The organism is Lacinutrix chionoecetis (assembly GCF_053604665.1).
In genome coordinates, this window is sequence record NZ_JBSHNQ010000084.1 from 1 (window position 1) to 57,671 (window position 57,671).

The following is a 57,671-nucleotide window of genomic DNA, read 5'->3' on the forward strand; positions in this document are numbered from 1 at the left end:
TGACCTGATTCTATTTCTCCAACAACTTGAAGCTTAAAAGAAATTGAATAATCTTTTTGGGTACGCTTTACATACCCAGTGTTTTCTGATGGTTTCATTACACTAATGTTTTAGTGTATCGCTATTTCAGGACGGGACAATTACATATAATAAAAAAACCGCAACGTCAACGTTGCGGTTTTTTTTGTTTTAACACTACGGTATTTTATTTCACTGCAATCATGCTAATTTCTACATTTACAAATTTTGGAAGATTAGCAACTTCTACTGTCTCTCTTGCAGGAGCTGTGGCTTCATTAAAATATTGAGCATACACTTCGTTTATAGCGGTGAAATTATTCATATCGCTAATAAATATCGAAGATTTTACAACGTTTTCAAAAGTCATATCTGCAGCAGCCAAAACGGCTTTCATGTTCTCCATAACTTGTTTCGTTTCATTAACAATAGTATCTATTATTAATTCACCAGTTTCTGGATGTAAAGCTATTTGTCCAGAGGTGTATAAAGTATTCCCACTTAAAACGGCTTGGTTATAAGGCCCAATTGGAGCAGGAGCGTGAGAGGTTGTAATTATCTTTTTCATAATAAAAGTGTTTTAAATTTCTAATAAGCTTTACCTAAAAAAAAGGCTATTTAAAGACTTTGATCTGGCGAGCGGCGTTTTTCGTATTTTAAATCTTTTAAGATATTAGATTTAATGCCAATAAAGAAATTCCAGGAACTTCTATCACTAAAAGGAATCCAGCTAAAATTCATTCGCCAGCTTAATAAATCGCGTGCAAAACGCAGTTGCGTGTAGGTAAAACCTTGGTTTTTAAAATCGTAACCCGAAGAAGCACCAACGCTCCAACGCGGCGAGATTTCTATATCTCCAGAAAACATTAAAGAATGTGAGGATATTTCGTTTTGACGTTGTGAATTGGAATAATTAACTGCATAAGCTAATTTTAAATTCCAAGGTATCGAATAGTTGTAAAGGTCACTTGGTGTTTCCTCTTTCTCTTCATCGTCTTCATCGGTAAAGCGTTGGTCTGCAAAGTCCTGAGAGCGACCAAATAAATCGTCATCACGACCTCCACTGTCTAAGGTTTCGTTCCTGCTACGTTCGCTTGTATTGGAGTCTCTTTCGTTACCCTTACTATTTAAACTGTAACCCAAAGTAAGGTTGGCGCTTGTTAATCGAAATAAACTACCACCATTATTAATATTTAACTGGTCTATTTTGGTGTTGTTATTATCTAAAGCATAAGGATCTAAAGTGGCTCCAAAATTTACGTTCATTTTACTATCAAACAGTTGGGTGCCACCACTCATTCTAACTGGGCTAAAGCGAAGGGAGTCTCCTGCAAGATTATAGGAAGTAGAAAAGTTTAAATTGTTAAGAATAGTTATTTTTTTTGGTTCTACTTTAGTACTATCCTTGTCTCTAACCTTGGCTTCAATATTATTACTTAAAGAAAGACCTATGGAGCTGGAATAAGTTTTATTAGGTGACCCGAACAAACTACCTTCAAAACGGGTAAATTCGTCTTCTCTAATAACATCTCCATTAATATCGGTTACTTCGTAAGTCTCGTAATATTTATCGAAAGCAGGGTTCACATTATAACTAATACTTGGTCGCATTACATGCCTAATGGCCTTAATTTTTTTATCTTCTCCTTCTTTTTCAAAATTAAACTGACCATAAATAGTGGTACCAACACTGGTACTAAAGTTGTAAGTTCTAAAAGCATCAAAACCGTTAATATCTTCGGTTACTGTTTCATTATTTTCGCTGTCGTAAAATCTATTTATGGTATTTAATGTCCAGGTTTCATCAAAATTAGCATTGGCACTTACACTAAAATAATTAAAGACTTTAAAATTAGTGGTAACAGGTATAGAATGACGCATACCAATTTTAGCATCGTTAAACATTTCTTGCTTAAAGAATAAAGAATCTGTAGTTTGAATTCTATTTTCTCCTCTTACATTATATTGTAAATTTATATTTTGAATAATCCCTTTTTTAGAACCTACTTTAGGGGCAAAAGGATAAACGCGGCCCACACTGGCTTGCAATGTTGGTAACGTTAAGTTTATTTCTTCGGTTTGTGTATTTTGAGAATGTGTTGCAGTTAAACTCATATTAACTTGTGGCTCACCTGCAAATGTTTTAGAATAAGACACAGAAGACGATAAGGTATTGTTTAGAAAACTCGCTGTATTTACTTGATTTACAGATTGTTGATAATAATTACTACTACCTAAATTTACCGATGCCGAAAATCGTGAACTTGGATTAGCCTTACCATCTTGCGTATGCGACCATCTTAAATTATAAATGGTATTCTTGGAATAATCTGGAAAACCACGTTCGCTAGTAATTAAATTCTCGTACCTAAAGCCTAAACGACCATTATATTTATAGCGTACTCTATAATTATTCTCTAATCTTAAACCATAACTACCATTGGTATAGTAATCTCCTAAAACTGCCAAATCTATATAATCGCTAATAGCAAAATAATAGCCACCGTTTTGCAGAAAATAACCTCTGTCATTTTGTTCTCCAAAACTTGGGAAAATAACACCTGAAGTTTGTTTTTTACTTAGTGGAAAAAACGCAAAAGGCACGATTATGGGTGTAGGCACGTCGTAAATAAACATTTGTGTGGCACCTGTAACAACCTTTTTATCGGGTACAATTTTAGCCCGATTCATTAATAAATAATATTCAGGATCATCTAAATCTTCAGCTGTGGTAAATTTTGCATTTTGAACAAAATATACAGAATCATTTTCCTTTTTTGTTAATTCTGAAATAATTGTACCGTCATTCTGTTCGGTTCTTGAATTCCAAATAATAGCTTTTTCAGTATCAAAATTAAATCTAATAGAGTCTGGTTCTACCACACTTTGACCTTGTTTAAATACAGGGCGTTGAGAATACACACCTGCCGAATCCTTTAAACGTCCTGCATAAACCTCGTTTTTATTATAATCTATAACAATAATACCAGCAGTAATATCCATGTCTTGATATTGAATATGCGCCTCATTATACAAATACATTTTTTGCTCTTTTTTATTAAAAGCAGTATAGTCTTGTGCATTGTAAGTAACAATATCCTGCAGTAATGCAGGTTTAGGTTTTATAGAATCGTTTTTAGTAGAATCTGTTTCTTTTAAAGCAATTAACGCTTCCGTTTGGCCTAAAACCAAAGTGTCGTTTTCTTTAACTTCAATTTCTTTTATAGTTTCTGTTTCTGGCTTAGGGTCTATTTCCAAACTCTCATTTTCGCCGTCTTTTATCTGGGCAAAGCATAAAGTGTTGATAAACACTGTAAAACTTACGGCAAAAAGTATATGAAATCTATTTGTATGCAATGCTTTTGTATGTATTTTTGCTAAAGTATGGCTCGGTTTTTGAATTGCCAAAATTACATATATTTTTTATGATTAATTTATCATAACCATATAATTTATAAATCCATACTAAACACCTGTAAAACTGGTTATATTACTATGCAAACGAGACTAAAAACACTTTTCGTATTAATTATAATAACATTAACAGTGACCTTATCTGCTAATGCACAAAAAAAATCTGACAAATTTATAGTTGTTTTAGATGCTGGACATGGTGGTAAAGACCCTGGAAAGCCTTCTAAAGCTGGGTATACCGAAAAGGGTATCGCTCTAAAAATAGTCTTGGCTGTTGGTAAAGAACTTGAGAAGAATAAGGATATTGAAGTTGTTTATACAAGAAAAACAGATGTCTTTGTCGATTTATTTAAAAGAGGTAAAATAGCAAATAAAGCAAATGCAGATTTATTTGTTTCTATACACTGTAATGCACACACCTCACAAGCATATGGTTCTGAAACCTATGTTTTAGGGGTACACAGAAACAAGACAAACTTTGATGTTGCGAAAGCAGAAAATGAAGTTATTTTCTTAGAAGATGATTACAAGGAGAACTACGAGGGTTTCGATCCTAATTCGCCAGAATCCTTTATAGGGCTAACCTTAATGCAGGAAGCGTATTTAGATCAAAGCATACAATTGGCAAGTTTAATTCAAAAGAATTTTACCGATAAATTAAAACGTAAAAACAGAGGAGTTAAACAAGCGGGATTTATTGTGTTGCATCAAACGGTAATGCCAAGTGTTTTGGTTGAAACTGGATTTATTACTAATACTGACGAAGGAAAATATCTCAATTCTAACAAAGGGCAAACAGAGTTGTCAAGTGCCATTGCAAAGGCAATACTTTCGTATAAAAATAATGTGGAACAAAATTTTATCCATACAGACTATATCATTTCAGACGAAGAAGATGATACTGTTACTTTAGAAGAAAATATAATTCCAAATACCATTTTTAAGGTACAAATAGCTGCAGCTTCAAAAAAAATAGAACCCAAATCTTATAATTTTAAAGGTTTACAAGATATTTCACGAGAAAAAGAAGGGAAGTTTTATAAATATTTTTACGGCTATACTTCAGACATTAATAAAATTAACAAATTGCAAAAGGAAGCCAGACAAAAAGGATTCGAAAGCGCATTTATTGTCGCTTATAAGGATGGGAAACGTATAAGTTTACAAAAAGCCTTAAATGATGGTACAAAATAGAGTTATTCTAACTATTTTTATTTTATTTTTGTCATCAATTAAACACTATAACTTTGAAAATCTCAAGAGCAGTTAAAACAGGAATACTAGCAATTTTAGGAATCGTTTTATTTATATTCGGTTTCAGTTTTTTAAAAGGTAACAATCTATTAGACGACTCTATTGTAATTTATGCAAAATACGACAATGTAGAAGGCTTAAGACCCTCAACACCTGTAACCGTTAATGGTTATGCCGTAGGTAAAGTCTTAGATATTTATTTTGAAGATGATAGCTCTGGAATTCTCATCGTTAAAATGGATATTGATACGCGCTTTAGGTTCTCTAAAAATAGTAAGGCAGAATTATTTCAAAATGGATTTATTGGTGGTAAAGCCATACAAATTATTCCAGCTTACGATGATGGACCAGATGTTAAAGATGGTGATTATTTAAAAAGCCAGATTAAAGAAGGGATGATGGAGCTGGTAAACGAGCGTTTAACGCCTTTACAGGAAAAAATAGAACGTGTCATGGGCCAGACAGACACCCTGTTAGTAGGTTTTAATAACGCTTTCGATGCACAGGCGCAAGCCGATTTAAAAAACAGTATAGCCAATCTAAATAGCACAGTAGCCACGTTTAACGCTACAGCGAAATCTTTAAATGGCTTAGTTGATACCAACAAATCTAAATTAAATAATACCATTGACAATTTCGAAAATACCTCTACCAACCTTTCTACGATGACAGATAAAATGGCACAGATAGATATTGCAAAAACGGTGGAAGATTTACAAGCAACTATTAAAAAGTTCGATGATGTTATTGCAAGTGTTGAAAATGGAGAAGGTTCTATAGGTAAACTTTTAAAAGACGATGAGCTTTATAAAAACTTGTCTGGAGCATCCAACCAAATGGAAGAATTATTACAAGACATGAAATTAAACCCAAAACGATATGTTCATTTCTCATTATTTGGAAAAAAACCAAAACGCTATGATGCTGAAGGAAATGAAATAGAAGACAAACAATAAACCAACCCAATAAAATGAATTATTTACCAAACATACTATTTGCCATTATTCTAATTGCTGGCATTGGTTACTTTGCGAAAAATGTAAAAAAGTTATACCGAAATATAAATTTAGGGCAAGACAAAGACATTAGCGACAATAAACCACAACGCTGGAAAAATATGGCCATGATTGCTTTAGGGCAAAGTAAAATGGTAAAACGTCCAATTGCAGGGTTTTTTCATATTATTGTTTATGTTGGTTTTATAATCATTAATATCGAAGTGTTAGAAATCATTATTGATGGTTTATTTGGTACACATCGTATAGGCTTAAGTATCCTGCCAGAGTCTGTTTATGGTTTTTTAATTGGTAGTTTCGAAATTCTTGCGGCATTGGTCTTTATTGCTGTTGTTATATTCTGGATTAGAAGAAACATTATAAAATTGAAACGTTTTATGAACCCGGAAATGAAAGGCTGGCCTAAAAACGACGGTAATTTTATTCTCTATTTTGAAATGGTGCTTATGGCATTATTTCTAATTATGAATGCCACAGACAGCTCTTTTCAAGCCCTTAACTCAGGTAATATTGTTAGTCAGTTTATTGCGCCAATTTTCTCAGGAATTTCAGAAAGCAGCTTACATATTATAGAAAGAAGCGCTTGGTGGTTACATATAGTTGGTATACTTATATTTTTAAACTACCTCTATTTTTCTAAACATTTACATATACTTTTAGCATTTCCAAATACATACTATGGTAAATTAACACCACAAGGTCAATTTGAAAATAATAACGCAGTAACAAAAGAAGTAATGCTCATGATGGATCCAGAAGCAGATCCTTACGCAGCACCTCCAGAAGAAGACACTGATGATGTACCTGCTAAATTTGGAGCCAGTGATGTACAGGATTTAAGCTGGGTAAACTTACTTAACGCCTACACATGTACAGAATGCGGTCGTTGCACCAGCGAGTGTCCTGCAAACCAAACCGGTAAAAAACTATCACCACGAAAAATAATGATGGACACCAGAGACCGTCTGGAAGAAGTGGGTAAAAATATTGATGCTAATAAAGGTACATTTGTAGACGATGGGAAGCAATTACTAAACGATTATATAACAAAAGAAGAATTATGGGCATGTACGAGTTGCAATGCCTGTGTAGAGGCTTGTCCAGTTAGTATAGACCCACTTAATATTATTATGGAAATGCGTCGCTACCTTGTTATGGAAGAAAGCGCAGCGCCAATGGAGCTTAATAACATGATGACAAATATAGAAAATAACGGAGCACCTTGGCCATATAACCAAATGGATAGATTGAACTGGAAAAACGAGTAGAACAATGCAACAATTAATAAAATACACACTAACATTTGTGCTGTTATTAAGTTGCACCATCGTTTCATCTCAAGCCTATACAGAAGATTCATTACAAATTAAAGCTTATACAGAAATAAAGTTTATAGACGGAGCACCGCAAGACATTGTTTTAAAAAAAGTGTTTTGTGATTACTGTTCAGAAAACCAAATGCAATTATTAGGCGAAGATGCCATCAGGCGTACTGAAATTGAAAAGTATAACCCAAAAAACAAACTAAAAAACGGTTTAAAAAAAATAGCTGTATATATCAGGATTTCAAAAACAGATTTTGCAGCCATTAAGGAAAATAAATAATCTTATTTACAACATGAAAATTACAAAATTATTAATTATTGCTCTATTCCTTTTTGGAAGCTTAACGAACACTTTTGCTCAGGAAAATACAGCTAACAATGAATTAAACAAAGTAGCTCTCGAAATGTTTAATAATTTTAATGCTAAAAATTACGATGCGCTAATAGACATGACGCATCCTAAATTGTTCGAGATTGTACCTAAAGAATCTATGGTTCCTGTTATAAAATCTATGCTCGAAGGCAACGCTGATTTTGAAATAGAAATCCCTAACGAAATACCAGATTATAAAATTTCGAAAATTTTTAAAGACGAAGAAAACGATGCTGAATATGCATTTTTATCTTACGATATGAAAATGAAAATGACTTTTAAGAATCAAGAATTTGATGAGGAAAGTCAGGAAATGATGGTTAAAATGATGAAAGTTCAAGGCATGGAAGTGGAGTTTATTTCTAATAATACGCTAAATGCAGTAATAAAAAATAGTATTACAATATTTATAAAAGATAAGGATACAGATAACAATTGGTATATGCTTAATTACGATGCCGACTCTCCAATGTTATTTCAATTATTATCAACACAAATTATTGAAGACGCTAAAGAATACAAACAAAACTTAATGTTAGAAAGTAAAAAAGAGAATTAACATGAGCGAACAAATAAAAGTGCCAACAATGGCAGAGATGATGGCAGAAGGCAAACAACCAGAAGTTTTATTTTGGGTAGGCTGCGCTGGAAGTTTCGACGATAGAGCAAAAAAAATAACCAAGGCATTTGTAAAGCTTCTTAATAAAGCAAATGTTTCTTTCGCTGTATTAGGTGCAGAAGAAAGTTGCACAGGAGATCCGGCAAAACGAACAGGAAACGAATTTTTATTTCAAATGCAAGCTGTAACCAATATCGAGGTTTTAAATGCTTATGAAATAAAGAAAATAGTGACCGCTTGTCCGCATTGTTTCAATACTCTTAAAAACGAATATCCAGGTTTAGGCGGATCTTACGATGTTGTACACCATACACAATTTTTAAAAGACCTGTTAGATGCAGGACGCTTAACCATAGAAGGTGGTCAGTTTAAAGGTAAGCGTATAACTTTTCACGACCCATGTTATTTAGGACGTGGTAATGGAGTTTACGAAGCTCCCAGAGATTTAATTAGAAAATTAGATGCAGAACTTGTAGAAATGAAATCTTGTAAGTCTCGTGGATTATGTTGTGGAGCAGGAGGTGCGCAAATGTTTAAAGAGCCAGAGCCTGGTAATAAAGATGTAAACATTAAGCGAACAGAACAAGCTATAGAAACAAAACCTCAAATTATAGCAGCTGGATGTCCTTTTTGTAATACTATGATGACAGATGGTGTAAAAGGAAAAAATAAAGAAGGAGAAATTGAAGTTATGGATGTTGCAGAGTTAATTGCCAATGCCCAAGATTTATAGTAAACCGTCAATAAAATAAAATTAATTTTTTTAAAACTTTACATGAGTAAAATTATCCTAATATCCACAATTACTCTTTTTTTTGTGAGCATATCATTTTCACAAAATAAATCGAAAGAAGCAGTATTACAATTAATGGCAGACGACACATGTGAGTGTATTAAAGACGATCCAGAAACTTTTTCAAAGGACGTAGAAATGTCTAAAAAAGAAATTGCCTTAGGTATATGTCTAATTAAAAGTTTTGAAAAAAGAAAATCATTGTCTAAAGCTTTTAAAAATAAAAGCGCTACAGACGAAATTGACTCGATTGCTGAGGACATTGGCGTGTTGATGATTACAACCTGTGGTACAGAATTTATGTCGTCTTTTACAGCTGATGAGTTAATCTCAAGTGATGAGGAAGAACTCGGCGATATTCCGCCTCCACCACCAGCTCCAAAGAATGAAGATGACTTTAAAATGGAAGCTAAGTTAGTGTCGGTACATAACGAAGGTATCTCTTATATTAAAGTAGTTAACGATTTTAATAAAGAATATGTTTTCTTAATTGTCACTCAATTCGAGGGCAAAGATTTACTAAAACAATCGAACAAAGACTTAAACCTGAAAATATATTATAAAGAAAAAGATTTTTACGATTTAAGCGAACAACGCTACGTTAAAAAAAGGGTTTTAAATTACATTGAAAGATTAAAATAAAATGTTAGTAGATTTTAACACACTTCCAGAAACTTCACGCATTTGGATCTATCAGGCCAATCGGTCTTTTACAGATGAAGAACTTGAAGAAATAAAAAATAAAATAAATATATTTTTAACGAACTGGACCGCACATGGTAGTAATTTAAATGCGGGTTTCGAGATTAAATATAAACGCTTTATTATAATAGCGTTAAATCAGGAAGAACAGGCTGCAACTGGTTGTAGTATCGATGCTTCAGTACATTTTATTCAACAATTAGAAAAAGAATATAATGTAGATTTAATGGATAAAATGAACGTTTCTTACAAGCAAGGAGACTTCGTTGCTTACAAAACGCTTATAGATTTTAGAACTATGGCAAAACAAAAAGCCGTTTCTAAAAATACCATTGTATTTAATAATCTGGTAAATAACATTGCAGAGTATAAAGAAAACTGGGAGGTACCAGCAAGTGAGAGTTGGCATAATAGATTTCTTAACTAACCGACGCTAACTATCTCAACAATGAGTGATATTAAACCCAACGACATTTTTTTACTTAATATTTCTGGACAAGACAAACCAGGCTTAACTTCCAGCTTAACGGCTGTTTTAGCGCAATATGGTGCTAAGGTTCTTGATATTGGCCAAGCAAACATTCACGATACACTTTCATTGGGTATCCTTTTCGAAATTAAATCTGGAAAAAAATCAGCCTCAGTACTAAAAGACTTATTATTTAAAGCTTACGAACTGGGTATTACAGCCAAATTCTCGCCCATCTCACTTCCCGATTACGAAGATTGGGTAAATTTGCAAGGTAAAGATCGTTATATCGTAACTATTTTAGGAGAAAAATTAGCGGCTGAGCAAATTTCGGAAGTGACCAAGGTCATTGCTGAAAAAAATTTAAACATCGATTCTATAAAACGACTAACAGGAAGAACTTCATTAGTAAAACAAGACGAATACCCAAGAGCTTCTATTCAATTATCAATTCGTGGAAAAATTGACGATAAAACCGAGTTCACACAAAAATTCATGGAAATATCTCGGGAATTAGATGTTGATATCGCTTTCCAAGAAGACACTATTTTTAGACGAAACAGGCGTTTGGTATGTTTCGATATGGATTCTACGTTAATTCAAACCGAAGTCATAGACGAGTTAGCAGAATTAGCAGGTGTTGGTGCTCAAGTAAAAGCAATTACAGAAGCGGCAATGCAGGGAGAAATAGATTTCAACGAAAGTTTTAAAAGACGAATGAAACTGTTAAAAGGGTTGAATGAAGAGGTCTTACAAGAAGTTGCAGAAAAATTACCAATTACAAAAGGAGCAAAACGTCTTATCGATACATTGCATTATTATGGTTTTAAAACAGCTATTCTTTCTGGAGGTTTTACTTTTTTCGGGCATTATCTGCAAAAAAAGTTAGACATTGATTATGTATATGCTAATGAATTAGAAATAAAAGACGGCATGCTTACAGGAGGCTATATTGGTGATATAGTAGATGGCAGCAAAAAAGCTGAATATTTACAACTGCTTGCAAATAAAGAAGGTTTAAACATCAATCAAACCATAGCCATTGGTGATGGCGCTAACGATTTAGCCATGCTTAATTTAGCAGGATTAGGTATTGCATTTCATGCAAAACCTAAAGTTAAAGACAATGCCCAAAGTTCTATTTCAAGCATAGGTTTAGATGGCGTTTTGTATTTATTAGGCTATCATGATAAGTATATCGACTTATTAAATTGAGTACACATTTATTACCCTTTTGTTAATTAAAAAAATGAATCTCCTTTTTTTTAAAACAATACAAAAGTAGCGTTTGTATATTTAATATTTTCTTCATAAATCTATATTAAAACCTTTAATAAGAATAGGAAAAATAATAACTTGGTATAGTTTTTAGTTGTAATATACTTTAGCAACATTTATTCATTAAATATTTTATGCGCAAATTAATCCTATTACTTACTTTATCCCTTATTTCGTTCGCTTTTTATGCTCAGGAAATGGTTAACCCATTACTTGTAAAAGATATTGAATCGCAACAAAAATGGGTCGATAGCGTGTATAATTCGTTAACTTTAAAAGAGAAAGTTGCTCAATTATATATGATTCAGGTTTTTTCAAGTCAAACTGAAAAAGAAAAAGCAAAAGTTCTGGATTTGGTTAAAAACCAGAAAATAGGAGGTATTATATATTCTAAAGGTGGTCCTTATCGTCAGGCCAAATTAAATAATGAGTTACAAGCCGCTTCTAAAACACCTATGCTTATTGGTATGGATGCAGAATGGGGATTAAGCATGCGTTTGGACTCTACATATTCTTTTCCTTGGAATATGACACTTGGTGCCATAAAAGATAACTATTTAATTGAGCAAACAGGAAGGCAATTAGGAGAGCATTGTAAGCGTTTGGGTGTTCATTTTAATTTTGCGCCAGTTGTAGATATAAATACCAACCCTAACAATCCAATTATTGGAAACCGTTCTTTTGGTGAAGATAGAGACAATGTAACCGAAAAAGCTGCTGCTTTCATGAAAGGCATGCAAAGCGCTGGTGTTTTAGCTAATGCGAAACACTTTCCTGGTCATGGAGATACAGAAGACGATTCGCATTTAACCTTACCAACTGTTGCTTTCGATGAAAAACGAATTGATTCTGTAGAGTTATATCCCTACAAAAAGCTAATTAAAGAAGGGCTATCAAGCGTTATGGTTGCACATTTAAACATACCAAGTTTAGAGCCAAGACAAGACTACCCTTCATCACTATCTAAAAATATAGTTACTACTATTTTAAAAGAAAAATTAGGCTTTAAAGGACTCATTTTTACAGATGCCTTAACTATGAAAGGTGCTGCAGATTTTAAATTCGAAGGGTTAGATGGAGATGACAGTGGTACTGTAGATACAGTTGGCAACATTGATTTGGCTTCATTTTTAGCAGGTAATGATGTTATGTTAATGTCTGTAAATCCTGAAGCAGGCATCGCTAAACTTGAAAACGCCTATAACAAAGGACTAATTACCGAAGAGCGCTTATCGCTTTCTGTAAAGAAAATATTGCAGGCGAAGTACAAAGTCGGTTTAAACAATTACAAACCAATTTCTACCTTTAATTTAAGCAGCGATTTAAATCGTTCATGGGACGACATATTATACGAGCAGCTTATGGAACAAGCGGTTACAATTGCTCGTGATTCTTCTAAACTTTTACCATTACGCCATTTGGAAACAAAAAAAATAGCTTATGTTAAGTTAGGTGACGATGACGGCAAACCATTTTTAAACACGCTTAAAAAATATGCTCAGGTTCATGAAATAAAAGCTGACCATTTAAACGATTTAATAGACAAGCTTCAAAATTATAACACGGTTATTGTTGGTTTTCATAAATCTAATGAAAACCCATGGAAATCTTATAAATTTTCAGATAAAGAGCTTACATGGCTTTACGAAATAGCGCGGACAAATACTGTTATTTTAGATGTTTTTGCAAAGCCTTACGCTTTATTAGACCTTCAAACAATTACCAATATCGAAAGTGTAGTCGTCAGTTATCAAAATAGTGAAATTGCCCAAAAGGTATCGGCAGAGATAATATTTGGAGCGCTTTCGGCTAAAGGTACTTTGCCGGTTTCTGCAGGACCTTACTTTAAAGTTGGCGATGGTGTTCAAACAAATTCTCTGTTACGTTTGGGTTATACTATTCCTGAGCGCGTAGGCTTAAGTTCTTATAAATTAAAAAAAATAGATTCTATTGCTAATCATGCGGTAAATTCTGGCATGACGCCTGGAATACAATTAATTGTTGCTCGAAAAGGTAAAGTTGTTTATAACAAAAACTTTGGGAAACATACCTACAATAAAGATGCAGAAGTTGTACAAGATGATGATATTTACGACGTGGCTTCATTAACGAAAATAGTTGCGACGTTGCCTTTATTAATGGAAATGGAAGAACAAGGAATAGTTTCGTTAGACACTAAATTGTCTGAGATAATTCCCATGTATAAAAAATCGAATAAAAAGGATGTTACCATTAAAAAAATGTTATCTCATTACGCGCAATTAAAACCATGGATTCCGTTTTATTATGCCACTTTAGATACCGTTACCAAACAACCATCCACAAAGTATTACCGAAAAACAAAAACAGGCAAATTTAATATTGAGGTAGCAAATAATCTCTTTATGAGAGAGGATTATAAAGACTCTATACCTAAATTAATTAAAGACACAGATTTATTATCGCGACTTCGATATCGCTATAGCGATTTACCATACTATATTTTAAAGCAATATATAGAAAGCCATTATAACAAACCCTTAGACGAGTTGGTTCAGGATCATTTTTACAAATCTTTAGGTGCTAATAATACGGTTTACAATCCTTACAAGACGATTAGTAACAAGCGTATTGTACCCACCGAAGAAGATGATTATTACCGTTTTCAAAAGGTACAAGGCTATGTCCACGATATGGGAGCAGCTATGCAAGATGGCGTTGGAGGACATGCAGGCGTTTTTAGTAATGCCAATGACATTGCAAAAATTATGCAAATGTACTTGCAAAAGGGTTATTATGGAGGTGTACGCTATTTAAAACCAGAAACAATAGCTAAATTTAATACTTGTTATTATTGTGAAAAAAAAGTGAGACGTGGTATTGGTTTCGATAAGCCTCAATTAGGCGAATCTGGGCCAACTTGTGGTTGTGTTTCTATGAATAGTTTTGGGCATTCTGGTTTTACAGGCACATACACTTGGGCAGATCCAGATGAAGAGTTAGTTTATGTCTTTATGGCAAATAGAACCTATCCTACTTCAAAAGGGAAAAACATGTTGCTACGTGAAAATATTAGAACTAATATACAGGAAGCTATCTACGAAGCAATAATTAGATAGTTCGTTGAAACTGAAATAATCTGTAAGTAATTTCAATTTTAACCACTAATTGATTAACCAGATAGAAGTTGTTTAATTTTTAAGAGCTAAATAGAAATTAAACTTTTTAACTTCAAATTTTTTAAATCTAAAATATGAAAATAGGAATTGTTTGTTATCCAACCTTTGGAGGAAGTGGAGTAGTAGCCACAGAGTTAGGCTTAGAACTTTCAAAAAGAGGGCATACCATACACTTTATTACCTATAATCAACCTGTAAGATTAGAGCTTTTAGGTAATAACATTCACTATCATGAAGTAAATGTGCCAGAGTATCCTTTATTTCATTATCAGCCTTACGAATTAGCTTTGTCAAGCAAGTTGGTGGATATGGTCAAACTTCATAAAATTGAAATTCTTCACGTGCACTACGCTATTCCTCATGCTTATGCTGCTTATATGGCCCAAAAAATGTTAAGAGAAGAAGATATTTATGTACCAATTGTTACTACACTGCACGGCACAGACATTACTTTAGTGGGTAATCATCCTTTTTATAAGCCAGCGGTTACCTTTAGCATAAACAAATCTGATGCAGTTACAGCTGTTTCGCAGAGTCTAAAAGACGATACGTTGCGTTTATTCAATATTAAGCAGAAAATAAGTGTGGTCACAAACTTTATAGATTTAAATAAATTTAAGCATGACTTCACCGATTGTCAACGTGAAATGATGGCTACAGATAATGAAAAAATTATTACACACATTAGTAATTTTAGAGAAGTTAAACGTATTCCAGACATTATTAATATTTTTTATAACATTCAAAAAGAAATTCCTGCAAAATTAATGATGGTAGGAGAAGGACCAGAGCGAGAACCAGCCGAGAGACTATGCCGTGAATTAGGCATCTCAAATAAAGTAGTATTCTTTGGCAATAGTAATGAAATTGATAGAATATTGTGTTTTAGTGATTTGTTTTTATTACCAAGTAAAACCGAAAGCTTTGGTCTCTCTGCATTAGAGGCTATGGCATCTGGTGTACCTGTAATATCGAGCAATACAGGTGGCATTCCCGAAGTAAATAAACAAGGGTTTTCTGGTTACTTAAGCGATGTTGGTGATATTGATGCGATGAGTACTAATGCCATAAAAATTTTAAAAGATGAAAAACTTCTTTTAAAATTTAAAACTAATGCTAAGTCTCAAGCAAGAAAGTTCGATATCCACAACATTGTACCTCAATATGAAGCTATCTATGAGGAAACACTAAAAACATGCTTGTTTTCACAAAAATTATAATTAAGATTTAAGTTTTAAATCACTATTATATTTAATAACTTTCTGTTCTAATCAACATTTAAATTATGAACAGAAAATCTTTTCTCAACCTTACGGCAAGAGCTGGACTATTTTTAGGTTTTACGCCCTCTTTAGTGGCATGTGCAACCGAACAAAAAGCCGAAAAAGATGAACTCCACCAGCTCCTTAAACCCGAAAAAGTGCTTGGCAATGCTGTAAATTTAACAACAGATGCAATAAGCAATGTACGTGTGGGAATTATTGGTTTGGGCAACAGAGGAAGTGTTCTTATTCAAATGTTTGAATACTTGATAAAAAATAACCATGCAGAAATTATTGCGCTTTCAGATTTAAATGAAGAAAACCTTCAAAAAAATAAAGAATACCTTAAAACCATTCAGCAAAAAGAAGCGACGTTATATTTTAAAGACAAAAACGACTGGAAAAATCTTGTAAAGCGAGATGATATTGATTTAATTCTTATAGCTACACCTTGGGAATACCATACAGAAATGTCTGTTTACGGTATGGAACATGGTAAACACGTAGCGTGCGAACAGCCAATGGCATTGACTTTAAAAGACTGCTGGAAACTTATAGAAGTTGCAGAACGCACCAAAAAGCATTGTATGTATATGGAAAACTGCTGCTTTAATGGCGAAGAACTTTGGGTTTTAAATATGATTAATGAAGGTGTGTTTGGTGAAATTAATCATGCAGAAGGCGCTTATATCCACGATTTGCGAAAGCATATGTTAGATAAAAAATACTATCAAGATCAATGGCGAATTAAACATCACGAAACCACTAATGCAAACTTATACACAGGACATGGTTTAGGTCCCGTAAGTATGTATATGGATATTGGCAGAGGAGATAATTATGATCATCTGGTGAGTATGAGTTCACGAGAACAAAGTTTAAGCGAAGCCGCTAAAAAGGAAAACTTTAGAACAACAAACTTTGCTTGCGGTGACATGAATACCACATTAATACGAACTAAAAAAGGAAAAACAATTATGTTGCAATTCGACACGCATACTGGGAGACCTTATTCACGTTTAAATACTGTAACAGGTACAAAAGCGGTGCATCAAGGTTATCCTTCGCGTTTGTATGTTGGCCATGAAAATTTGCAATGGTCACATGGCTGGTTAAAAAACGAAGATTATAAAATGTATCGCGAGCAATACGACCATCCATTATGGAAAAAGTTAAAGGAACAAATTGATGCGAATGCTGTTGGACATGGAGGTATGGATTTTGTAATGGTATACAGGCTCATTCGATGCTTAAACCAAGGTTTGCCATTAGACATTAACTTGTATGATAGTGTGCTGTGGAGTGCTGTAACGCCTTTGTCTGAGCTTTCTGTTGCCAACCAAAGTGCAAGTATTAAAATCCCAGACTTTACAGGTGGAACCTGGCAAAAATCGCGTAAAGCAGAGGTGTTAAGAGATATATTATAAATTGAAAGCTCTTAAAGTGATATCTTCCATTTTTTTATAATTTTTAATTACGCTATTTAAAAGCGCAAATTGGTTTTTTGCTCGTACCAGATTATGGGTTTTGTAATTGGTTTTATAATATTTATCGTTGTTTAGAAAATCGGTTAAAAAACGTAATCCCATAATATAAATAATCGTTTTAATACCTAATGGTAAATATGCTATCTCAGTTTTGGTTAATAATGATTTTGTGTAGGTAGCATAACCATTGCAATAGGCTTCGTAGAAATCTATATTTATTTCAATAACTTCAAAATTCTCGTCATCCTCTTCGGCATTAGAGCAAATGGAACGAATAGAGTCACCAAAATCGTAATGAACAATTCCTGGCATAACCGTGTCTAAGTCTATAACAGCAATTCCTTTGTTTGCTTTATTAAATAATATATTAGAAAGTTTAGTATCGTTATGGGTAACTCTTATAGGAAATGCATTTTCTAAATTCAATTTAGAAAGTTTACACATTTCTGTTTTGTGAGTGAATATCTGATCAATGCTGCTCTTTGCTGCTGTTTTTCTTGCTTCAGAAGCATTTTTCAATGCCTCCTCAAATTGATTTAAACGTAAAGGAACACTATGAAAATCTGGCAGTGTTTCTTTTATTTCTGAAGGAGAAATAGTAGAGGTTAGCAATAAAAAAGCACCATATAATTTGCCGGCTTCAAAAACAATATTACTGTTTGGGGCTTTATTAAATGTAATTGAATTTGGGATATAGTTTTGAAGATTCCAGTAAAATCCATCTTGATCAATTACATAATATTCTCCTTTTTTACTTTTATAAAAATAAGTGCTTTCAACTGGGAGACTGTACGTTTTTAAGTGTTTAGAGAGAAATTTGCTGACTTTAATTTTGTTATTAATTAAGCCAATGGTGTCTTTAAAAACATAGCTATTCAGCTTTTGAAGTACATACTTTTTTGTAGAGGTTGTAGTTATTAAATAAGTGTCATTAATATGTCCAGAATTTAAAGTTTTTATATTTTGTACAGTACCTTCTGTTTCAAATTGATTAGCAACACGTTTTAATATATTTACCATAGTTTCGTTGGATAAATGGATTTGGATGTGAGATTATCTATACTATTTGTAATGTCTTCAACATCCTTTTTATAAGTTATACCATGCCATGTTGATTGAGTTGGCAACATTTTAAAGCAAGACGAAACACTATTTATATAGGAATTAACAATCGTGGTGATGTAAAACTCATTGTTTAAAATATTATCCTCATTTTTTAAAAACACATTAAAACAAGATTCAGCGAATTCAAATATTTCAGGATTAAATCCCCAAAAATTCATGGAAACAACTGTATTAGGATGTATTGCTATTTTTAAATTTTTCTCATTAAGGTAATATATTTCTCCTTTTTCTTCTATAATTTTTGTTCTTTCAATTATAGTTTTCAAATTGTTTTTAGCATCTAAAATACATTCGCCTCTGGAAACAAAACCATTTTTAGACAGTGTTTTTTTTAGCTGGTAACCAATAAAATAGTGGTTATTTGTCTCTTTGTTAAACAGGCTATTAAACATGGTTTGGAATGCTTCACGTCCATAAAAATCGTCTGCGTTTATTAAAACAAAATTATTTTCAATTTTACTTTTAAGTTTTAGCAAAGCATGACCTGTACCAAAAGGCTTTTCTCTTTTGTGGTATTTATTTGTATTATCATTTTGAACGACAAGGTGAATGGAAACAGATGGTATTAAATTCTTTGGGTAACGATTTCGAAAAAGTGTTAAAGTAGCTTCATTTACAATAATAATAATTTCATTAAACCCAACCTTAACAGCATCGAAGATTGAATAGTCCATAATAGAATTTCCCTCATTATTAATATTGTACAGTTGTTTTAAACTCCCAAATCGCGTGCCTAAACCTGCAGCCATTATTGCTAAAGTTCTTTTTTTCGTCATAAAAAAATAATAAATAATAAATAATAAAGAAACAAAAAAACATCTCAATAGAGATGCTTTTAAAAATTATAGAGCCGTCCGGACTTATTCTTTTGCTTTCGCGATAACTAAATCATCGATATTAGTGCTTTCTTCAGCATATAACATGACAGTGGTACCGTTAATTTTAGAATTAATAACGTGTGTATAGCCATTTTCTTTGGCAACGTCACTTATTAAATCCCCAACTTTGGCATATATTGGTTGTAATAATTCGTCATATTTATAATTTATAACCTTCTGCATGTCAATTTCAAAATCCTGGATATCATTTTTTAATTGTAATAATTTATCTTCTTCTTCCTTTTTTTTTGCATCAGCCATGCCCAAAGATAAAGTTTGGCGATGGTATTCTACTTTAGAGCGATAATCTGTCAATAGCGAATCCCTAGTTGTAGATAGTTTTTTCATTACTATTTCCATTTCAGATTTTGCTATTCGCGTATCAGGGATGTTAGCAACTATATGTTCTATATCTGCGTAGCCCACTTTAATAGGGTTTTGTCCGAAAGCTGTAAAAATAAAAAGGTTGAATATTAAAATTGAAAGTGCTGTTTTTAGTTTCATTTTCTTGAATTTGTTTAAATTAAAATTACAACAACTTTGCCGTAATAAAAAACCATTTCAAAAAATTGAAATGGTTTATAAAAATACTGTTTTTTTATTTAATTAAAATTGATATCTAATTCCTAAAGCAATGTCAAAGTCTAAATCATCTCTAAAGTCACCAAAACCAAGCTCTGGTCTTGCGTCTAAAGATAATATTAAAGGAATATCGAAATTATACTCGATACCAATGTCTCCAGCAACAAACAAAAATGTTTCGCTTTCATCCTTAAAAGGTGCAGGTAAATCGTAACTGTAGTTTCCTAATCCACCACCAACACCAGCATACCAGTTAAAGCCGCCATCAATATTCCAAACCCATTGGTATAATCCTGCTAATTTAAAGCCGTCATATCCACTTCCAGAGCGAATGCCTAAATCAACCTCAAGCCTGTTGTTATCTCCTAAACCTCTTTGGTAAGATACTTCTGCGCCAAAACCATCATTGTCACCAATTCTAAGTCCAATAGCATTTTTAGAAATCTCCTGTGCAGTAGCTGTAAAGCCAAAACCGATAATAGCAATTGCTAATAAAATTATTTTTTTCATTTGTTTTAAGTTTTTAGTTTCTAACAAATTTACAATTAACATTACATTATGTTAAAATTATAACGCTAAATTTTAGTTAATAATTACGTGATGTTTTAAATTTGAATGCAATGAGTATAACTATAAATATTCTTAATGCGCTAAATGTGCAACTTGAAGGCGATTTACATTTCGATGACTTAATGAAGCGCCTTTACGCCACCGACGCCTCTGTTTATCGCATGTTACCATTAGCTGTTGCCATTCCAAAATCTGTTAACGATATTAAAATGCTCATTGCTTTCGCCAGAAAAAACAACACTTCACTAATACCGAGAACGGCTGGCACCTCTCTTGCAGGACAATGCGTAGGAAAAGGAATTGTTGTAGATGTTTCAAAGCATTTTACTAGAATAGTAAATGTAAACGAACGCGATAAGACAGTAACTGTACAGCCAGGAGTAGTTAGAGACGAATTAAATAACTATTTAAAACCATATGGTTTATTTTTTGGTCCAAATACTTCCACCTCAAATCGTTGCATGATTGGTGGCATGGTTGGCAATAATTCTTCAGGAACAACCTCTATTAAATATGGTGTAACACGTGATAAAGTAATACAGATAAAGACTATTTTAAGCGATGGGAGTGAAGCTGTTTTTTCAAATGTAAACAAAGAAGACCTTAAACAAAAAATAAAGCAGAATACGCTTGAAGGCTCAATATATAGAAAGCTATTATCTGCTTTGTCTTCCGAAGACATTAAAAATGAAATATTGGAATATTTTCCAAAAAAAGAAATTCACCGTAGAAATACTGGTTACGCAGTCGATGAATTAATTGATTCTTCTAAAGGTTTTAACTTATGTAAATTATTAGCTGGAAGCGAAGGTACCTTAGCTTTTACAACAGAAATTACCTTGCAACTCGATAAACTCCCTCCAAACAAAAGTATAATGGTTGCAGCACATTTTGCATCCATTTCCGATTGCTTAGAGGCCGTGGAGCCAGTAATGCAGCATAATTTATATACTTGCGAAATGATGGATAAAACCATTTTAGACTGCACAAAAAATAATATAGCACAAGCTAAAAACAGAGCATTTATTCAAGGTGACCCAGAAGCCATTTTAATGTGTGAAGTTAAGGGTACAACCGATGATGACGTTCAATTACAAGCTAATAAACTCATTACAACTCTAAATGCATCTGAATTAAGTTATGCCAATGTGAGTTTAAAAAATGAAGATATTGAGAAAGCCAATGAATTAAGAAAAGCTGGTTTGGGCTTACTCGGCAACCTAATTGGAGATAAAAAAGCTGTGGCTTGTATAGAAGACACCGCTGTAGCCCTACCAGATTTAGCTAATTATATTAAAGAATTTACAGCTTTAATGAAAGACTACGGACAAAAGGCTGTTTATTATGCGCATGCTGGCGCAGGTGAAATTCATTTAAGACCCATACTAAATCTTAAAAAAGCCGAAGATGTTGTATTATTTAGAAAAATAACTTTAGATGTCGCAACATTAGTTAAAAAATATAAAGGCTCCTTTAGCGGCGAACATGGCGATGGTATTGTTAGGGCAGAATTTATAAATTATATGATAGGTGATAAAAACTATCAACTTTTACAACGCATAAAATCTACTTTCGATCCGGAAAACATTTTTAATCCAGGAAAGATTGTAAATGCCTATAAAATGGATGAAAACCTTCGCTATCAAGCAGACAGAGTAGAACCAAATATTGATACGTTGTTTGATTTTTCTGCATCGCAAGGCATATTGAGAGAGGCTGAAAAATGCAATGGTTCTGGTGATTGTAGAAAGCTACCAGAATTTGGTGGTACAATGTGCCCAAGTTATCGGGCAACCAGAAACGAAAAAGATACAACACGCGCAAGAGCAAACGCCTTACGCGAATATTTAACAAGTTCGGACAAGGCAAATAAATTCAATCATAGTGAACTGAAAGAGGTTTTCGATTTGTGTTTAAGTTGCAAAGCCTGTGCTACAGAATGTCCAAGCAGCGTTGATATCGCTACTTTAAAAGCCGAATTTCAATATCAATATCAAAAGGAAAATGGTATTAGCTTGAAAACTAAAGTGTTTGCATACAATAACAAATTAAACAAATTTGGAAGCACGTTTTCAAGTGTCACAAATTTTATGTTTTCTAATAGCATTTCTGCGTCAATAATTAAGAACATCTTTGGAATAGCGCAACAAAGAAGCCTGCCTTTAATTTCAAGTAAAAGTCTATATAAGAAATTTAAAAAAATTGAAAATCAATTAATTATAAAAAATTATATTAAAACAGTTTATTTCTTTAATGATGAATTTACTAATTATTTAGACACACATATTGGAGTCGAGGCTATTCAACTTTTACAAGCCTTAAATTACGAAGTTAAACTTGTAGAAAACGAAGAATCTGGTCGCGCATTTATATCTAAAGGTTTGCTTAAACAAGCCAAAGTCAAAGCAGATAAGAACATAGAAATTTATAAAGATATTATTTCAGAAGCAACGCCACTCATTGGTATTGAACCTTCAGCTATCTTGACATTTAGAGATGAATACATTAAGTTGGCAGACGATAAAGTTTCAGCAAAATCAATTGCAACACACACCTATTTAATAGAGGAGTTTATAAGTAATGAAATAGCCATAGGCAACATTACACAATCTCAATTTACTTTAGAGACAAAAACTATTAAATTTCACGGTCATTGCCACCAAAAAGCAATGAGTAACCAAATACATAGTTTTAACGTTTTAAATCTTCCAAAAAACTACAAGGTCACGCTCATTCCAAGTGGTTGCTGTGGTATGGCAGGAAGTTTTGGCTACGAAAAGGAGCATTATGAAATTAGTATGCAAATTGGTGAGCAAACGTTATTTCCTGCAGTTAGAAAAGCAGACGAAAATACTATTATCGCTGCAAATGGTACAAGTTGCAGGCACCAAATTAAAGATGGTACAAATAAAAAAGCAATGCATCCTGTAAGTATATTAAAGGAAGCACTGCTTTAAATAATTTTAAAAAGTATTTTTTACTTGACCATAAATTTTACAATAGCATTGTTTCCATTGTTTACACTCACATTTGCAAAGTATAATCCAGACGCTAAATTTAAATCCGTTTTAATTTGTTCTGTTTGAGAATATGCATTCACATAAACCAATTGTCCAAAAATATTTGTTATAGAAAGATCTACATTTGCATAAGTGTTACCTAAGTTTATAGAAATGTCTCCAGAACTTGGGTTTGGATAAAAACTAATTTGTTCTTGTAAAGATACTTCGTCAACAGACAATGTATTTTCAGTTAATGTAACTAATGTTGGACCAGTAGAGCCGTTATCTCCACCAGTGCCTTGAGCACTATTTACAGAATTCCCTACAGAAAAAATTCTAACATCACCTGTCCCAGGAGCTGGAGCCGTCCATTCAAAAGTAAATGTATTAGGAATAGAACGCATATTATGCTCTGCATAGGTTCTTCCACTGTTTCCTAAAATTAATTGCATATTTGAAGATGGATTAGCTAATACACCTGTACTATTATTTGCTGCGTCCAATACTACTGCCTGCATACCATATGCTGCTGGTGAACCCATACTTGAAGTAATTGATAGTGTCATATCATAAGTAGTACCAGGCACATATTCTGTAACTGGAGACCCCATATTGCTCACTGTAAAATTAACTATTGGCTCTCCATAAGCTCCTCCTGAATGACACCCTCCGCAAGTAAAAGATTCTCCTGGTGCACCAGTATAACCATTACCGTTAACAGATGCAGGGCCAGAGCTATAATGCGGCGAATACATATAAGTGGTTTTAGCAGTTGTAAAACTGTATAAAAAAGTTAATGTAAAAGCCAATACTAAAAGTATTGAAAATGATTTTAAATGTTTCATGATTAGTTGTTTTTGATTTGGTGATAATTAGTTCGCAATAAATTTACTAATTAATTTCCCAAGAAAAAAACTAATTCATCCCAAGGAAAGATTGTTGTGTTGGTTAAATTCTAAATTAGTAAAGAAAATGAACTAAAAACATTGCACAATTTTTGTTTCTGTAATATTACTTTTACATTAGCATAAATTAAAATTTTATGGCTGGAAATTCCTTCGGAAAATTATTTAATCTTACAACTTTTGGAGAATCTCATGGTATAGCAATTGGTGGCGTAATCGATGGTTGTCCGCCAAATATTATTTTAGATTTTGAAGCCATTCAAAATGAAATGAACAGACGTAAACCTGGTCAGTCTAATATAGTAACACAACGCAAAGAGCCAGACGAGGTGAAATTTTTATCTGGAATTTTTGAAGGTAAAACTACAGGAACACCTATTGGCTTTATTATTGAGAATGCTAACCAGAAATCTAAGGACTACTCGCATATTAAAGATGCTTACCGTCCAAGTCATGCAGATTATGTGTACGATAAAAAGTATGGTCATCGCGATTATCGTGGTGGTGGCCGCAGTTCGGCAAGAGAAACGGCTTGTAGAGTAGTAGCTGGAGCCATTGCAAAACAAGTTTTAAAAGACATAGAGATTAACGCATTCACCTCTTCTGTAGGTGAGATTTTTATAGACAAACCATATCAGGATTTAGATTTTTCTAAAACGGAATCTAATGCTATTCGTTGTCCAGATGAAGCTACAGCTAAAAAGATGATTGCGCGTGTTAAAGAGATAAGAAAAGAAGGTGATACCATTGGAGGCACCATAACTTGTGTAATAAAAAATGTTCCTGTAGGATTAGGAGAACCTGTTTTCGATAAATTACATGCCGATTTAGGTAAAGCCATGCTATCTATAAATGCCGTTAAAGGCTTTGAGTATGGTAGCGGGTTTTGTGGCGCTAAGATGAAAGGTAGCGCACATAACGACTTGTATAACGCAGATGGCACAACTAAAACTAATTTGTCTGGTGGAATTCAAGGCGGTATTAGTAATGGTATGGATATTTATTTTAGGGTGGCTTTCAAGCCTGTGGCAACCATTATGCAAACACAAGATACCATAAATAGGGAAGGAAATATTGTGAAAATGGTAGGTAAAGGCCGTCATGATCCTTGCGTTGTACCACGAGCTGTACCCATTGTAGAAGCAATGGCAGCATTGGTTATCGCAGATTTTTGGTTATTACATAAAATGTACTAACACCTTCTTGCTCTGGCAGGAATCTCTACTAAAATTAATTAGCTAAACTTCTTTGCATTTGCAGGAAGCAAAAACATAAACTCAATGAAAATAGCACTACACTGGAAAATAATTATAGGAATGGTATTAGGTATCATCTTTGGATTCATAATGAATTCTATAGCTGGTGGTAAAGGTTTTGTGACAGATTGGATAGCGCCTTTTGGTACTATTTTTATAAACCTATTAAAACTAATTGCCGTGCCCTTAATTTTGGCTTCTTTAATTAAAGGAATTTCAGATTTAAAAGACATTTCTAAAATTAAAACCATGGGCTTACGCACCATCATTATTTATGTTGGTACCACGTTAGTTGCTATTATTATTGGCTTATCTATTGTTAACGTGGTAAAACCAGGAACTGGAATGCCACAGGATACTATAGAGAAAATTAAATTAAAGTATGAAAACGACGCTGGAGTTTCAGATAAATTAATGAAAGCCTCGGCTCAAAAAGATGCAGGACCATTGCAGGCTTTAGTCGATATTTTCCCAAGCAACATATTTAAATCTTTGGGAGATGCAAGCATGCTTCAAGTTATCTTTTTTGCACTTTTTGTAGGTATCTGCCTTCTGTTAATTCCAGAAAAAAAAGCAAAACCTTTGGTAGATTTCTTCGACTCCCTTAATGAAGTTGTAATGAAAATGGTCGATTTAATCATGTTATTCGCGCCATACGCTGTTTTCGCTTTAATGGCAAATGTAATTATTGCTTTTGATGATACCGAAATTCTTCTTAAGCTATTAAACTACGCGCTTTGTGTGGTTGCTGGTTTAGCCTTGATGATTGGTTTCTATCTTATTTTAATTAAAGTTTATACAAAAAAATCACCGCTTTGGTTTTTAAATAAAATTTCTCCGGCACAATTGTTAGCATTTTCTACAAGTTCAAGTGCTGCCACCTTACCAGTAACTATGGAACGTGTGGAGGAACATTTAGGCGTAGATAAAGAAGTCTCAGGTTTTGTTTTACCAGTTGGAGCTACTGTAAATATGGATGGAACCAGTTTATATCAAGGCATTGCGGCAGTATTTATAATGCAGGTTATTTGGCCGGAAGGCTTAACATTTACTAATCAATTGGTTATTGTTGCAACTGCATTATTAGCCTCTATTGGCAGTGCTGCAGTACCAAGCGCAGGTATGGTAATGTTAGTTATTGTTTTAGAATCTATAGGTTTTCCAGCAGAATTACTACCAATTGGTTTAGCCCTTATTTTTGCAGTGGACAGACCGTTGGACATGTGTAGAACCGTAGTAAACGTTACAGGAGATGCCACAGTCTCAATGATGGTAGCGAAATCTTTAGGTAAATTACACGACAATCCGAAACCAAAAGAATGGGATGATAATTACGATGCAGTTAAGTAAGCCAAGAGGTACTTTTGCAAAAGCAAAAAAGTGAGATAAGTTTACACTGAACTCACTGGAAGTATATAGCCTGAGCTTGTTTCAGGATCTTAGAAAATTGCTTTTTACTTTAACTAAAGGTGCGTGAATAGCTTATCCTTAACCTCTTGAACAAACTCATTGTTATTACCATCAATTATTAAAAAATTATTTATAAATTTATAAACAGTACAAACCAAAACCAAAACCAAATACTATGAATGTTTGCTTTATAATGTATCCATGGGAAAAAATAGATGCAGAAAATGATACAAGTTTAGCCTTAATAAAAGAATGTATAAAACGTGGTCACGGAGTAGCCATGTGCACGCCTGCCAACTTAACAATTAGAGATAGTGTTACTAACGCTTTTTGTACTGTAATTAGTAGAATGGACAAAGTACCTTCTACATTAAAAAGTTTTTACAAAAAAGCAAAATTAAGAGAGGAAATGCTACCACTGGCTGGTTTCGATGCTATCTTTTTTAGAGCCAATCCGCCTTTAGATCCTATTATGCTTAACTTTTTAGATTCGGTAAAAGACGATGTGTTTATAGTAAATTCTTTACAAGGTATGCGCGAGGCGAACAATAAATTATATACAGCGGCTTTTGGCGATGCGCACAGTAATATAATACCAAATACTCATGTGTCTAAAAATAAAGATTATTTGGTAAAACAAATTAAAGAATCTAAAGCAGATAAAATGATATTAAAACCGCTTAACGGTTTTGGTGGTTCTGGTGTTATTTTAATCGAAAAATCTGCAATGAGTAACATTAACTCACTATTAGATTTTTACATTAATAGTAGTGATGGGACTTCAAATTATGTGATTTTACAAGATTATATTGAAGGTGCAGATCAAGGAGATGTTAGAGTTTTAATGCTTAATGGAGAACCTGTTGGTGCAATGAGACGCGTACCTGGAACCGATGATCACAGATCGAACGTCTCGGCAGGCGGAAGCGTACAAAAACATACGTTAACAAAAACAGAGAAAGCTTTATGTAAGCAAATTGGTCCTAAATTAGTTAAAGATGGATTGTACTTTGTTGGTTTAGATGTTATTGGAGGAAAATTAGTTGAAGTAAATGTAATGTCTCCAGGCGGAATAACTTATATTAATAAAGTGTACAAAAACAAATATAAAGTAGAGGAGAAGGTAATAGATTTCTTAGAAAGTAAGGTTATAGACAATGTTCAAGCATTTAACCGCTTATCTAAATTGCGAAAAACTGTTGAAGAAGCATAGAAATATAAAGCTATAAATTCTTCTTGGTAGTATAAAAGTAAAAACATCATGTCATTAATAGAAAAAATAGACACTATCGTTTCGGCAGCATGGTTAAATAATCATTTACATGCCAGTAACCTATTGGTTTTCGATGCTACAATTTCTAAAGTAATTGGTGATGTCTCTGCTTTATCGCATACGCAAATTCCTAATACTCAGTTTTTTGGTATTAAAAAGCAATTTAGTAATATTAAAGCTCCTTTTCCTAATACCATTCCTTCAGCAGAACAGTTTGAAACTTCAGCCCGAAATTTAGGTGTAAATACTAATTCTTTTGTCGTTGTTTACGATGACCACGGAATTTACTCCAGCGCAAGAGCCTGGTGGTTATTTAAAACATTTGGTTTTAATAATGTGGCAGTACTCGATGGTGGTTTTCCAGAATGGAAAAAAAAAGGCTATAAAACCGAAGAAAAAACAAATAACAAAAACAAGACAAGAGGAAATTTTAAAGCCATTTACAATCCAAATAATGTAGTGTATATTGAGTCTTTAGATGCTATTTCTAAAGATGCAAATTTTAAAATTATAGATGCACGTTCAAGTGATCGTTTTAATTGTATTGTTGCAGAGCCAAGAAAAGGCTTGCGCAGTGGGATAATTCCATCATCTTCAAACTTGCCTTTTAGCGACGTTTTAAATGGTAACAAAATGAAACCCAAGGCAGAATTGCAAGCCATCTTTAAAACCTATGCCAAGGACCATCAGCACTTGGTATTTAGTTGTGGCTCTGGAATTACAGCTTCGGTTTTATCGCTTGCAGCCACCATTGCTGGCTATAAAAATAGTGTTTACGATGGATCTTGGACAGAATATGGCAGTTTAACAATAGCATAAAAATAAATAATGCAAAAATTATCGATTCCTCAAATAATAAATAAAATAGAAGCCGAAGAAACCTTTCACGCTGTCTCAAATGATTATTCCTTCACTTTAAAAATCGATAACTACGTACACTATGTGTGTGGTGCAGTACACGATGGGCATCAGTTTAGAAAGGACTTATGGGAGCTCTGTTTACATAGCGAATACGAACGTTGGTACGAAGAAGATCCAGAAACTAAAAACATGGTAACCTCTCATCCAATCGTTATTGCTGGGATGGATTCCCGATTTGAATATGATTTAAATCGTGCTCCAGATTCTGCTATCTACGAAGATGCTTGGGGAAAGAAATTATGGAAAAAACCATTACCGGAAAACGAAAAACAAAAGTCGTTAGCAAAACACGAAGCTTTTTACAAAGTGGTTAATGCACTAATTTCTAAAATTGAAGAAAAATTTGGTGTTTGCGTGGTTTACGATATGCATAGTTATAACTGGAAACGTTGGGATAGGGAAGTGCCAACATGGAATTTAGGAACAGATAATGTAGATAACAATCGTTTTGGCAATCACATAGAAGTTTGGAGACAAAGTCTATCTGAATTAAAGCTTCCCAACAACATTAAATCCACTTCAAAAATTAACGATACGTTTAGAGGCAACGGTTATTTTTTAAAGTATATTACTAAAAATTTCAGTAATACACTCGTTCTTGCTACTGAAATAGCTAAAATTTATTGTGATGAATACGACTACATTATGTATCCAGAAGTTGTAGTTGCAGTAGAAAATCAATTACGAGAAAAAATTAAAACGAATGCCGAAATTTTTTATAAAAATTTTCAAATTAAATGATGAAAACAAAAGAATCTATAGACACAAATATACTCGAAAATCTCTGTAGCAACATTGTCGAAAATAAGCCAGTAAACATAAACTTGCCAAACAACGGCTTAGTACATATGGATAAATTATTACCTTTTGTTTGTGTTTATAGATACCATGATGCAGACATTTATTTTTCAAGATTACTAAAAACACAAGCCTCTTATATTTTAGCCCATGAAACCTTAGATATTACTGCTATAATCGATGCTTTAAGAAAAGAAGCCTCAAAACAATTTAATACATTCTTAATTTTAGAGTGTTGGCCAAATAAAGATAATAGTATCTCAAAATTTAATATTTCTTGTCCTTTAGAAAAAGCTCCAGGAACTGCAAAAGCTCTAAAGGAGGGTTTTAACGAGTTAAACCATATCTACCCTAATGTTTCTACAGAAATTTTAGATACACATAAGAGACACCCAGATCATTTAGAGGCACTATTAGACACTGAAACTTTAAAAAAAACGGGTACATTAATCTTTGGGATAGAGGTGCCTACATTATATAAAAATGATGAATCTGGCGAATTGTACCCTTTGTTTTTTAGAGAATTTTATACCGTTTTTTCTGAAACCATAAAAAAAGCGGTTTTCGAATTTATTAGAATACAAACCTCTGATGATTTTGAGAGCTACCTCATGTTAGGTAAAACACATATCGATAACATTACACTTCAGTCTGATTCCGAATTGGCAGAAATAAGCTCTGGGATGTCATTTTTACTACGTACAACACCCGTAAATAGTAATGAAGAGTGGCAACGTTTTAAAAAAAATGATTTTAAAAAAATACCATCTTTTAAGTACAGACTCATTGCCTTGGATCCGGAATTAGAAAAGCGGAAACTTTACAATATTCCTATGGATGAAATCGAAGATCCAACCATAGCTTTTATTCTACGAGGAAAACGTTTAGAAATTGAAAAGCAACTTACTATGCTCGAAGAGCGTGGTACAAAGAATTTTAGATTTGTTGGTGAAAGTTTATATGGTGTTATTAAAAAGAACACACTAAAAGAAGCAAAGAAAATATTAAAAGCCTTCCCTAAGCGAGACGAACTTAAAAGTAAACAGCGTTTTAACTGCAACGAATTTGCAGACCATGCACAAAAAGAATTAGATTATTATAATTCTAAATTTCCAGATTTGGATCTTACTTTAGAAATAAGAAACGACGTGGCTGGCATAATGGTATCTAAAACCAAATTGTTAATTAATAATCAAATCTCGTTAGATGCTAATAGATGTGATGCCTTAATACAGCACGAGGTTGCAACACATATTTTAACCTATTGTAATGGTAAGCGTCAACCGCTAAAACAAATGTATGAAGGGTTTGAAGGCTACGACCAGCTACAGGAAGGATTAGCAGTACTGGCCGAATATCTTGTTGGTGGTCTTACAATTAATCGTTTAAGACTCTTAGCAGGCCGAGTAATTGCGGTAAATTCTATGGTTAATGGTGCAGATTTTATAGAAACCTTTAAGCTCTTAAAAAGGAAATATCATTTTTCGGAGCGTATTGCGTATTATATTTCAATGCGTGTTTACAGAGGCGGTGGTTTAACAAAAGATGCCGTTTATTTAGCTGGTTTAATAGATGTTTTAAAATATATTAAAGAAGGTGGTAATTTAGAAACGCTGTATTCTGGTAAGTTTAACACCAATCATATAGAGTTAATTGAAGAATTACTACAAAGAAGCGTATTATTAAAACCTGAACTCCCTCGTTTTTTAGAGCGAGAAAGTGTACAGAAAAGACTTAAAAAATTACGCAAAGGTGTAGAAATCACTCAGCTTATAAACTAAATATTAGTTTGCGAATGAGACATTTTATGTCTTCTTTGAGTCAAGCTCATTTACTATAAGCACATACCTTTAAAAAAACAAAAAACGATGAAAATTGCATTTATAATTAACGATCATAAAACAGAAAAACCTAATTACACCACACCTGGTTTAGGTTATGCTGCTTACAAACGAGGACACGATGTTTATTTTATAGGTGTAGGCGAGTTGTCTTATGCTTCTAAAGGACATTTATCTGTACGTTGTAAAACAATTAAAGAGAAAAATTTTAATACACAGGAAACATTTTTTAAAGCGGTACAGAAAGAGGAATTTTCCCGTATTACGTCAAAAGAATTAGATGTTTTATTTCTTCGGAATAATCCAGCCGATGAAATTAATGAGCGCGATTGGGCACAAAATGCTGCCTTTATTTTTGGAGAAATAGCCATGCGTAATGGTGTGCTTGTTTTAAACCACCCGAACAGTTTGGCTGGAGCAGTTAATAAAATGTACTTTCAGCATTTTCCAGAAATACTAAGACCTAAAACTATAATTTCAAGAGATCACGACGAAATAAAAGCCTTTTTTAAAGAGCAAAAACAAAAAATGATTTTAAAACCTTTACAAGGTTCTGGAGGTACTAATGTGTTTATGATGGATAAAAAGAATGAACATAATCTAAACCAGACCATAGATGCCATAGCCAGAGATGGTTATATAATCGCACAGGAATATTTAACAGAAGCCAGTAAAGGAGATACACGATTGTTTTTAATGAATGGAGAACCACTTCAAGTAGATGGTAAATACGCCATTATGCAACGTGTAAATACTTCAAAAGATATTAGAAGTAATATTCATGCTGGCGGACATCCAGAAACTGTAAAAATGACTGAACAAATCTTGAAGCTTGCAGATATTGTTAAGCCAAAATTGGTTCAGGACGGGATGTTTTTAGTTGGTATTGATATAGTTGGCGATAAATTAATGGAGATAAACGTGTTTAGTCCTGGTGGATTAAATGTTATTGGAGAAATGTACGATGCCGATTTTTGCACACCAGTAATTGAAGCTATAGAAAAAAAGGTGTACTATAAAAACATGTATTCAGATTATTTATTTAATAGCAGATTAGCGACACTGTAGTAAAAGAGTCTATATTTTAAGTATTTACGTTAATGGAATCTTGTTATAAACAGTATATTCTACATTAATTATAAAACATACAAACCATGGATTCAGACAACAAAATACCAAAGCAAAACAACCAGCCAGAAAAAGAACAGGCTATTAATAAAAAAGGGAGCCAGGCAGATGGGAAAGAAATTAACCATCAGGTTAAAGATAAAAGAGAGAAGCATCAACCACGAGATAATGCTTAAAAGAATTAAAAAAAGCTGAATAGTGATGTTCAGCTTTTTTTTATTGATAACAGCTTACTAATCAGTTGTTTTGAATAAACAAGATTTTGATTTAAGTTTAAATAATCATTGTTACAGCACAATTAAATAGTAAAGCATTGTTATTTTTAAAACTATTTAACGACTATTAATTTATAGTGAATAACTAAAAATTGAATTCAACCTTTAAAAACCAACAAAATCATGGACTTCTCTAAACTTTCTGTACTGTATATTAACTGTACATTAAAAAAATCTCCAGAAAAAAGTCATACAGAAACACTTATGGAAGTGTCGCAAAATATTTTAGAAGAAGAAAATGTCGCTTTTGACACCATAAGGTTTATTGATAAAAAAGTAGCTACAGGTGTTTATCCAGATATGACAGAGCATGGTTGGGATACAGATGATTGGCCAGAAATTTTTAAAAAGGTTATGAAAGCCGATGTGCTTATTGTAGGCACACCAATTTGGTTAGGAGAAAAATCTTCTGAAGCTCAAAAACTTATAGAACGTCTCTATGCAATGAGTAGTAAAACTAACGATAAAGGACAATACATTTTTTATGGTAAAGTTGGTGGCTGCATGATAACAGGAAATGAAGATGGTGTAAAACATTGTGCAATGGGTATTCTTTATTCCTTGCAACATGTGGGCTATTCAATACCTCCTCAGGCAGATTGTGGTTGGATTGGCGAAGTTGGACCAGGCCCAAGTTATGGTGACACAGAATGGAAAGGAGAAACATTAAATCCTCCTAAAGGCTTCGACTCCGATTTCACCAACAGAAACACGACCTTCATGACTTATAATTTATTGCATTTAGCAAAAATGCTAAAAGAGAATAATGGTTATAATAGCTACGGAAATTCACGAGAAAAATGGGATAGTGGCACGCATTGGTCTTTCGAGAACCCTGAATATAGATAATTCATATTTATAAAAATTAATCATGTATTACTATATTGAAATAATTGCCCTAACCATTGAAGCTATAGGTATTGCTGTAATACTACTTGGTTTGCTATACTCTCTGGCTGTTTATTTTATGGCATTAACAAAAAAAGCGAAAAATTGCTATCTTAAATTAAGAAGTAATTTGGGTAAATTTATTTTACTCGGATTAGAAATTTTAATAGCAGCAGACATTGTAACAACAGTAATAACAGAGCCTACATTAAAATCTACTCTCATTCTTGGTCTAATTGTTATAATTAGAACATTTCTTAGCTTATCGATACAAGTAGAGATTGAAGGTAAATTTCCCTGGCAAAAACAATCTAATAATCAATTACATAAGTAATGAGCATACTTATAGAATATAATACAACTCGAACATACACTAAAATGCTATGCGAGCCTCTAAAAATTGAAGACTACACACCGCAATCTGCGGCTTTTGCAAGTCCACCAAAATGGCATTTAGCCCATACAACTTGGTTTTTTGAAGAAATGATTTTAAAACCATTTTTTGAAAACTATACTGTTTTTAATACTGAATTCAGCTATTTGTTTAACAGCTATTACAATAGTTTAGGCAAACGTATTAACAGAAACGAACGTGGCCTTATTACAAGACCAAGTGTTGAAACTGTCTATAAATACAGAGAATATGTCGATGACCATATTGCACAACTCTTAGAGAAATTTCCTGATAATAAAGAAATAACAGCGTTGTTAATATTGGGTGTCAATCATGAACAGCAGCACCAAGAATTGCTTATTACAGATATAAAATACACGCTTTCAATAAATCCAACGCATCCTGTTCTATACAAAGAAGCCTATAGCAATAAAATAACAAAGACCGAGAATCAAAAATTTCTTTCCATAAAGGAAGGGATTTATTCGATTGGTTTTAATGGCACCGATTTTAGTTACGATAATGAAACACAACAACATCGTGTTTTTTTAGAACCATACAGTATAGCAACGCAATTGGTTACTAATAGAGACTATATTAAATTTATAGAAGCAAAAGGCTATACCACTGCCAAATACTGGTTAGATGATGGCTGGACTTGGGTCACCACTAACAAAATTAAGTTACCGCTCTATTGGTATAAAGTAGACAGCGAGTGGTTTGTTTACACTTTAGCAGGATTAAAACCGCTAAATTTAGACGCGCCAGTATGTCATATTTCATTATACGAAGCCAATGCCTATGCTAACTTTGTTGGTAAGCGTTTGCCAACCGAATTTGAATGGGAAGTGGCTTCCAATCAATTTAATTGGGGACATGTTTGGGAATGGACGAATTCGGCATACCTACCATATCCAGGCTATAAACAAGTAGCAGGAGCAGCAGGAGAATATAATGGCAAATTTATGATTAACACCATGGTTTTGCGTGGCTCTAGTGTTGCCACATCACCAAAACATAGTAGAAAAACCTACAGAAACTTTTTTACGCCAAGTACGCAATGGCAGTTTTCTGGAATACGATTAGCAGAATAATATGGAGTCACAATTTAAAACAGAAGTTGTTAACGGCTTGAGTAATTCGCCAAAAACACTACCATCAAAATATTTTTACGATGCCAAAGGCGATGCGCTTTTTGTTAAAATAATGAATTTACCCGAGTACTATTTAACACGCTCGGAACTGGAGATTTTTAAAACGAAATCTATTGACATTATTAATAAATTAAATTTAAATAGAAAGGAGTCTTTCGATTTAATAGAGCTTGGTGCTGGCGACGGAAAGAAAACAAAAGCTTTCCTAAAAGCTTTAATAAGTGAACAATACGATTTTAAGTACTTACCAATAGACATATCCCAAAACGCTTTAAATTCATTAGAAAAATCACTACAAAAAGAATTTACTAATCTTACCATAGAAACAAAACAAGGTCAGTATTTTGGTGTTTTAAATGACATAAAATCTAACAGCACACCTAAAGTACTCATGTTTTTAGGTTCAAATCTTGGTAATCTAAATGATAATGAAGCACAAGAGTTTTTGACTAAATTAAGCGATGCCTTGCAAGTAGGAGACAAAGTAATTATAGGTTTAGATACTATAAAATCTAAAGAAGTTGTGTTACCGGCTTATAACGACAGTCAAGGCGTAACCAGTGCTTTTAATTTAAATTTACTTAACAGAATTAATAACGAATTGAACGCTAACTTTAACGTGTCTAACTTTGAGCACAATCCAGAATACGACGAAACAACAGGTATTGCTAAAAGTTATCTGGTGAGTAAAGTGGACCAGCAAGTAATGTTAAATGGAGATCATGTCACTTTTAAATTTTCTAAAGGCGAAAAAATTCTTACAGAAATTTCAAGAAAATACAACGATAGTATTCTCAATGCACTATTAAAGAACACAAAGCTGGAGCAGATTTCTAAAATTACAGATTCTAAAAATTACTTCAATAGCTATATATTAGAACGCATGTAATTTATGAAAATGCAATTAGTTATTTTAGGCTTAGGCGCAAGAAGCACCTTATATTATCAAAACTATCTTCATAAGCTTTATTTAAAAAAACATACCGGTTTTGCTACCTGTCCTTTTACAGTAAAACAGATAGATTTTAATCTAATTAATCCTTTCCTGCCCAATGGAGCTGAGGTTATTACTCCCATTATTGAAAACGAATTGCAATCTTTCAATACGAACAAGACACATTTACTTGTGCCTAATATCACTTTACATAGCATTTTAGATGCTATCGATTTTAAACTAAATATCATTCACCCAATTACTTTATTAAAAAACAGCTTGAAACTTACAAATAGTAATAAGGCTGTTGTATTTGGTACGAGGCATACAAACGCTGTTATTAATTATGATTACATTTTAAGTAACGAACACATGAGTTTAATTAGCCTTGAAGAAGAAGACATTGAGTTTTTAGATGAATTAAGACAAAAGGTTTATAGTCATTTAGAAACTGATAAAGATCTTTCAAGATACAAGACCTTGTTTAAGAAATATAATAATTGCATAATTATAGTAAGTTGTACCGAATTATCTGTAATTAATAATTTTGCTTTTCACAACGTTTTAGACTTAGCAAAACTGCAATGTCACGAGGCTATTTCTCTAATATAAAAGAGCCTTAAAACCATTACAAATTTAATCAGCAATGACACTGAAAACTTTTAAAGTGCAGACTATAAACTTTAAAAGAGCATATTCATTCTTAATTCACTGGAATTAAGATATACTAACTGTAATTAGCTTTAAGGCGCTAACCAATCTCAATAGTTTAAAGGTAGTATTTAACGATTCTTTATAAAAGTAATATTGAGTGAATACCTGTTTACAATGAGTGAAACAGACTTTATAATTAGGGAAATTAATTGTGCACTTCATCGATAATTTTTGTCTAAACACCACGCAAATCAAATAGATTGGCTGTTTGCCGATTTTTTTGCCACACTAAAAACATCCCTTATATCTTAGCAGTGTAGCTTAACTATAATATTCTCAAAACAATGAAATTATTAACAACCTTACTTTTGCTTCTTTTTGTTTCTTTTGCTTCGGCTCAAGACAACAATACCCTCAAAGAAGATTTAAAAACAGTAAGAACTATCGACAGTAGTATTGTAGAGGTAGACAAAACAGTTGTTATTAGTGTTAAAGGTATTAGAACAATGGAAGAAATTGACATTGAAAACTACAACAAATCATCATATTTAAAACTTATTGCTTCAAAAAAGCAAAAGCCAAAAACATGCTAATATTATTTAAATAATCCAATCTAAATAAGTATTGCTAAAAGTCTGAAATTATTTTCAGACTTTTTTTTGTTTAACAAATAGCGCTTGTTTTAACTATTTGTTGAATTAACAATGCTCTCCTCTTATTTTAAGAGAATGAATTCTGATTTTTATAGAAAAATCAGAAAAAAGAGGAGTTAAAACTTAATATATAAAAAGGATGATTTAATTTATTTCACCAATAAACTTAGCTTTTAGTTCTGGAGTAGGTAACCAGCAAGAGGTTTTTTTGCCATACCATTTGTATCGGTTTTTCGCAACAAAATCGTAAACCCAATTTCTAATAAATGGAGGTACAATTAAAAATACAACCAATAAATTGAGCGGAAAGTTTAAATCTTTAGCAGCATGTAAAGCTGCCGACGATTTTACCTTTAATTCCTTTTTTTCTGGTAAATAAAGCAAAATGGAATCTGTTTTAGAGGCATCCACTTTAAAATGATTAATAATTTGCTTACCAACATCACTCTGCAAGGCCGCAAATAGAAACACATTATTTTTATCGTGTTTAATTACGTACTGAACAGAGGAGCTACAAAGGTTGCAAACACCATCGAACAGGATTAATTTTTTATGTTTTGGGAGTTCTTTAATCACAGTACAAAAATACGATTTTGGTTTTTAATTTGAAGTTAAAAATAGCTTTGCGTTTTTCACCAAACTCTCCGAATCGAATAAAAACTGAAAACTGAAAACTGAAAACTGAATACTAATACTATTTCTTCACCGCCTCAACCAACTCCAGCAAATCTACATTTACATTGGTGGTAAACATACCATAATTAACAATAGCCTTTCCTTTTTCTAAAGTATCTATACTACCAATAGCTCTGCCATCGTGCATTCTCACGCGATCTCCAACTTTTAAAATTGGTTTTGGTTTTTCTGGAACAATAGCTTTCTTTTTGGCTTCTTTTTTCTTTTTTCTAATAACTTCTACCTTTTTTTCAGCTTCCTTTTTAACTTGAGTTTCTTTAGCTTTTTCGGCTTTTGCTTGTTTGGCAGATACTTTTTTACGTTTCGAATTTTCAATTTGTACCAGACGAAACAATTCGGCCATTAACTCACGTTTCTTTTTATCGTTAAAAAACTTCTCTGAAATATCATTTACTTTTTGACCTAAGTAAATTAACCGCTGATTACTGTCGTATAATTCCTGGTAACTTTCCAGTTTTTTTTGGATTTTTAAATTAATCTCTTCAAGTTTATCGGCTTCACTTTGTTTTTTCTTTTCGTTAACTTTTAAAGATTCACTTGTTTTTTCAAGCTTAGCGCGTTGCTTTTGTAGTTTCGCAATAGTTGCATCAAAGCGTACTTTAGAGCGTTCTATTTTCTTTTTTGCACGATTTATTAAACTGTATGGAATGCCGTTTTTTTGTGCCACCTCAAAGGTAAACGAACTTCCTGCCTGACCTAACGCTAATTTATACATTGGTTCTAAAGTGCGCTCATCGAACATCATGTTCGCGTTTATCATTTCTTCTTTTTCGTTGGCCAGCATTTTTAAGTTGGCATAATGTGTGGTAATTATCCCAAACGCATTACGCGCATAAAATTCTTCTAAAAAGGTTTCAGCTAAAGCTCCACCCAATTCAGGGTCACTTCCTGTTCCAAATTCATCTATTAAAAACAAGGTGTTTTTATTTACTTTCTTTAAAAAGTAATTCATTTGCTTTAACCTGTAACTATAAGTACTTAAATGGTTTTCTATGGATTGGTTGTCGCCAATATCGGTTAAAATTCTATCGAAAAGCGTTACTTTACTACGTTCGTGTACAGGAATTAACATACCACTTTGCAACATGAGTTGTAATAAACCTACCGTTTTTAAGGTAATACTTTTTCCACCAGCATTTGGTCCGGAAATAACGATAATACGTTTACTGGCATTTAATTCTATAGTCTGCGGAAACGTTTTTTCCTTCTTTTCTAAATTGTTTAAATAGAGTAGAGGATGGTAAGCATCACGCAGCAAAATTTGTTTGTCGTTACTAATTTCTGGTAAAATGGCATCCATAGACTTAGCGTATTTAGCCTTTGCTGCAATAACGTCTATTGCTATTAAAAAGGTTTGATACTGTGCTATTAACGGCAAAAAATCACGTAAAAAATTAGTAACTTCTTTTAAAATGCGTACTACTTCTTCGCCTTCTTCGTATTCCAGATTATTTAACTCACGTGTGTGCTGTAAGGTGGTTTCAGGTTCTATGTAAACAATACTTCCTGTTTTACTGCCACCCATTATAGCACCTTTAACTTTACGTCTGTACATGGCTTTTACAGCCAAAACACGTTTGTTTTCTACTACCGATTCCCGAATATCGTCCAGATAATCCAGATTGTGATATTGATTTAAAGCCGAAGTGAAACTGGAATTTATTTTCCCTTTTAGTTTATTCATACTCTGCCTAATCTCTTGTAATAGGGCAGAGGCACTGTCTTTTACATCGCCAAATCTATCGACAACACTGTCTATTTTCTCAACAATTGCTGTGGTGACTTCTATGTTTTGAGAAAACGCGTGAAGGTTAGGATAGTACTCCTCGAATTTCTTTAAAAACTTAACAATTTCGTTGGCTGTTATAGAAATGGACACAATTTTTTTTAGACTGTGGGTTTCTAAATAGGTGTTTTCTATGCGAAGTAATTGTAATTCTTTTGTAATAGCATCAAATCCATGATTTGGGATGCGGTTATCGTTATAAAACGACGACACATACTCGTTGGTTAATTGTAAGGCATTTAGCAATTGTTCCTTTTCGGTATATGGTGTAATTTCTAAAGCTTTTTGGTTACCCAAGTGCGTCACGCAATATTCGCTAACCTGCTCTAACACAGTTGCAAATTCTAAATCTTGTAATGTTTTTTTGTGGATATTTATCATACTCTCATTCCTGCGAAGGCAGGAATCTCATCAATTGTTTCTATTCTATTTTCTTAGCAGAACAAAGTTACGGAATAGAATGAAGAATAAATACCATTTTAATTAAGAACCAGTATAGGTATAGCGCAAACAATTTTAAAATACCATGCCTTCTAAATCTTCAACAGAAGTAAAGTCTTTATTTAAATATTGATTTTGAGAATATTCTAAAAACGATAGGTATTCTTTTTTAGACATTGAAGTACCATCTGCGTGATAAGCAACAATTTCATCATTGTAAAAATTTTCTAAAACACCATTTACAATTTTAAGCACGCGCTCATCTGCCTTATCTAAGTATTCTTGTATTTTATCTTTTAACTCTTTTGCTCCCAATAGATTAAAGATACAGAGTCTTTTTAATATCTAAACATGTTATATATTCGCTATATTATATTAGTACTCTGCGAAGCAAATTAATCCGTAGACTTCTCCACAGAACTCGCATGGTCTTTAATAAAATACCACTTGCCATCTATTTTTTCTAAATCGTAGCTTACAATCATTCTGTTAGAATAAGGTTTACCATCGCGTAAAGGCTCTCGGTAAACAATCTCCACAACAGCCATACCCAACCTTTCACCAATATTTGTGTTTAATACTTTGGTCTCGAACGTCCATTCAATTGGTGCTGCAAACCACTCTCTATGATAGTCCATAAAGGCTTCTGCTGTAGTGGTTATTTCGGTTTTAGGAAGTATAAGTTGCATATTTCCGTTTGGCGACAACGTGCTTTCAAGGGTTTCTAAATCTTTATTAGTGACTGCATCGAGGTGCTTTTTTAAAACTGCTGTAAAGTCGGCTTCATTGGTTTGCATGTTTGCTTCGACGGTAAAGTCGTTAGTGTCTTTTTTCTCGGTAGAATTTTGGCATCCTAAAATTAGAAGTGCCATACATAATAACATCGTGTGTTTCATAATAATTATTGGTTTTAGTCTTTTAAATCGTAAACAGAATTCATGTTTCTGTCTATTAGTTTTTTAGGTATCTTGCTAAAGATAGTGTTTCGTAATGTAGCTCCTGTTGTTAAATGTGCAATTTTTCCTGTTCTCCAGGATTGATTAACAATGCTCTTAACGCGTTTATAGCGTTTCTTTTCAAAAGCCTTAAAATTATTCCTTTCTGGATACTTATCAATTAATTTTCCTAAATAATAGGCATCCTCAATGGCTTGCGCGCCACCTTGTCCCATATTTGGAGTGGTAGCGTGCGCTGCATCGCCAAGTAAACAAATGTTACCTTTTTGCCAATGTGAAATGGGTTTTAAATCGGTTATATCGTTTCGTAAAATATTGTTTATATCTGTGTTTTCAATGAGCTCATGTACTAAAGGATGAAAATTGTTGTAAAGCTTGTGGAGCTTTTCCTTTAAAATGGTTTTATCGTCGGTTTTAAACGCTTTGCTCTTTTTTACTGCAAACCAGGAAGTTTCGGTTTCAGACAATTGAGACAGCCCAAATCGTATGCCTTTTCCCCACATTTCGATACCTCGTTCTTTATACGCTAATGGTAGTGGTTTTTGCATGACACCTCTCCAGCAGGTTTGACCTGAGTACCGAATTTGAGACTCTGGAAATAACTGATTGCGTACTTGAGAGTTAATACCATCGGCTGCTAAAAGATATTGGCTGGTGGTTTGCGATCCATCTGCAAAAGTGACGGTTACAGAATCTTTATTTTCCTGAAAAGATTGAAACGCTTTATTCCAGTGGATTTTATGTTTTGGAAGCGCATTGATTAAAACCGATTGCAATGTGCCACGATGAATAGCTACCGTAGAAAAACCGTATTTTTCTTTGGCTGGTAACTGGCTACTATCTGCCAATGATTGAAGTTTTGCGTTGGTTAATGTAATTCGGTTAATAATGTTTCCGGCTTGGGTAACTTGATCTAATACATTCGCAAATTCAAGTACCTGTAAGGCATTGGGTGCTAACCAGATTCCTGCACCAACAGCATTTGGTCCTGCGGCTTTTTCAAATAACTGATAGTCGATATTTAATTTTTCGAAGACTAAAGCAGTAGCTAATCCGCCAATTCCTGCGCCTATAATTGTGTACATTAAAGTTATTTAAATATAATGTCAGTTCGAGTGTTTTTCGTAAAAAATTGTATCGAGAACCTGATTAATAATTCTCAATACAGAATCAATAGTTTTATTGAAATATGATATCTCTTTTACTCGGACTAACACTGTGATTTTCGTTCTATAAATATACAGAAATCGTCATCACCAGTAAAGTAAAAACCACCAAAATAATAAACAAGGGCATGATGAATTTTAGCCATTTATTAAAACCGACTTTTACAATTGCTAACGAGGCTAAAATAAGTCCTGTAGGATTTATTAGGTAAAATAAGCCCATTCCATATTGATAGGCATTTACAACAATCTCACGACCCACATTAACCGTATCGGCTAATGGCGACATAATAGGCATGGTTAATACTGCCATACCAGAAGAACTTGGGATAAAAAAGGATAGTACAGCGTAAATACCTGTCATTGCAGTAGCAAACAGTCCTTTATTCATGCCTGTGGTTAAATCGCTGGCATAGTAAAGCATGGTATCGCTAATTAGACCGTCTGCCATAATTACCGTAATACCTCTGGCAATACCTATAATTAAGGCCACGCCAAGCAAATCGGAAGCTCCTTTAACAAACGTATCTACAAAAACTGATTCTTTAATACCAGTAATGATACCTATTATAATGGCACCAACTAAAAAGGTCGCTGTCATCTCTACAAACCACCATTCTAAAAACACCACACCGTAAATCATTACAGCAAAACTCATAGAAAAAACAAACAGCGCTAAACGCAAACGTGTGGTAAAAGCAATAGTTTTTGCCGAGGTATTACCAAATAAAGCTGCTATTTGTTGTTGCTGATGGTAAATAATAGATTTTGTAGGGTCGTTTTTTACGCGATTTGCATAACGTAAAATGTAAATAATACAAATAGCTAAACAGGCTAATAACATAAAAAAGCGTCCCCAAACTCCCGTAGTCCAGCTTATTCCTGCAGCATCACTTGCAATAATTGTACTAAAAGGATTGATGGTGGAACACATAGTACCAATGGAAGATCCTATAAATATACAGGCAACACCAACTAAGGCATCGTACTTAGCTGCTAAAAAAACAGGAATTAAAATAGGGAAGAAGGCTATGGTTTCCTCGGCAAACCCAAAGGTTGTTCCGCCTGCAGCAACCAGAGTTGTTACCAGAATAATTAAAATATACTCTCTGCCTTTTAATACTCTGGCAAGCCAAGCTATACCTGCATCAAAAGCACCTGTACTATTAATTATACCTATTAAGCCTCCAATAATTAAAACTAAAAATATAATATCTGCCGCTTCAATAACTCCTTTAATAGGCGATTTTATAAAGTCGAAAACACCTTGAGGTTGGGCATCTAATTCTCGATATGTGTTAGGAATATTTATCGCTTTGTAAATGTCTCCACTGGTGAATTTATCTAAAGGAATTTTTATGCCCAAAGCATTTAGAGTTTCTTGTGTGGCAGGCAGACTTGTTGTTTTTTCTGTGCTTGCCTGAGTAAAATTATTATCAGCTTTATTATAAACCAAGGTATCGTACTTTCCAGCAGGTACAATCCAGGTTAAAATAGTTACAAGTCCAGCGATTATTAATAATATGGTTTGAGCGGTCGGGAATTTTATGTTTTTCAAGTTGAATAAATTTTTATAGCTTTAAAGATAGTATTATTTTTAAACAGAATAATATAATAATTAATGAACGTAGAGATACACGATAGCTGGAAACCCTATTTACAAGAAGAATTTAATAAGCCATATTTTAAACAATTAATACAATTTGTAAAATCTGAATATAGTAGCACGCAATGCTTTCCGCCAGGAAAACTTATTTTTAATGCGTTTGAAAAATGCCATTTTAATGATTTAAAAGTGGTGATAATAGGTCAGGATCCTTATCATAATTACAGGCAAGCCAATGGTTTGTGCTTTAGTGTGAATGATGGTATAGCGCATCCGCCTTCTTTAATCAATATTTTCAAAGAGATTGAAACCGATTTAGGCATTGCTTATCCTCTAAGTGGAAATTTAGAACGCTGGGCAGAGCAAGGTGTGTTTTTGTTGAACGCTACTTTAACAGTACGTGCACACGAAGCAGGAAGTCACCAAAAGCAAGGTTGGGAAACCTTTACCGATGCTGTTATAAAAACCATAAGTGATAATAAAAAAAATGTAGTTTTCTTGCTTTGGGGCGGATTTGCAAAGAAGAAATCCAAATTAATTAATGCTGAAAAGCATCATATCCTCACTTCTGGCCATCCTTCACCATTAAGTGCTAATCGAGGATATTGGTTTGGTAATAAGCATTTTAGTAAAACGAATGCTATTTTGAAGGATCAAGGATTAAAAAGTATTGAGTGGTAATGATTCTTTCAAATAAAACTTAAAAATAGACGCGCATTTATTTACAAACTCTCCGAATTTTCTCTGAAAACCCATCTCTCTTTAGCTAAAGAGAGGAACACATACGAGTTTGTTTTAAAATATTGAAAAATTGAATACAGAGAGGCTTGAGGGTTACAAAGTTTCCACCAAATCCTCGTACTCCCATTTTTCTGGAATAATATTTAATGCAAATAATTCTTCCTGAACTTTAGCTATAGTTTCTTTTGTAATATTATCCTGAGACCACTCAGTTAAACTTAACCATTCTTGTACATCTTCTAATTCCTGCTCGTACCGGTTGGCAATCATTCTGTCTATACTTGGAATATCTTTAAACTCTGCTGTAGTCGCATTAACTATATTTAAAATCGTTTTTACATCGTCTTTGTTTGTCTTTAAAAACTCATCTCTAACAGCTATAACAAAGCATGGCCACGGACTTGGGCAATTACCTATGCGTCTAAAAACACCTTTATCTACAATTGGTTTAGTCATAAATTTTTCCCACATAAAATAATCGGCTACACCTTCAGTCAATCCCTTTACAGCACCATCTAAGTTTTTTATTACTTCAAAATTTAAATCTTTTTCTAAATCCCAACCATTGTTTTCAGCATTTACATAAGCCATTAAATGAGATCCTGAACCATATCTGCTAATTGCGGCTTTGGTTCCTTTTAAATCTTCAATCGATTTATACTTTGAGTGTTCTGCCACGTGAATACCCCAAATAAGTGGTGTTTTTACAAATACTTGAACGATTTTACATTTATTTCCTGCAATAATATCTTTAATAATACCTTCGGTTAAAATAACCGCCATATCGATATCTCCATCGCGCAAGCCTTTACTCATTGCACCAGTGCCTCCAAAATAATCTTTCCAGCGCAAATTAATGTTAGCGGCTTTAAAATCGCCATGTTTTAGTCCTAAATACCAGGCAAGGTTAAAATGCTCCGGAACGCCTCCTATTTTTATTTCTTTCATAGTATGTGCCGCTAAAGCGGTAATTCTGTTCTTTGTTATTTAAAAGTGAAAGGTTTAGGATTTAAACCATTCATTATATGCTAATTAAATAATTTGTTTAAAGTATAAGTAATGAGCTCGCTTACAATTTTTGCTGGGTTTTCACTAAATTTTCCTGTAGCACGATTAGCAATAATTGCATTCATCGATAAGGCTTTATGTCCTAATAGTTTTGAAATACCATAAATTCCTGCGGTTTCCATTTCCAAATTTGTAATGGATTTACCATTATACTTAAAATTTGCTAGCTTATTATTTAGTTGATTATCTTGAAGCTTCAAGCGTAATATTCTGCCTTGCGGCCCATAAAAGCCAACGTTTGTAGCTGTAAATCCAGCAACGGTTTTACTGGAACTAAACTGCTGCATTAAATCGCTATCACAACTTACCACATAAGGATCTGACTTTGCTTTATGCCAATTAGTATGAGTTATTAATGCTTTTGAAATGTCTTTGTCTTGAAATGTATCGCTATCGTAAAAATGTAGTAAACTATCGAATCCTGCAGCAATTTCACTTATTAAAAAAGAATCCACCGGGATTTCTTTTTGTATAGAACCAGACGTTCCAATTCTAATAATAGAAAGCGTTGTCAAGTCTTTTTTTATTTCTCGCGTGTCTAAATTAATATTAACAAGAGCATCTAATTCGTTTAAAACAATATCTATATTATCGGTTCCTATACCTGTAGATATTACTGTAATTCGCTTGCCTTTGTACGTTCCGGTTTGGGTATGAAATTCGCGTTTTTGAGTTTTAAACTCTATGCTATCAAAATGCTTTGTTACACTAGTAACGCGATCTGGATCACCAACAGTTATAATTGTATTTGAAATATGTTCTGGCTTGAGGTTTAAGTGATAAACACTACCATCTGGGTTTAATATAAGTTCAGATTCTTTAATCGACATGCAATGTGTTTTTAATCAATTTATTTGCTGCTTTGTTAAACTGAAATTCGCTCTTATTTACGCCTCCAAAAACAAAATCACAATTTAGTTCTTTTCTAAAATTCTTTAAATGTTCTAATGCTAAGTGTCCATTTCTATTGAGTGTTAAACTGTTTTCGGTCTCATTAAAAAACAATTGCAATTCGTCTACTATACGACCAATCTGCACATCGGTAAAGCCATAATAGCCTTGATAATGTAATGTATATCCAATTAAATGATGACGAGATTTTATCTTGTGCTCTTTTACCAATATTAAAATGTTATATTCCAACGTACTTAAACCACTTCGGGTATCTGGAAAACGCTTTATATGGGCCTTTAAGCAAATGCTTAAATATTTAAAATTGGAAGACCTCACAATAAGTGGTTTCAACAAATTATGGTCATTTCCACAATAGTATTCCCATGCATGACGCGCAAGTGCCACATCGTCCACATTAAGTTTTACTCTGTTTTCATAATGCTCATTTAATTGCTTTGGCGTAAGATTATTTAAGCTTTTTAAGCCTTTTTCTCCGTCAATACGTCCGCTACAAACTAAAAATATTGGAATTCTAATACTTTTTTGTTTGAGTAAACTTATAGCTGCAACAAGATTAATATGACAAAATAAATCGAATTCGAACCACAAGACCACTTCATCATAATTGTTGATATAATTTAGTTTTTCTAATTCTAATCTTACTTTTAAAATATCATATTCAAAATCGTAAACCGATTCTAAAAAAGCTTTTCTTTTCTCGAAAAAGGAAGCAGTATCTATTTCAATTTCTGTAGGTCCTTCACATAACATCTCATGCCAAGTCACAATCTCTCCTTCGTATTTTTCTTTTTCAAGATAATCTGTCAGGTTCGATCCGTTGGTAATATGGAGTATGTGTTTGTCCATAGTTTTTAGCCTCCAACACGTTTTACGTTAAATCCTTTTTCTTTTAAAATAGTCATAATTCTATCGCGATAATCTCCTTGAATAATAATTTTATCATCTTTAAAACTACCACCAACACTTAGTTTTTGCTTTAGTTCTTTTGCTAATGCTTTAAAATCTTGATTTGCACCAGTATAACCTTCTAAAATAGTAATAGGTTTTCCTTTTCGCTTTTCGTATTTACAAATAATTGGATCATCCTGAAGCCAGATTGAAGGCTGTTCTTCTTTGATTTCAATTTCCTTTTCTTCATGCTCTGGAAAGAGATTTTTTAATTGATCTTTTAAATCCATATTCTTTTAGTCTTCAGTCGCAGTTTACAGTCGCAGTTTCACAACCAGGTTAGGCTGTGACTGCGGCTGTAAACTGAATACTATTTCTTCAATCCAAGCTCCTTTAAACGTTCATCTAAGAACTCACCAGCAGTGATATCTTCAAATTGCTTAGGGTTATCCTCATCTATACAACTGTCTAAAACATCCAGTTTCATTTCACTTATAGGATGCATAAAAAACGGAATAGAGTAGCGGCTGGTTCCCCAAAGTTCTCTTGGTGGATTAATTACTCTGTGAATGGTAGATTTCAATTTGTTGTTTGTATGTCGAGATAGCATATCGCCAACATTAATCATTAATTCGTCTGGTTCTGCAATAGCATCAATCCATTCGCCTTTATGGTTTTGTACTTGTAAACCACGACCTTGCGCTCCCATCAACAGGGTAATTAAATTAATGTCTCCATGTGCTGCAGCACGCTCTGCGGCTTTAGGCTCTTCAGTAATTGGAGGATAATGTATTGGTCTTAATATGGAGTTTCCGTTATGGATATAGTTATCAAAATATGTTTCTTCTAAATCTAAATGTAAGGCAAGAGCTCTTAACACGTACTTTGCTGTTTTCTCCAGCATTTGGTACGTTTCTTTTCCTACCTCATTAAATGCTGGTAATTCTTTAACTTCTACATTTTCAGGATATTCTTTAGCACGTTCTGGATCGTCTTCAACATACTGTCCAAAATGCCAGAACTCCTTTAAATCACCCTCTTTTTTACCTTTGGCGCTTTCTTTACCAAAAGACACATAACCACGTTGGCCACCAATACCTGGGATTTCATATTTACGTTTATCTTCTACTGGTAGCGCAAAGAAATTTTTTATCTCTGCATACAATCTATCAACAAGTTTTTCATCTAAAAAATGGCCTTTAAGAGCCACAAATCCAATGTCTTGATATGCTTTGCCTATTTCATCTATAAATTTTTGTTTTCTTTTTGGGTCTTCAGAAAGAAAATCTTCTAAATTAACACTTGGAATACTCGTCATCTCTACTATAAATTTATTAATCGTCTATTACAAATGTAAAGAAAAGATACCATATTTAATAATCAATAATTTTTAGCATCAATAATCGATTTTTATGCAATAATGTTATATTTGACAAACACTTTTTGTGATGTCGAAAACACTTATGAAATCTAATATAAAGTACAGCCAAACAACACTATCCGATAAAACGAAAATTGCGCTATACAAAGCCATGTTAAAACCTCGTTTAATAGAGGAGAAGATGCTCATTCTTTTGCGCCAGGGAAAGATAAGTAAGTGGTTTTCTGGTATTGGGCAAGAGGCCATTTCTATAGGTGTAACCTTGTCTATGAAACCGGAAGAATACATTTTACCTATGCATAGAAATCTTGGTGTTTTTACCACACGAGACATCCCGCTATACAGACTTTTTAGCCAATGGCAAGGCAAAGCTAATGGCTTTACAAAAGGACGTGACCGCTCGTTTCACTTTGGTACTCAGGATTACAAAATTGTTGGAATGATTTCCCATTTAGGCCCACAATTTGGCGTGGCAGATGGTATTGCTTTAGCCAGTAAATTAAAAAACAAAAAACAGGTCACAGCTGTATTTACAGGTGAAGGTGGAACGAGTGAAGGTGATATTCACGAAGCCTTAAATGTGGCTTCTGTATGGCAATTACCTGTGTTGTTTTGCATTGAAAATAATGGTTACGGACTTTCAACACCAACTTCTGAACAGTACAATTGTAAAGATTTAGCAGATAGAGCCTTAGGTTACGGTATGGAATCACATATTATTGATGGCAATAATATTTTAGAAGTGTATACTCAAATTTCTGAAATAACAGAAAGCATGCGCCAGCATCCGCGTCCGGTTTTAATAGAATTTAAAACCTTTAGAATGCGTGGCCATGAAGAAGCGAGTGGTACCAAGTATGTGCCACAGGATTTAATGGACGAATGGGCAGCCAAAGACCCTATAGATAATTACCGTTCGTATTTGTTAGCTGAAGGTATTTTAACTGAAAAACAAGACGACATTTTTAAAGCAGAAATTAAAGCTGAAATTGATACGCATTTAGACCAAACAGATAATGAACAAAAAATAATATCATCTGAAACTAATGAATTAAAAGATGTATTTCAAGAATTTAATTATCAGGAAGTTAAAGAGAATTCAAATACTAAAGATCTACGTTTAGTAGATGCTATACACGAAGGCTTAAAACAGTCTATGGAACAGCATAAGGATTTAGTAATTATGGGACAAGATGTTGCCGAATATGGTGGCGTTTTTAAAATTACCGATGGCTTTGTTGAGCAGTTTGGAAAAGATAGAGTACGAAATACGCCAATATGTGAATCGGCAATTATTGAAACCGCAATGGGTTTAAGCATTGCAGGTATTAAAAGTGTTGTAGAATTACAGTTTAGTGATTTTGTAACCTCTGGTTTTAATCCTGTGGTTAATTATTTAGCAAAATCGCATTATCGCTGGAACCAGAATGCCGATGTTGTTTTGCGTATGCCATGTGGTGCTGGAGTTGCAGCAGGACCGTTTCATAGTCAAACTAACGAAGCGTGGTTTACAAAAACACCAGGTTTAAAAGTGGTGTATCCTGCGTTTCCTAAAGATGCCAAAGGGTTATTAGCTACAGCCATTAACGATCCAAATCCTGTATTATTTTTCGAGCATAAAGCGTTGTATAGAAGTATTCGCCAAGAGGTTCCAACAGATTATTTTACTATTCCTTTTGGTAAAGCAGCAACTTTAAGAGAAGGAGCCGACATTACAGTTATAGCTTACGGTCAAGCCGTACATTGGGCAATGAACACGTTGGATAAGCATCCAGATATTGATGCCGATATAATAGATTTACGTTCGCTCCAACCTTTAGATACTGAAACTATTTATGCATCTGCTAAAAAAACAGGCCGTGTTATTATTTTACAGGAAGACTCGTTATTTGGTGGTATTGCCAGCGATATATCGGCTTTAATTATGGAAAATTGTTTTGAATTTTTAGATGCGCCTGTAAAGCGCGTTGCGAGTTTAGAAACACCTATTCCTTTTATCAACCAACTGGAAGACCAGTATTTATCGCGTGATAAGTTTGAAAAGGCGTTGTTGGAGTTGATGGCTTATTAATTTAAAAAAAAATCCTAAATTTATTTTTGAATATCCTCAGCCACAGCCTCAACTTCATCTAAAACACGTAATAAATTGCCGCTCCAAAGCTGCTCAATATCGCTTTCTGTATAGCCTCGCTTTACTAATTCTAAAGTTACATTAAAGGTTTCACTGGCATCGCTCCAACCTTCAATACCACCACCACCATCAAAATCGCTACTAATACCAACGTGGTCAATACCTATTTTTTCCACTAAATAATCGATGTGGTTAACAAAGTCTGATACATTAACTTCTTCAGGAAAATTAGGCGTTACTTTAGATTTCTTTTTAAATAAATCTACAAGTATTTTAACACTGTCGCTATCGTTAATGTCTTGTTTTACTGCTATACTTAGTTTTTCCCAATTCTCTTCTATGTACCACTTTTTTGCAAAAAATGCATTTCCACTATTGTGTAACGAGTCGCCAATCTGCTCCATTAATTCTACTCTCGCTTTATGGTAAGCTTCCTGTTTTTCTGTATTTAAATAACCCTTAAAGGCCACAGTTTGTACGACACCACCATTTTCTTTTAACCACTCTAATTGCTCGTCGTCTAAATTCCTGCTATGGTTACACAATGCTCTAGCCGAAGAATGCGAGGCTATTATTGGTGCTTTTGTTAATTCAATCATTTGTTTCATTGCTTCTTTAGAAGGATGCGAAACATCTATCATCATGCCTAATCTGTTCATTTCTATAACAACTTCTTTTCCTAAATCACTTAATCCATCGTGGAGCCACTCGTCTTTTTCCTCTCCCGTGTTACTATCACACAATTGGCTGTGGCCATTATGAGATAAAGACATATAACGCGCACCGAGATTGTAGAATTTTTCAACGTTTTTTATATCTAAGCCTACTGGATAACCGTTTTCAATACCAATCATAGCTACTTTTTTGCCAGATTTAATAATCCTTTTCACCTCATTAGAATTTACAGCTAATTCAATGTCATTTGGCGCAATCTCTTCTGTGAGTTTGTGGATAGCATCAAATTTAGAAATCGCATTGTCGTAAGCTTTTTTATAGCCTTCGGTATTTAAACTATCCTGTCCAGTATAAACAATAAGCCAAGCAACATCTAGTCCGCCAGCTTTCATTTTTGGTAACGTAATTTGTGTCTCTAAATCTTGTGTATAATTTAAAGAATCTGTAAAGTTTTTTACATTAATATCGCAATGTGTGTCTAAAGTAATAACGCGCTCGTGGATTGCTTTTGCTCTTGCCAATAGTTGTTCTTTAGTTTCTGGTTTGGTTTCTGTTTTACAGGAAAATAGGAGAGAGGCAATGCAAAGGCTGAATATGATTGATTTCATTTATAACAATATTTATTAGTTTTGTTAAGTTACAAAAACCAAAATAAAAAAAGCCAGAGAACCCTAATTCACTGGCTTTCTTTTCAATTAATCCTGCTAATTACTAATGTGCGTAGCGGTTTACGCCATTCCATAGTCCATCTTTTGTGTTACTGAATTTGAAAAGTGCTTTTCCAACATGTAAACGTTCTTCAGTAATACGACTCGTTTTTCTTAAGGTGTTAATAATAGCTTTCATAATTTTGGTTTTTTTTGATTGATTTTTTTGATTGATACTGAGGGATTTCAGTACTACTGATTGATGTCCCTTAAAACTATCTGTAACGTCTTCTTGAATTCCAAGTATTACTTTTTGTTCCTTCTAATGTTCCTGATAGTTGATTGTTGTTTAAAGTTCTCATAATGATTGGTTTTAAAAATTGATTGATAAATGATTTGTTATATTAGAAAGACGACACAAATAATATTTTGTTACAGTACTATGTATAACAAAGTACATTTTTAACATATTTTAACATTTATGACACGCTTTTAAACCGAGTAGAGGTCCTTATAGAACTCTCGTTTCAAGATTTATATTAAAATTTTGATAGAATTAATAAAATTTTAATATTTAGGTATGGTTTTTGGTTTATTTTCGACGAATAGAATTATTATTAAATATGAAGTATAGGTTTTTATTGTTTTTCACTTTACTTTTTGTGCTTAATTTAAGTGCACAAATTGATAGTGAAAATAAATCTATAATTATTCCTGCAGAAGAAGTAGAAGACCCTAAAGCAGATAACGAGCTTATTGTTATTCCCGAAGAAGAAAACAGCGCCATACCAGACGAGGAAAAGGAGAACGAAGTCGTATTACCAAAAGAGGAAGCGCTTCCTGTAGCGAAACGTAAAGATTTCTCTATGATAAAGGAGAATAAATTTAGAAATCCTGCAGAGCTTTACGAAAAGCAATTAAAGCAAGCTTTAAAATTAAAAGCTGATGATGAGCGCAGGCACAATGGTAGTGAAGTCACTCAATATTTAGGTGAATACAGTACCAAAGCAAAACGTGTAAATATTATTTACAGAGATCACCAAGCTCCAGATGGCGATTTAGTTCGTATTTATGTTAATGGAGATATTGTACAATCTCGTGTTTTATTAGAAACGTATAGCAAAGGTTTCTTTTTGTCTTTAACTCCTGGAGACAATATTATTGAGTTTGAAGCTTTAAATCAAGGAACCAGCGGACCGAATACTGCAGAGTTTCAAATCTTAGACGACCAAGGCAGAGTTGTTGTTTCTAACCAATGGAATCTGGCAACTGGCATAAAAGCTACTTTAACAGTAGTGAAAGCAAAGGATGAAGAATAGCAAACTTTATTATTTTCTTTAATAAATCAATAGAAAATCGTATTTTTACAAAATTAATTGGCAATTCAGTCAATTATTAACACTTACACAAAAAAAAGAATGGCAAAGTCGCAACAGACATTTAACAAATTAGAAAAAGAAAAGAAACGCCTTAAAAAGCGAGAAGACAAGAGGAAGAAAATGGAAGCCCGTAAGGCTGAAAGAGAAGAGAATGGAACAGATGGTATCCAGTTTGCTTATGTAGATTTTAATGGAAACTTGGTAGATACGCCACCAGATCCAGAAGATAAAATAAAAGTAAAGGCAAAAAACATTGTTTTAGGTGTACCTAAAAAAGAAGATTTACCAGAAGTAGATCCTATTAGACAAGGAAAAGTATCTTTTTACGACTCTTCTAAAGGTTTTGGTTTTATCATCGATATGGAAGATCAGGAAAAATATTTTTGTCACGTTAGTGGTTTAATTGATGAAATTACCGAAAACGACAAGGTTCAATTTGAATTAGAAAAAGGCATGAAAGGCTTAAACGCAGTTCGTGTTAAGAAAATATAACGTTGCTATTAACACGTATTTAACTCAGGTCTTGATTAGAAATAATCAAGGCTTTTTTTATGCTTTAAAACTTCCGGAATTAGGGAGTTCGAAAAGTTCTAAATCGAAATAAGGCACAGCGGCTAAAAAATGATCAAACAAATCGGACATTACATATTCGTAATTTTCCCAACGTTTGTCTTTACTAAACGCATATATTTCTAATGGAATACCTTGTGTAGTTGGCTGTAACTGCCTTGCCATAAGAAGCATTTCTTTGTTAATGGCCGAATGATTTTCTAAATACGTTTGTATGTATTTTCTAAAAACACCAATATTAGTCAGGTTTTTCCCATTTAAAAGCATGGTTTTATCTGCCTTATACTTCTGATTGTATTGGTCTATTTTGCCTTGCATATCTGTTAAATAAGTACTTATTAACTGTACACCTTTTAAACGCTCGATGTCTTCAAGAGTTAAGTACTTAATAGAATCCTGCCTGATCATTAAATGTCTTTTAATTCTACGACCATCAGAATTCGTCATCCCACGCCAATTCTTAAACGAATCGGAAATCATTGCATACGTTGGTATTGTGGTAATTGTATTATCGAAATTCTGCACTTTAACAGTTGCTAAATTTATTTCTGTAACGTCACCATCTGCACCATATTTATCGAAAGTAATCCAATCGCCAATACGCACCATATCGTTAATAGAGACTTGAATACTTGCCACAAAACCAAGAATAGTATCTTTAAAAATAAGTAGGATTATTGCCGAAGCTGCACCAAAACCGGTTATAAATTTTATTACAGAAATGTTCGTAAAGACTGCAATAGCAGCAAAAACACCAACTATCCATGCGAAAATCATGAAAACCTGAATGTAACTATCTATGGGTTTATCTCTTAAACGTGGTAAGGTTTTAAAATAATCTTCGAGTGTGTGGAGGACACTTCGCACGATCCAAAGCGTAAGAATAATAAATACAACTTGAAGTATTTTACGTATGGGAACTTCAATATAATTAAAGTCCATAAAAATTATTGGCAATAATTGCAAGGCAATTATTAGCGGTACAATATGCGCCACATTTTTAGGTACTTTGTTAGCTAATAGCAAATCATCGAAAGGCGATTTGGTGTATTTAGCTAAACGTACCGAAAAAACGCGTAAAATTTTCGTGACAATTTTATCTACAATATAAATAAAGAGAAGAGCGATTAGCAACAAGCTAAACATATTAAGGTACTTAGCAGATAATTCTGTTAGCCCTAAGCCTACGTAAATGTTATAAAAAAAGCACGCAATTTGCTCTTGCATAAGGTTTTTAATTTAATGCAAAATTAATGAGATTTATTAACTATAAGCTAATTAAACCCATAAATAATAGTTAAAGTAGCTTAGGAATAGCGATGGATTTTATCGTTCCTGGTTTTAAATTATTTAGCTCAATATTACCTACACGCACACGCACCAATCTTAAGGTGGGACAACCCACAGCACTCGTCATTTTTCTAACTTGCCTAAATTTACCTTCGGTTAAGGTTATTGAAATCCATGATGTTGGGCCATGGCGTGCATCACGAATCTTTTTTGCACGTTCCGGGAAATTAGGAGGAGCTTCTAATTTAAACGCTTTACACGATTTGGTTTGGTACTTTTTGCCATCGAAACCAATTTCCACACCGTTTTCTATTGCTTTTATATTTGCTTCGGAAATATCACCGTCCACTAAAGCATAATATTCCTTTTCTATACCCGAAGAATTTATATAATCGCTTAGTTTACCATCTGTTGTTAGTAGCAATAAGCCTTCGCTTTTCTCGTCCAGTCTCCCAATGGGCATTATCCCTTCTGGAAACGGACCTAACTCACCCAAAAAACGTTTACGTTTTTGTTGGGTAGAATTGCTGGCAAATTGCGAGAGCATGCCATAAGGTTTAAATATTTTATAGTGTTTATGCTGTTTTGTGTTCAATTATTAATTTGTTACTATTTGGATTCCGCATCGCGTGCGGAATGACAATGATATAATACCTCTTTGTCAATTCGAGTGTTTTGTGAGGCACGAACAAAATGTATCGAGAATCTTTTTAGTAAGTAATTGCTTCTCGATACAATCCCTTATGCTTCGGCATCACTCAAAGTGACAATTACTTTCCTCTCAAAATTTCAAAAACCAAATCCTTAGTTAGTGTTTGCCCTTTGGTTTTTTCACGAATTAAATCGTAACTAAACCTAAAGTCGCAGCCAGATTTATAATCGCTACAACCGTAAGCCGTTTTACCTTTAATGATAGTTCCTTTATTGCATTTAGGGCAAGTATTCGCTTCAGAAGCACTTGTGGTGGGTGTTTTACCTTTTTTAGGTTCTAATTTTAATTTAAAATTGTCGTCAAACCGTACAAGGCCTTCAACAGCAACATTATCTGTTTTAAAACCTTTTAAATTAACAGTCGACCCTTTTTTAAACAAACGAATGTATTGCTTTTCAGAAATCGTTTTATCTTTAAATTTAAAAGGCACTACAAAATTACACGTCTTATTATATTCTGAACAACCATAAGCCGATTTACCCTTAACAATAGCGCCCTGTTTACATTTCGGGCATTTTAAAGCAGTAATTCCTTGAGTTGTTGCACTTGACTTTTTCTTAGAAGCAACAGATTTATTATTTACTGCAGAAATATTGGCTTTTTTGGTTTCGCTGCGTACTTCGTAAACTAAACGGTCTACCATTTGTTTCATCTGTTTTATAAAACTTGCTGCACTAAATTTACCCTTTTCAATGTCTTTAAGCTGCTTTTCCCATTTCCCTGTTAATTCTGCCGATTTTAATAGTTCATTTTGAATAGTGCCAATCAACTGAATACCTGTTACTGTTGGCAATACTTGCTTTTTATTGCGTTT

Annotated in this window: 54 protein-coding genes (1 of these 54 running past the window's edge); 31 read left to right on the forward strand and 23 right to left on the reverse strand. The window is 33.4% G+C overall.

Going from position 1 to position 57,671, the window contains the following annotated elements:
* Positions 1–205: 205 nt before the first annotated feature.
* Both ACVC43_RS09900 and ACVC43_RS09905 read right to left on the reverse strand, forming a co-directional pair.
* Positions 206–586, reverse strand: a complete 381-nt coding sequence (locus ACVC43_RS09900; protein ID WP_452224354.1) for a Rid family detoxifying hydrolase — start codon at positions 584–586, stop codon at positions 206–208.
* A gap of 50 nt (positions 587–636) precedes the next feature.
* Positions 637–3,426: a putative LPS assembly protein LptD gene (locus ACVC43_RS09905; protein ID WP_452224355.1), complete on the reverse strand. Its 2,790-nt coding sequence runs from the start codon at positions 3,424–3,426 to the stop codon at positions 637–639.
* A gap of 87 nt (positions 3,427–3,513) precedes the next feature.
* Here ACVC43_RS09905 and ACVC43_RS09910 point away from each other — a divergent pair, with 87 nt between their 5' ends.
* The 12 genes from ACVC43_RS09910 to ACVC43_RS09965 all read left to right on the forward strand — a co-directional run bounded on the left by ACVC43_RS09910 (position 3,514) and on the right by ACVC43_RS09965 (position 17,108).
* Complete coding sequence (locus ACVC43_RS09910; protein ID WP_452224356.1) at positions 3,514–4,626, forward strand: N-acetylmuramoyl-L-alanine amidase family protein; 1,113 nt, start codon at positions 3,514–3,516, stop codon at positions 4,624–4,626.
* Between the two features lie 53 nt (positions 4,627–4,679).
* Positions 4,680–5,642, forward strand: a complete 963-nt coding sequence (locus ACVC43_RS09915; protein ID WP_452224357.1) for an MlaD family protein — start codon at positions 4,680–4,682, stop codon at positions 5,640–5,642.
* A gap of 14 nt (positions 5,643–5,656) precedes the next feature.
* Positions 5,657–6,970 carry a 4Fe-4S dicluster domain-containing protein gene (locus tag ACVC43_RS09920; RefSeq protein WP_452224358.1) on the forward strand — a complete coding sequence of 438 codons (1,314 nt, stop codon included), beginning with the start codon at positions 5,657–5,659 and terminating at the stop codon, positions 6,968–6,970.
* 4 nt (positions 6,971–6,974) lie between these two features.
* Positions 6,975–7,307 (forward strand): hypothetical protein, encoded by a 333-nt coding sequence (locus ACVC43_RS09925; protein WP_452224359.1) that lies wholly within the window; start codon positions 6,975–6,977, stop codon positions 7,305–7,307.
* A 13-nt stretch (positions 7,308–7,320) separates the two neighbouring features.
* Positions 7,321–7,959: a hypothetical protein gene (locus tag ACVC43_RS09930; protein ID WP_452224360.1), complete on the forward strand. Its 639-nt coding sequence runs from the start codon at positions 7,321–7,323 to the stop codon at positions 7,957–7,959.
* 1 nt (position 7,960) lies between these two features.
* On the forward strand, positions 7,961–8,752 hold the full coding sequence (locus tag ACVC43_RS09935; protein WP_452224361.1) for a (Fe-S)-binding protein: 792 nt from the start codon (positions 7,961–7,963) through the stop codon (positions 8,750–8,752).
* Positions 8,753–8,836: 84 nt separating this feature from the next.
* On the forward strand, positions 8,837–9,454 hold the full coding sequence (locus tag ACVC43_RS09940) for a hypothetical protein (RefSeq protein ID WP_452224362.1): 618 nt from the start codon (positions 8,837–8,839) through the stop codon (positions 9,452–9,454).
* 1 nt (position 9,455) lies between these two features.
* Positions 9,456–9,941, forward strand: a complete 486-nt coding sequence (locus tag ACVC43_RS09945) for an ABC transporter ATPase (protein WP_452224363.1) — start codon at positions 9,456–9,458, stop codon at positions 9,939–9,941.
* A 21-nt stretch (positions 9,942–9,962) separates the two neighbouring features.
* Entirely contained in the window at positions 9,963–11,198 is a 1,236-nt protein-coding gene (serB, locus tag ACVC43_RS09950; protein ID WP_452224364.1) for a phosphoserine phosphatase SerB, read from the forward strand.
* A gap of 197 nt (positions 11,199–11,395) precedes the next feature.
* Positions 11,396–14,359: a glycoside hydrolase family 3 N-terminal domain-containing protein gene (locus tag ACVC43_RS09955; RefSeq protein WP_452224365.1), complete on the forward strand. Its 2,964-nt coding sequence runs from the start codon at positions 11,396–11,398 to the stop codon at positions 14,357–14,359.
* A 134-nt stretch (positions 14,360–14,493) separates the two neighbouring features.
* On the forward strand, positions 14,494–15,639 hold the full coding sequence (gene bshA / locus ACVC43_RS09960) for an N-acetyl-alpha-D-glucosaminyl L-malate synthase BshA (RefSeq protein ID WP_452224366.1): 1,146 nt from the start codon (positions 14,494–14,496) through the stop codon (positions 15,637–15,639).
* Positions 15,640–15,704: 65 nt separating this feature from the next.
* Positions 15,705–17,108: a Gfo/Idh/MocA family protein gene (locus ACVC43_RS09965; protein ID WP_452224367.1), complete on the forward strand. Its 1,404-nt coding sequence runs from the start codon at positions 15,705–15,707 to the stop codon at positions 17,106–17,108.
* On the opposite strand, the gene ACVC43_RS09970 is transcribed toward ACVC43_RS09965, so the two are convergent.
* The 4 genes from ACVC43_RS09970 to ACVC43_RS09985 all read right to left on the reverse strand — a co-directional run bounded on the left by ACVC43_RS09970 (position 17,103) and on the right by ACVC43_RS09985 (position 20,263).
* A complete protein-coding gene (locus ACVC43_RS09970; protein WP_452224368.1) occupies positions 17,103–18,188 on the reverse strand; it encodes a phosphotransferase enzyme family protein in 1,086 nt (361 codons plus the stop codon). The genes ACVC43_RS09965 and ACVC43_RS09970 overlap by 6 nt on opposite strands.
* On the reverse strand, positions 18,182–19,069 hold the full coding sequence (locus ACVC43_RS09975) for a sugar phosphate nucleotidyltransferase (RefSeq protein ID WP_452224369.1): 888 nt from the start codon (positions 19,067–19,069) through the stop codon (positions 18,182–18,184). The genes ACVC43_RS09970 and ACVC43_RS09975 overlap by 7 nt, the downstream gene beginning before the upstream one ends.
* 84 nt (positions 19,070–19,153) lie before the next feature.
* Complete coding sequence (locus ACVC43_RS09980) at positions 19,154–19,675, reverse strand: OmpH family outer membrane protein (protein ID WP_452224370.1); 522 nt, start codon at positions 19,673–19,675, stop codon at positions 19,154–19,156.
* Positions 19,676–19,777: 102 nt separating this feature from the next.
* A complete protein-coding gene (locus ACVC43_RS09985; protein WP_452224371.1) occupies positions 19,778–20,263 on the reverse strand; it encodes a hypothetical protein in 486 nt (161 codons plus the stop codon).
* A gap of 110 nt (positions 20,264–20,373) precedes the next feature.
* Between ACVC43_RS09985 and ACVC43_RS09990 the strand changes: the two genes are divergently transcribed.
* Positions 20,374–23,280 (forward strand): FAD-binding and (Fe-S)-binding domain-containing protein, encoded by a 2,907-nt coding sequence (locus ACVC43_RS09990; protein ID WP_452224372.1) that lies wholly within the window; start codon positions 20,374–20,376, stop codon positions 23,278–23,280.
* 20 nt (positions 23,281–23,300) lie between these two features.
* Here ACVC43_RS09990 and ACVC43_RS09995 read toward each other — a convergent pair whose 3' ends face one another.
* Positions 23,301–24,170, reverse strand: a complete 870-nt coding sequence (locus ACVC43_RS09995) for a T9SS type A sorting domain-containing protein (RefSeq protein ID WP_452224373.1) — start codon at positions 24,168–24,170, stop codon at positions 23,301–23,303.
* Positions 24,171–24,367: 197 nt separating this feature from the next.
* On the opposite strand from ACVC43_RS09995, the gene aroC reads away from it, so the two are divergent.
* From aroC to ACVC43_RS10065, 14 genes are all read left to right on the forward strand, one after another.
* Positions 24,368–25,426 (forward strand): chorismate synthase, encoded by a 1,059-nt coding sequence (gene aroC / locus ACVC43_RS10000; protein WP_452224374.1) that lies wholly within the window; start codon positions 24,368–24,370, stop codon positions 25,424–25,426.
* An 84-nt stretch (positions 25,427–25,510) separates the two neighbouring features.
* The gene (locus ACVC43_RS10005) at positions 25,511–26,836 is read left to right on the forward strand and encodes a dicarboxylate/amino acid:cation symporter (protein ID WP_452224375.1); all 1,326 of its coding nucleotides are present in this window, start codon (positions 25,511–25,513) and stop codon (positions 26,834–26,836) included.
* A 235-nt stretch (positions 26,837–27,071) separates the two neighbouring features.
* Positions 27,072–28,109: a glutathione synthase gene (gene gshB, locus ACVC43_RS10010; RefSeq protein ID WP_452224376.1), complete on the forward strand. Its 1,038-nt coding sequence runs from the start codon at positions 27,072–27,074 to the stop codon at positions 28,107–28,109.
* Between the two features lie 48 nt (positions 28,110–28,157).
* Positions 28,158–28,988 carry a sulfurtransferase gene (locus tag ACVC43_RS10015; RefSeq protein WP_452224377.1) on the forward strand — a complete coding sequence of 277 codons (831 nt, stop codon included), beginning with the start codon at positions 28,158–28,160 and terminating at the stop codon, positions 28,986–28,988.
* Positions 28,989–28,997: 9 nt separating this feature from the next.
* Entirely contained in the window at positions 28,998–29,831 is an 834-nt protein-coding gene (locus tag ACVC43_RS10020; RefSeq protein WP_452224378.1) for an N-formylglutamate amidohydrolase, read from the forward strand.
* Positions 29,828–31,669, forward strand: a complete 1,842-nt coding sequence (locus ACVC43_RS10025; protein WP_452224379.1) for a flavohemoglobin expression-modulating QEGLA motif protein — start codon at positions 29,828–29,830, stop codon at positions 31,667–31,669. The genes ACVC43_RS10020 and ACVC43_RS10025 overlap by 4 nt, the downstream gene beginning before the upstream one ends.
* Positions 31,670–31,756: 87 nt before the next feature.
* Complete coding sequence (locus tag ACVC43_RS10030; protein WP_452224380.1) at positions 31,757–32,797, forward strand: glutathione synthetase; 1,041 nt, start codon at positions 31,757–31,759, stop codon at positions 32,795–32,797.
* A gap of 86 nt (positions 32,798–32,883) precedes the next feature.
* On the forward strand, positions 32,884–33,033 hold the full coding sequence (locus ACVC43_RS10035) for a hypothetical protein (RefSeq protein WP_452224381.1): 150 nt from the start codon (positions 32,884–32,886) through the stop codon (positions 33,031–33,033).
* A gap of 222 nt (positions 33,034–33,255) precedes the next feature.
* On the forward strand, positions 33,256–33,981 hold the full coding sequence (locus ACVC43_RS10040) for a flavodoxin family protein (protein ID WP_452224382.1): 726 nt from the start codon (positions 33,256–33,258) through the stop codon (positions 33,979–33,981).
* Positions 33,982–34,003: 22 nt separating this feature from the next.
* On the forward strand, positions 34,004–34,354 hold the full coding sequence (locus tag ACVC43_RS10045; RefSeq protein ID WP_452224383.1) for a DUF1622 domain-containing protein: 351 nt from the start codon (positions 34,004–34,006) through the stop codon (positions 34,352–34,354).
* The gene (gene egtB / locus ACVC43_RS10050) at positions 34,354–35,508 is read left to right on the forward strand and encodes an ergothioneine biosynthesis protein EgtB (RefSeq protein ID WP_452224384.1); all 1,155 of its coding nucleotides are present in this window, start codon (positions 34,354–34,356) and stop codon (positions 35,506–35,508) included. Before ACVC43_RS10045 ends, egtB begins: the two co-directional genes overlap by 1 nt.
* A gap of 1 nt (position 35,509) precedes the next feature.
* The gene (locus tag ACVC43_RS10055) at positions 35,510–36,457 is read left to right on the forward strand and encodes an L-histidine N(alpha)-methyltransferase (protein WP_452224385.1); all 948 of its coding nucleotides are present in this window, start codon (positions 35,510–35,512) and stop codon (positions 36,455–36,457) included.
* A 3-nt stretch (positions 36,458–36,460) separates the two neighbouring features.
* A complete protein-coding gene (locus ACVC43_RS10060; protein WP_452224386.1) occupies positions 36,461–37,114 on the forward strand; it encodes a hypothetical protein in 654 nt (217 codons plus the stop codon).
* A gap of 386 nt (positions 37,115–37,500) precedes the next feature.
* Entirely contained in the window at positions 37,501–37,749 is a 249-nt protein-coding gene (locus ACVC43_RS10065) for a hypothetical protein (protein ID WP_452224387.1), read from the forward strand.
* A gap of 204 nt (positions 37,750–37,953) precedes the next feature.
* On the opposite strand, the gene ACVC43_RS10070 is transcribed toward ACVC43_RS10065, so the two are convergent.
* From ACVC43_RS10070 to ACVC43_RS10095, 6 genes are all read right to left on the reverse strand, one after another.
* Positions 37,954–38,385 (reverse strand): thiol-disulfide oxidoreductase DCC family protein, encoded by a 432-nt coding sequence (locus tag ACVC43_RS10070; RefSeq protein ID WP_452224388.1) that lies wholly within the window; start codon positions 38,383–38,385, stop codon positions 37,954–37,956.
* Positions 38,386–38,503: 118 nt separating this feature from the next.
* A complete protein-coding gene (locus ACVC43_RS10075; protein WP_452224389.1) occupies positions 38,504–40,672 on the reverse strand; it encodes an endonuclease MutS2 in 2,169 nt (722 codons plus the stop codon).
* A 135-nt stretch (positions 40,673–40,807) separates the two neighbouring features.
* The gene (locus ACVC43_RS10080; RefSeq protein WP_452224390.1) at positions 40,808–41,047 is read right to left on the reverse strand and encodes a hypothetical protein; all 240 of its coding nucleotides are present in this window, start codon (positions 41,045–41,047) and stop codon (positions 40,808–40,810) included.
* Between the two features lie 80 nt (positions 41,048–41,127).
* Complete coding sequence (locus tag ACVC43_RS10085; protein ID WP_452224391.1) at positions 41,128–41,628, reverse strand: YybH family protein; 501 nt, start codon at positions 41,626–41,628, stop codon at positions 41,128–41,130.
* Between the two features lie 14 nt (positions 41,629–41,642).
* Positions 41,643–42,773: an FAD-dependent monooxygenase gene (locus ACVC43_RS10090; RefSeq protein ID WP_452224392.1), complete on the reverse strand. Its 1,131-nt coding sequence runs from the start codon at positions 42,771–42,773 to the stop codon at positions 41,643–41,645.
* Positions 42,774–42,918: 145 nt separating this feature from the next.
* Positions 42,919–44,412 carry a YfcC family protein gene (locus ACVC43_RS10095; protein WP_452224393.1) on the reverse strand — a complete coding sequence of 498 codons (1,494 nt, stop codon included), beginning with the start codon at positions 44,410–44,412 and terminating at the stop codon, positions 42,919–42,921.
* 63 nt (positions 44,413–44,475) lie between these two features.
* Between ACVC43_RS10095 and ung the strand changes: the two genes are divergently transcribed.
* Positions 44,476–45,141, forward strand: coding sequence for a uracil-DNA glycosylase (gene ung / locus ACVC43_RS10100; RefSeq protein ID WP_452224394.1), 666 nt, complete (start codon positions 44,476–44,478; stop codon positions 45,139–45,141).
* 153 nt (positions 45,142–45,294) lie between these two features.
* Here ung and ACVC43_RS10105 read toward each other — a convergent pair whose 3' ends face one another.
* The 5 genes from ACVC43_RS10105 to ACVC43_RS10125 all read right to left on the reverse strand — a co-directional run bounded on the left by ACVC43_RS10105 (position 45,295) and on the right by ACVC43_RS10125 (position 49,390).
* Positions 45,295–46,149 (reverse strand): substrate-binding domain-containing protein, encoded by an 855-nt coding sequence (locus tag ACVC43_RS10105; protein WP_452224395.1) that lies wholly within the window; start codon positions 46,147–46,149, stop codon positions 45,295–45,297.
* Positions 46,150–46,229: 80 nt separating this feature from the next.
* Positions 46,230–47,099, reverse strand: a complete 870-nt coding sequence (locus ACVC43_RS10110; RefSeq protein ID WP_452224396.1) for a nucleoside phosphorylase — start codon at positions 47,097–47,099, stop codon at positions 46,230–46,232.
* On the reverse strand, positions 47,089–48,030 hold the full coding sequence (locus ACVC43_RS10115; protein ID WP_452224397.1) for a DUF1835 domain-containing protein: 942 nt from the start codon (positions 48,028–48,030) through the stop codon (positions 47,089–47,091). The genes ACVC43_RS10110 and ACVC43_RS10115 overlap by 11 nt, the downstream gene beginning before the upstream one ends.
* A gap of 5 nt (positions 48,031–48,035) precedes the next feature.
* Positions 48,036–48,362, reverse strand: coding sequence for a translation initiation factor (locus ACVC43_RS10120; RefSeq protein ID WP_452224398.1), 327 nt, complete (start codon positions 48,360–48,362; stop codon positions 48,036–48,038).
* 80 nt (positions 48,363–48,442) lie between these two features.
* On the reverse strand, positions 48,443–49,390 hold the full coding sequence (locus tag ACVC43_RS10125; protein ID WP_452224399.1) for an isopenicillin N synthase family dioxygenase: 948 nt from the start codon (positions 49,388–49,390) through the stop codon (positions 48,443–48,445).
* A 145-nt stretch (positions 49,391–49,535) separates the two neighbouring features.
* Between ACVC43_RS10125 and ACVC43_RS10130 the strand changes: the two genes are divergently transcribed.
* Positions 49,536–51,524 (forward strand): alpha-ketoacid dehydrogenase subunit alpha/beta, encoded by a 1,989-nt coding sequence (locus tag ACVC43_RS10130; protein ID WP_452224400.1) that lies wholly within the window; start codon positions 49,536–49,538, stop codon positions 51,522–51,524.
* A gap of 20 nt (positions 51,525–51,544) precedes the next feature.
* Here the strand turns inward: ACVC43_RS10130 and ACVC43_RS10135 are convergent, their stop codons facing one another.
* Together ACVC43_RS10135 and ACVC43_RS10140 are read right to left on the reverse strand one after the other, a co-directional pair.
* Positions 51,545–52,867 carry a dipeptidase gene (locus ACVC43_RS10135; RefSeq protein ID WP_452224401.1) on the reverse strand — a complete coding sequence of 441 codons (1,323 nt, stop codon included), beginning with the start codon at positions 52,865–52,867 and terminating at the stop codon, positions 51,545–51,547.
* Between the two features lie 103 nt (positions 52,868–52,970).
* Complete coding sequence (locus ACVC43_RS10140) at positions 52,971–53,105, reverse strand: hypothetical protein (protein ID WP_452224402.1); 135 nt, start codon at positions 53,103–53,105, stop codon at positions 52,971–52,973.
* 424 nt (positions 53,106–53,529) lie between these two features.
* On the opposite strand from ACVC43_RS10140, the gene ACVC43_RS10145 reads away from it, so the two are divergent.
* Positions 53,530–54,225, forward strand: a complete 696-nt coding sequence (locus tag ACVC43_RS10145) for a hypothetical protein (protein ID WP_452224403.1) — start codon at positions 53,530–53,532, stop codon at positions 54,223–54,225.
* Positions 54,226–54,324: 99 nt separating this feature from the next.
* The gene (locus ACVC43_RS10150) at positions 54,325–54,777 is read left to right on the forward strand and encodes a cold-shock protein (RefSeq protein WP_452224404.1); all 453 of its coding nucleotides are present in this window, start codon (positions 54,325–54,327) and stop codon (positions 54,775–54,777) included.
* 57 nt (positions 54,778–54,834) lie between these two features.
* On the opposite strand, the gene ACVC43_RS10155 is transcribed toward ACVC43_RS10150, so the two are convergent.
* The 3 genes from ACVC43_RS10155 to ACVC43_RS10165 form a co-directional block, all read right to left on the reverse strand.
* Positions 54,835–56,082 (reverse strand): mechanosensitive ion channel family protein, encoded by a 1,248-nt coding sequence (locus ACVC43_RS10155; RefSeq protein WP_452224405.1) that lies wholly within the window; start codon positions 56,080–56,082, stop codon positions 54,835–54,837.
* A 70-nt stretch (positions 56,083–56,152) separates the two neighbouring features.
* Complete coding sequence (locus tag ACVC43_RS10160) at positions 56,153–56,740, reverse strand: pseudouridine synthase (protein WP_452224406.1); 588 nt, start codon at positions 56,738–56,740, stop codon at positions 56,153–56,155.
* A 175-nt stretch (positions 56,741–56,915) separates the two neighbouring features.
* Positions 56,916–57,671, reverse strand: partial view of a DNA topoisomerase 3 gene (locus tag ACVC43_RS10165; RefSeq protein ID WP_452224639.1) — the 3' portion only. It continues 1,539 nt past the right edge of the window; the window shows 756 of its 2,295 coding nt (coding positions 1,540–2,295); the start codon falls outside the window, past its right edge; the stop codon is at positions 56,916–56,918.

Coding starts and splice junctions, on each gene's coding strand:
- ACVC43_RS10015 (WP_452224377.1), top strand. CDS start 28,158: ATGTCATTAATAGAAAAAATAGACACTATCGTTTCGGCAGCATGGTTA.
- ACVC43_RS09965 (WP_452224367.1), top strand. CDS start 15,705: ATGAACAGAAAATCTTTTCTCAACCTTACGGCAAGAGCTGGACTATTT.
- ACVC43_RS10040 (WP_452224382.1), top strand. CDS start 33,256: ATGGACTTCTCTAAACTTTCTGTACTGTATATTAACTGTACATTAAAA.
- ACVC43_RS10105 (WP_452224395.1), bottom strand. CDS start 46,149: ATGAAAGAAATAAAAATAGGAGGCGTTCCGGAGCATTTTAACCTTGCC.
- ACVC43_RS10135 (WP_452224401.1), bottom strand. CDS start 52,867: ATGAAATCAATCATATTCAGCCTTTGCATTGCCTCTCTCCTATTTTCC.
- ACVC43_RS09920 (WP_452224358.1), top strand. CDS start 5,657: ATGAATTATTTACCAAACATACTATTTGCCATTATTCTAATTGCTGGC.
- ACVC43_RS10055 (WP_452224385.1), top strand. CDS start 35,510: ATGGAGTCACAATTTAAAACAGAAGTTGTTAACGGCTTGAGTAATTCG.
- ACVC43_RS10140 (WP_452224402.1), bottom strand. CDS start 53,105: ATGAAAGCTATTATTAACACCTTAAGAAAAACGAGTCGTATTACTGAA.
- ACVC43_RS10120 (WP_452224398.1), bottom strand. CDS start 48,362: ATGGATTTAAAAGATCAATTAAAAAATCTCTTTCCAGAGCATGAAGAA.
- ACVC43_RS10115 (WP_452224397.1), bottom strand. CDS start 48,030: ATGGACAAACACATACTCCATATTACCAACGGATCGAACCTGACAGAT.
- ACVC43_RS10065 (WP_452224387.1), top strand. CDS start 37,501: ATGAAATTATTAACAACCTTACTTTTGCTTCTTTTTGTTTCTTTTGCT.
- ACVC43_RS09945 (WP_452224363.1), top strand. CDS start 9,456: ATGTTAGTAGATTTTAACACACTTCCAGAAACTTCACGCATTTGGATC.
- aroC (WP_452224374.1), top strand. CDS start 24,368: ATGGCTGGAAATTCCTTCGGAAAATTATTTAATCTTACAACTTTTGGA.
- ACVC43_RS09990 (WP_452224372.1), top strand. CDS start 20,374: ATGAGTATAACTATAAATATTCTTAATGCGCTAAATGTGCAACTTGAA.
- ACVC43_RS10045 (WP_452224383.1), top strand. CDS start 34,004: ATGTATTACTATATTGAAATAATTGCCCTAACCATTGAAGCTATAGGT.
- ACVC43_RS09910 (WP_452224356.1), top strand. CDS start 3,514: ATGCAAACGAGACTAAAAACACTTTTCGTATTAATTATAATAACATTA.
- ACVC43_RS09995 (WP_452224373.1), bottom strand. CDS start 24,170: ATGAAACATTTAAAATCATTTTCAATACTTTTAGTATTGGCTTTTACA.
- ACVC43_RS10155 (WP_452224405.1), bottom strand. CDS start 56,082: ATGCAAGAGCAAATTGCGTGCTTTTTTTATAACATTTACGTAGGCTTA.
- ACVC43_RS09935 (WP_452224361.1), top strand. CDS start 7,961: ATGAGCGAACAAATAAAAGTGCCAACAATGGCAGAGATGATGGCAGAA.
- ACVC43_RS10090 (WP_452224392.1), bottom strand. CDS start 42,773: ATGTACACAATTATAGGCGCAGGAATTGGCGGATTAGCTACTGCTTTA.
- ACVC43_RS09970 (WP_452224368.1), bottom strand. CDS start 18,188: ATGGTAAATATATTAAAACGTGTTGCTAATCAATTTGAAACAGAAGGT.
- ACVC43_RS10020 (WP_452224378.1), top strand. CDS start 28,998: ATGCAAAAATTATCGATTCCTCAAATAATAAATAAAATAGAAGCCGAA.
- serB (WP_452224364.1), top strand. CDS start 9,963: ATGAGTGATATTAAACCCAACGACATTTTTTTACTTAATATTTCTGGA.
- ACVC43_RS10035 (WP_452224381.1), top strand. CDS start 32,884: ATGGATTCAGACAACAAAATACCAAAGCAAAACAACCAGCCAGAAAAA.
- ACVC43_RS09980 (WP_452224370.1), bottom strand. CDS start 19,675: ATGAAACTAAAAACAGCACTTTCAATTTTAATATTCAACCTTTTTATT.
- bshA (WP_452224366.1), top strand. CDS start 14,494: ATGAAAATAGGAATTGTTTGTTATCCAACCTTTGGAGGAAGTGGAGTA.
- ACVC43_RS10110 (WP_452224396.1), bottom strand. CDS start 47,099: ATGTCGATTAAAGAATCTGAACTTATATTAAACCCAGATGGTAGTGTT.
- ACVC43_RS10125 (WP_452224399.1), bottom strand. CDS start 49,390: ATGACGAGTATTCCAAGTGTTAATTTAGAAGATTTTCTTTCTGAAGAC.
- ACVC43_RS09955 (WP_452224365.1), top strand. CDS start 11,396: ATGCGCAAATTAATCCTATTACTTACTTTATCCCTTATTTCGTTCGCT.
- ACVC43_RS09925 (WP_452224359.1), top strand. CDS start 6,975: ATGCAACAATTAATAAAATACACACTAACATTTGTGCTGTTATTAAGT.
- ACVC43_RS10145 (WP_452224403.1), top strand. CDS start 53,530: ATGAAGTATAGGTTTTTATTGTTTTTCACTTTACTTTTTGTGCTTAAT.
- ACVC43_RS10085 (WP_452224391.1), bottom strand. CDS start 41,628: ATGAAACACACGATGTTATTATGTATGGCACTTCTAATTTTAGGATGC.
- ACVC43_RS10030 (WP_452224380.1), top strand. CDS start 31,757: ATGAAAATTGCATTTATAATTAACGATCATAAAACAGAAAAACCTAAT.
- ACVC43_RS10025 (WP_452224379.1), top strand. CDS start 29,828: ATGATGAAAACAAAAGAATCTATAGACACAAATATACTCGAAAATCTC.
- gshB (WP_452224376.1), top strand. CDS start 27,072: ATGAATGTTTGCTTTATAATGTATCCATGGGAAAAAATAGATGCAGAA.
- ACVC43_RS10005 (WP_452224375.1), top strand. CDS start 25,511: ATGAAAATAGCACTACACTGGAAAATAATTATAGGAATGGTATTAGGT.
- ACVC43_RS09900 (WP_452224354.1), bottom strand. CDS start 586: ATGAAAAAGATAATTACAACCTCTCACGCTCCTGCTCCAATTGGGCCT.
- ACVC43_RS09975 (WP_452224369.1), bottom strand. CDS start 19,069: ATGACGAAAAAAAGAACTTTAGCAATAATGGCTGCAGGTTTAGGCACG.
- ung (WP_452224394.1), top strand. CDS start 44,476: ATGAACGTAGAGATACACGATAGCTGGAAACCCTATTTACAAGAAGAA.
- ACVC43_RS10130 (WP_452224400.1), top strand. CDS start 49,536: ATGAAATCTAATATAAAGTACAGCCAAACAACACTATCCGATAAAACG.
- ACVC43_RS10075 (WP_452224389.1), bottom strand. CDS start 40,672: ATGATAAATATCCACAAAAAAACATTACAAGATTTAGAATTTGCAACT.
- ACVC43_RS09930 (WP_452224360.1), top strand. CDS start 7,321: ATGAAAATTACAAAATTATTAATTATTGCTCTATTCCTTTTTGGAAGC.
- egtB (WP_452224384.1), top strand. CDS start 34,354: ATGAGCATACTTATAGAATATAATACAACTCGAACATACACTAAAATG.
- ACVC43_RS09985 (WP_452224371.1), bottom strand. CDS start 20,263: ATGAAAAAAATAATTTTATTAGCAATTGCTATTATCGGTTTTGGCTTT.
- ACVC43_RS10150 (WP_452224404.1), top strand. CDS start 54,325: ATGGCAAAGTCGCAACAGACATTTAACAAATTAGAAAAAGAAAAGAAA.
- ACVC43_RS10060 (WP_452224386.1), top strand. CDS start 36,461: ATGAAAATGCAATTAGTTATTTTAGGCTTAGGCGCAAGAAGCACCTTA.